General features: G+C 45.5%; 36 protein-coding genes and 1 pseudogene. 7 read left to right on the top strand and 30 right to left on the bottom strand.

Annotated features, from left to right (window positions below; all coding sequences use genetic code 11):
* Nucleotides 1-326 precede the first annotated feature (326 nt).
* The 9 genes from V1L65_RS24800 to V1L65_RS24760 form a co-directional block, all read right to left on the bottom strand.
* Nucleotides 327-3,812 carry an S-layer homology domain-containing protein gene (locus V1L65_RS24800; protein WP_331701963.1) on the bottom strand — a complete coding sequence of 1,162 codons (3,486 nt, stop codon included), beginning with the start codon at nucleotides 3,810-3,812 and terminating at the stop codon, nucleotides 327-329.
* Between the two features lie 46 nt (nucleotides 3,813-3,858).
* The gene (locus tag V1L65_RS24795; protein WP_331701962.1) at nucleotides 3,859-4,671 is read right to left on the bottom strand and encodes a carbohydrate ABC transporter permease; all 813 of its coding nucleotides are present in this window, start codon (nucleotides 4,669-4,671) and stop codon (nucleotides 3,859-3,861) included.
* Nucleotides 4,672-4,683: 12 nt separating this feature from the next.
* Complete coding sequence (locus V1L65_RS24790; protein ID WP_331701961.1) at nucleotides 4,684-5,604, bottom strand: carbohydrate ABC transporter permease; 921 nt, start codon at nucleotides 5,602-5,604, stop codon at nucleotides 4,684-4,686.
* Nucleotides 5,605-5,665: 61 nt separating this feature from the next.
* Nucleotides 5,666-7,069, bottom strand: coding sequence for an ABC transporter substrate-binding protein (locus V1L65_RS24785; RefSeq protein ID WP_331701960.1), 1,404 nt, complete (start codon nucleotides 7,067-7,069; stop codon nucleotides 5,666-5,668).
* A gap of 248 nt (nucleotides 7,070-7,317) precedes the next feature.
* Nucleotides 7,318-8,973, bottom strand: coding sequence for a response regulator transcription factor (locus V1L65_RS24780; RefSeq protein ID WP_331701959.1), 1,656 nt, complete (start codon nucleotides 8,971-8,973; stop codon nucleotides 7,318-7,320).
* Complete coding sequence (locus tag V1L65_RS24775) at nucleotides 8,966-10,828, bottom strand: sensor histidine kinase (RefSeq protein ID WP_331701958.1); 1,863 nt, start codon at nucleotides 10,826-10,828, stop codon at nucleotides 8,966-8,968. The genes V1L65_RS24780 and V1L65_RS24775 overlap by 8 nt, the downstream gene beginning before the upstream one ends.
* A 127-nt stretch (nucleotides 10,829-10,955) precedes the next feature.
* Entirely contained in the window at nucleotides 10,956-12,023 is a 1,068-nt protein-coding gene (locus V1L65_RS24770; RefSeq protein ID WP_331701957.1) for an NAD(P)H-dependent flavin oxidoreductase, read from the bottom strand.
* Between the two features lie 489 nt (nucleotides 12,024-12,512).
* Nucleotides 12,513-14,213, bottom strand: a complete 1,701-nt coding sequence (locus V1L65_RS24765; protein WP_331701956.1) for a proline--tRNA ligase — start codon at nucleotides 14,211-14,213, stop codon at nucleotides 12,513-12,515.
* Nucleotides 14,214-14,525: 312 nt separating this feature from the next.
* Complete coding sequence (locus V1L65_RS24760) at nucleotides 14,526-15,806, bottom strand: stalk domain-containing protein (protein WP_331701955.1); 1,281 nt, start codon at nucleotides 15,804-15,806, stop codon at nucleotides 14,526-14,528.
* Between the two features lie 126 nt (nucleotides 15,807-15,932).
* On the opposite strand from V1L65_RS24760, the gene V1L65_RS24755 reads away from it, so the two are divergent.
* Nucleotides 15,933-17,870 (top strand): hypothetical protein, encoded by a 1,938-nt coding sequence (locus V1L65_RS24755; RefSeq protein ID WP_331701954.1) that lies wholly within the window; start codon nucleotides 15,933-15,935, stop codon nucleotides 17,868-17,870.
* A gap of 928 nt (nucleotides 17,871-18,798) precedes the next feature.
* Here V1L65_RS24755 and V1L65_RS24750 read toward each other — a convergent pair.
* A complete protein-coding gene (locus V1L65_RS24750; RefSeq protein WP_331701953.1) occupies nucleotides 18,799-19,305 on the bottom strand; it encodes a GyrI-like domain-containing protein in 507 nt (168 codons plus the stop codon).
* Nucleotides 19,306-19,521: 216 nt separating this feature from the next.
* Between V1L65_RS24750 and V1L65_RS24745 the strand changes: the two genes are divergently transcribed.
* Both V1L65_RS24745 and V1L65_RS24740 read left to right on the top strand, forming a co-directional pair.
* Nucleotides 19,522-19,884, top strand: a complete 363-nt coding sequence (locus V1L65_RS24745) for a VOC family protein (protein WP_331701952.1) — start codon at nucleotides 19,522-19,524, stop codon at nucleotides 19,882-19,884.
* A complete protein-coding gene (locus V1L65_RS24740; protein ID WP_331701951.1) occupies nucleotides 19,881-20,444 on the top strand; it encodes a winged helix-turn-helix transcriptional regulator in 564 nt (187 codons plus the stop codon). The genes V1L65_RS24745 and V1L65_RS24740 overlap by 4 nt, the downstream gene beginning before the upstream one ends.
* 138 nt (nucleotides 20,445-20,582) lie before the next feature.
* Here V1L65_RS24740 and V1L65_RS24735 read toward each other — a convergent pair whose 3' ends face one another.
* The 16 genes from V1L65_RS24735 to V1L65_RS24660 all read right to left on the bottom strand — a co-directional run bounded on the left by V1L65_RS24735 (nucleotide 20,583) and on the right by V1L65_RS24660 (nucleotide 38,133).
* Complete coding sequence (locus V1L65_RS24735; protein WP_331701950.1) at nucleotides 20,583-21,125, bottom strand: AAA family ATPase; 543 nt, start codon at nucleotides 21,123-21,125, stop codon at nucleotides 20,583-20,585.
* Entirely contained in the window at nucleotides 21,095-22,003 is a 909-nt protein-coding gene (locus tag V1L65_RS24730) for an alpha/beta fold hydrolase (RefSeq protein WP_331701949.1), read from the bottom strand. The genes V1L65_RS24735 and V1L65_RS24730 overlap by 31 nt, the downstream gene beginning before the upstream one ends.
* Before the next feature lie 533 nt (nucleotides 22,004-22,536).
* Complete coding sequence (locus tag V1L65_RS24725; protein ID WP_331701947.1) at nucleotides 22,537-23,163, bottom strand: TetR/AcrR family transcriptional regulator; 627 nt, start codon at nucleotides 23,161-23,163, stop codon at nucleotides 22,537-22,539.
* A gap of 184 nt (nucleotides 23,164-23,347) precedes the next feature.
* Nucleotides 23,348-23,905, bottom strand: a complete 558-nt coding sequence (locus tag V1L65_RS24720) for a GNAT family N-acetyltransferase (RefSeq protein ID WP_331701946.1) — start codon at nucleotides 23,903-23,905, stop codon at nucleotides 23,348-23,350.
* Nucleotides 23,906-24,170: 265 nt separating this feature from the next.
* Entirely contained in the window at nucleotides 24,171-24,350 is a 180-nt protein-coding gene (locus tag V1L65_RS24715; protein ID WP_331701945.1) for a DUF2197 domain-containing protein, read from the bottom strand.
* Nucleotides 24,351-24,372: 22 nt separating this feature from the next.
* Nucleotides 24,373-25,002, bottom strand: coding sequence for a TetR/AcrR family transcriptional regulator (locus tag V1L65_RS24710; protein ID WP_331701944.1), 630 nt, complete (start codon nucleotides 25,000-25,002; stop codon nucleotides 24,373-24,375).
* A gap of 177 nt (nucleotides 25,003-25,179) precedes the next feature.
* The gene (locus tag V1L65_RS24705) at nucleotides 25,180-25,437 is read right to left on the bottom strand and encodes a hypothetical protein (protein WP_331701943.1); all 258 of its coding nucleotides are present in this window, start codon (nucleotides 25,435-25,437) and stop codon (nucleotides 25,180-25,182) included.
* 115 nt (nucleotides 25,438-25,552) lie between these two features.
* Nucleotides 25,553-26,401, bottom strand: a complete 849-nt coding sequence (locus tag V1L65_RS24700) for a sulfurtransferase (protein ID WP_331701942.1) — start codon at nucleotides 26,399-26,401, stop codon at nucleotides 25,553-25,555.
* Between the two features lie 644 nt (nucleotides 26,402-27,045).
* Complete coding sequence (locus V1L65_RS24695) at nucleotides 27,046-27,234, bottom strand: hypothetical protein (RefSeq protein WP_331701941.1); 189 nt, start codon at nucleotides 27,232-27,234, stop codon at nucleotides 27,046-27,048.
* 176 nt (nucleotides 27,235-27,410) lie between these two features.
* Nucleotides 27,411-27,680, bottom strand: a complete 270-nt coding sequence (locus tag V1L65_RS24690; RefSeq protein ID WP_331701940.1) for a hypothetical protein — start codon at nucleotides 27,678-27,680, stop codon at nucleotides 27,411-27,413.
* Nucleotides 27,681-27,787: 107 nt separating this feature from the next.
* Nucleotides 27,788-28,222, bottom strand: a complete 435-nt coding sequence (locus V1L65_RS24685) for a PaaI family thioesterase (RefSeq protein ID WP_331701939.1) — start codon at nucleotides 28,220-28,222, stop codon at nucleotides 27,788-27,790.
* Nucleotides 28,223-28,227: 5 nt separating this feature from the next.
* Nucleotides 28,228-30,312, bottom strand: coding sequence for a long-chain-fatty-acid--CoA ligase (locus V1L65_RS24680; protein WP_331701938.1), 2,085 nt, complete (start codon nucleotides 30,310-30,312; stop codon nucleotides 28,228-28,230).
* 16 nt (nucleotides 30,313-30,328) lie between these two features.
* The gene (locus tag V1L65_RS24675; RefSeq protein ID WP_331701937.1) at nucleotides 30,329-32,122 is read right to left on the bottom strand and encodes an acyl-CoA dehydrogenase family protein; all 1,794 of its coding nucleotides are present in this window, start codon (nucleotides 32,120-32,122) and stop codon (nucleotides 30,329-30,331) included.
* 42 nt (nucleotides 32,123-32,164) lie between these two features.
* Complete coding sequence (locus tag V1L65_RS24670) at nucleotides 32,165-33,388, bottom strand: acetyl-CoA C-acyltransferase (protein ID WP_331701936.1); 1,224 nt, start codon at nucleotides 33,386-33,388, stop codon at nucleotides 32,165-32,167.
* Nucleotides 33,389-33,419: 31 nt separating this feature from the next.
* A complete protein-coding gene (locus tag V1L65_RS24665; protein ID WP_442955718.1) occupies nucleotides 33,420-35,864 on the bottom strand; it encodes a 3-hydroxyacyl-CoA dehydrogenase NAD-binding domain-containing protein in 2,445 nt (814 codons plus the stop codon).
* A 16-nt stretch (nucleotides 35,865-35,880) separates the two neighbouring features.
* Entirely contained in the window at nucleotides 35,881-38,133 is a 2,253-nt protein-coding gene (locus V1L65_RS24660; protein ID WP_331701965.1) for a (Fe-S)-binding protein, read from the bottom strand.
* Nucleotides 38,134-38,511: 378 nt separating this feature from the next.
* On the opposite strand from V1L65_RS24660, the gene V1L65_RS24655 reads away from it, so the two are divergent.
* Together V1L65_RS24655 and V1L65_RS24650 are read left to right on the top strand one after the other, a co-directional pair.
* Nucleotides 38,512-39,306, top strand: a complete 795-nt coding sequence (locus V1L65_RS24655; RefSeq protein WP_331701935.1) for an electron transfer flavoprotein subunit beta/FixA family protein — start codon at nucleotides 38,512-38,514, stop codon at nucleotides 39,304-39,306.
* Between the two features lie 52 nt (nucleotides 39,307-39,358).
* The gene (locus V1L65_RS24650) at nucleotides 39,359-40,366 is read left to right on the top strand and encodes an electron transfer flavoprotein subunit alpha/FixB family protein (RefSeq protein ID WP_331701934.1); all 1,008 of its coding nucleotides are present in this window, start codon (nucleotides 39,359-39,361) and stop codon (nucleotides 40,364-40,366) included.
* Between the two features lie 510 nt (nucleotides 40,367-40,876).
* Here V1L65_RS24650 and V1L65_RS24645 read toward each other — a convergent pair.
* The 4 genes from V1L65_RS24645 to V1L65_RS24630 form a co-directional block, all read right to left on the bottom strand.
* The gene (locus V1L65_RS24645) at nucleotides 40,877-41,470 is read right to left on the bottom strand and encodes an acyl-CoA thioesterase (protein ID WP_331701964.1); all 594 of its coding nucleotides are present in this window, start codon (nucleotides 41,468-41,470) and stop codon (nucleotides 40,877-40,879) included.
* Entirely contained in the window at nucleotides 41,415-42,578 is a 1,164-nt protein-coding gene (locus V1L65_RS24640; protein ID WP_331701933.1) for a YecA family protein, read from the bottom strand. The genes V1L65_RS24645 and V1L65_RS24640 overlap by 56 nt, the downstream gene beginning before the upstream one ends.
* Before the next feature lie 728 nt (nucleotides 42,579-43,306).
* Nucleotides 43,307-43,999, bottom strand: a complete 693-nt coding sequence (locus V1L65_RS24635; RefSeq protein WP_331701932.1) for an SOS response-associated peptidase — start codon at nucleotides 43,997-43,999, stop codon at nucleotides 43,307-43,309.
* Nucleotides 44,000-44,054: 55 nt separating this feature from the next.
* Complete coding sequence (locus V1L65_RS24630) at nucleotides 44,055-44,909, bottom strand: AraC family transcriptional regulator (protein WP_331701931.1); 855 nt, start codon at nucleotides 44,907-44,909, stop codon at nucleotides 44,055-44,057.
* 134 nt (nucleotides 44,910-45,043) lie between these two features.
* On the opposite strand from V1L65_RS24630, the gene ilvA reads away from it, so the two are divergent.
* The gene (gene ilvA, locus V1L65_RS24625; protein ID WP_331701930.1) at nucleotides 45,044-46,312 is read left to right on the top strand and encodes a threonine ammonia-lyase IlvA; all 1,269 of its coding nucleotides are present in this window, start codon (nucleotides 45,044-45,046) and stop codon (nucleotides 46,310-46,312) included.
* Nucleotides 46,313-46,625: 313 nt separating this feature from the next.
* Nucleotides 46,626-47,572, top strand: a pseudogene (locus tag V1L65_RS24620) (collagen-like protein); the annotation flags it as partial.

Genomic DNA, 47,572 nt, shown 5'->3' with positions numbered 1-47,572 from the left:
ACCTTTTTTTCTTATTGCCCAAAAAGGCGCTCATAATCGCATCTTTTTTATTCTAACGGTTGCCACAAACGCTATTTTACCGAAAAAGCGGCATTTTAAAATGTAACGGTTGTGAGCGAGCTTATTGGCTATGAAATGCGGCCTATCTGGTCATTTGTTCGCAAATAACGTCATTCACAACCGTTACAATTCCAAAAGGGGGTTTTTACGCGTAATAGCGCCGCTCACAACCGTTACAACTCCCAAAAGGCATAGGCATCAATCACATTTACGATTTATTGATTTTTAATCGCACAAAGCCCTCATCTTAGATGAGGGCTTTCTCGTTACTCGACCAGCGCTATAATCATCTTCACTGCTTCAGCTCGAGTCGCAAAGGCTGCCGGATCGAAACGCCCATCCTGCTTGCCTTGAATGATACCTGCCTCATAAGCGGCAAACACAAATGGTTTCGCCCAATCGGCAATTTCACCTGCATCCTGGAATGGCAATACTGCATCCTGTTTAAGCTTAAGTTCAAGTGCTTTAACTAGCATTACCACAGCTTCTGTCCTGGTGACTGGCTGTTCAGCGCGGAATGTCCCATCCGGATAGCCAGTTATAATCCCCGCCTGAACGACTTGTGCCACGGAAGACAATGACCATTGCGGTATTTCGGCACTATCCTTAAATGATAGCGGAGTGGACGCTTCACCTAATTGCAACGCACGAGCAAGCATAACTGCAAATTCAGCGCGGGAAACTTCGCGGCCCGGCTTAAAGGTGCCATCTGTATAGCCCGATATAATCTTAAGTTTGGATGCTTGGCGAATGACATCAGCTGCCCAATGGTTATCCGGTACATCCTTATAACTCACCGCGGAATCCGGATTAGATGATTCTTCCGGATTACCTGAATCCGGCTTCTCCGTAGGGGCTGGTTCAGTCGGTGTCGGAGTAGGTGTCGGTCCCGGATTATTAGTCGGATTAGGATTGCTCTTCGGGACGACCTCTACGTTATCCAGCACATAACGACCATCATCATTTCTGCCTGAAATCGCCAGGTCCACTGCAGGCAAGCCAGTATCCGGGTCCACGATTGCAACGGCAAGCTGGTAAATACCTGGCTGCAAGTTTGCTGGAATGGCCAAATTGCTTGTAAGCGAAGTTTTTCCAGGCAACCATGTACGTAAATCAGCATTAGACGCGGTTGCGGCAACGACTGCTCCATTACTGTCCAGCAACGATAGTTCCAAAGGATAAGCATAGTAGATCGGCGCCACCCCTCTGTTATTCCACTTCATCGCTACAGAAGCAGTGCCTCCGGCAGCGGCCTTAGGTTCATGAGCAACAGATTCCAATACGTATCGATACCCCATCGTTTTGAGTACAGTATTCATATTCAATTGCTGAGGGGCCCCTGCTGCAATAGTTGCTCCCGTCGCTGGACCAATCCAGCTATTGTGGCTTTCCTTAATTTGTCGCAATGTTTCTAGGAACGATGCATCCGATAAATGCTGTTGCGGATTTCCGTAGCTAAATTCACCGCCTGAATAATTGTATTTCCAGAAGTCCGGCATAGCAGAAGCTGCACTGCCCTCACCATTTTTAATCCAGTCCAGCCATTCGTCAGTATTCGGCTTTGTGCCCATCATATCGTTAAACAAGCCAAGACGCTCATCTTTGGCAATTTCAAACGGTCTTCTCATACCGATAAGCTTATTGCTGAAGTTGTCTATATAATGCTGTACATATTGATCTGTTATAGATGCAGGAGGAAACGGATCTGTAACCGCGCTGTTAGTATGCCATTCTCCCCAATGTCCAAGGCTTCCAAGCGCAACATAAGCAAGCCGCGGATCATTATTATAGCGGTCAGCAACCGCCTCAATCAGTCGTTCATGTTCGGCAATTAGAGTCGTGTTACTGTAATTTGGACTAAAGCCTGCATTGCCTCCGTCATTGTAATTGGTTCCGTCTCCGCCTATTGCTGTATACAGCCAATCTGGAATATCTCTATGCGGGGAACCCAAAGGGTAGTCCATTACAATGCGCAGCACCAGCTTCACGTCACGGTCAGCCCAATAATCGAACTTATATTTTTGCTCAAAAGCATCCCATGCAAATTCATTTTTAACTGGCTCGAGCTCTCTCCAGGTTGTATAAACATATACAAGTTTATGCGGCTGCGAATAAGGTCCATTAATCGCCAGCGGAGCCCAACCCATTAAAGGATTATTCAACACCTTATAATGTTCCTCCGGATAGTAGGCGTTAGGAATGGCAGAACGCTGTACGATTTCATTTACTGTCAGCATGTCAGGCGAGCCGGCTGGCAGATGGAGTACGCCATTACCGACATAGCCTATTTTCATAGGGCCGGGTCCAGTTTTACCGATTTGGCTTAAATTCAAGGAAACCTCCATTGAATCAGCATTAAACCCACTATATACATCGCCGTCCAGCTCCCAGCTTGAATCGGCACCGTTTCCGGTATATTTATACAATTGGCCCCGCTCGATTTTGTAATCAATCCCTGAGCCGCTCCATGTCGGATGATTAAATCCGGTTGCACTGTTGTTATCACTGTCTATAAAGTAGACACCATCCAGAGTTGGCTTAAGAGCCTCCACCAGCATATACAGCTTTTTATGATCCTGTACAGCGCGAAGCGTCATTTCTGAAGGAGATGCCTTAGCAACAAAGCCAATGTTGTCCCAGTCACTCCCTAATCCATCAAGAACAAATGCTGTTGACGGCATATTATATTGCGTAAACAGTTCATCGCTAGTCTCCGGCAAAAATACAGCTTGGGCACCACCGTTATAGAAAGAAATTGCACCTATTCTAATCTTCTGTTCCGGCGTAATCCCAATAGTATTCAAAGGAATCTTATATTCCATAATCGTCTCATTATCCGGTCCATTATTCACGGTTTTACCGAAGCCTACCAACTGCCCGAGAGGGTTCCAATCATAGCTGACCCGTCCCTTGCTGGCGAATAAATCTTTAACTTCGATTAAATACTCTGCCCCCAGATTCCCCCATCCGAAAGCAAAGCATCCAGTGGAAGCATCATAATCCGTGTCGAGAAAAATATCAGTCCATGCATCTGGAATAAGACCTTTAAGCATGATATATACATTCTGGCTATCGCGGGCAGCATATAATTGCGATTTCCCGTCTGCCGAAACAATGCCGGGAGCAATGCCAGCCCAGTCAGCAGCTGAGCCGTCCGCATCAATTTGCAAAGTTCCCGTGCCGGTATTAGCCGTATCAACAGCTAGCAGCTTGTCACCAACCGTTGGAAGAAAATCATAGTGATCTCGTGTGTAACCGATTTTCACTCGGCTGGCGAATTCAGCTCCGAACGGTTCTAAATCTACAAAAACCTCTATTCCTGTCGCCGTTTGAACTGTTTCCACGATTCCAGAAGTTCCCGCAGTCCAAGCACCATTCTCATAATGATAAATTTCACCGTTCTCAATCTTGTAATCTACGTTGACTGCATCGTTCCACGCATGAACAGCAATCCCGGTCGCAGCATTGCTGCCGCTGCTGATATAAAATATATGGTTGCCTTGATCCATATTGCTGCCTTTTACATACATATAGAGCTTTTTATCCGTTTTTACTGCCTTTAGCTCCGTGAGTGAGGTACTAAAGGATACACTGTTGTGCGTGACTGCACCCCATTCCGCTGCAAGCCCATTGAATTGATCATTCACAGAACCAGTGGCAGAAACCGTATTTTGTGCAGCTGGTGAAATAAGAAGTGCAATGACAATTAACAGAGCGATATACTTGGCAACATTCCTTTTCAATAAATACATACCTTTTGCCTCCTGTAAGTGTCAAATAACAATCGCGATCTAATTCTTACCCCTTTACTCCTGTCGTTGCAATGCCCTTGATAAAAAACTTCTGCGAAAATAGAAACATGACGATAACCGGAATAAGCGCCAATGATGAAGCTGCCATCTGCATGCCGTGATTTTGCGACTTTGTTTCCTGAAACAGGGCAATGCCAACCGTTAGCATCTGCTTCTTAATATCCGTGATGAAGATAAACGGATTGGTAAAATCATTCCACGCCCACACAAAGGAAAACAGCATCATCGTAATTAGTGCCGGCTTAGCCAGAGGCAGAATAATTCGATAGAACACTTTTAAATGCCCGCAACCGTCAATAATAGCCGCCTCAGACAATTCGAATGGAATACTCATAAAGAATTGGCGAAGCAAGAAAACAAAATAAACATCAAAGGCAGCCGGAAGCACTAATGCCCATATAGAATCTGTTAAATGCAGCATTTTGAAAATGACATATCGTTGAATGATCGTTGCATCACCAGGCAGCATTAACGCTGCCAAAAAAACAATAAAGAGAATGCTTCGCCCGCGGAAGCGCAATCTTGCAAATGCATAAGCGGTAAGCGAAACGACCGCACACTTGAACAACAGAGTAAGAATGACCATCACAATCGTATTTTGATACCAGAGCGTGAAATCGTACCTCGGTTCAAAAATACTTTTGTAATGCTCCGTCAAGAAAGGATCGGGAATAAGCCTGAACGGATATTCAAAAATTTTGCCGAGCGACTTAAATGACGAAGATAACATAAAAATAAAAGGAAAGATGTTAGCGATTCCGAGAACGGCTAAAAAAACGGTTAAAATGATTTTGCGCATGTGAAACCTCCGTTAGGAATACGTGACCCATTTTTTCTGGCCTCGCCATTGTATGACAGTAATAATCAGAATAAGGAGGAACAGTATAATAGCCTGTGCTGTACTGTACCCGAAACGGTAATGAACAAATGATTCCTTGTAGATGTTCATGGACAGCGTTGTGGAAGCATCACCTGGTCCTCCCTTGGTCAACACTTGAATCGGACCGAAGTTCTGAAATGCTGAAATAATAGCTGTAATCGATAGCAAGAAGATCGTTGGCGATATTAGTGGCATTGTAATTCTCCAGAACTTGTTCCAGCTCCCTGCCCCGTCAATGACAGCAGCTTCATAAAGCTCGCTTGGAACATTTTGCAAGGCTGCAAGAAATACGACCATGAAAAAGCCGATACTTTGCCATACGACAATAACGACTACGGTAGGAATGGCGGTATGAACACCCAGCAGCCACAACGGAGGATTCTCGACGCCAATTGACCGAAGCAAGGCATTAACTGGCCCGTCATTATAATCCAGCAGCATCGCCCAAACAACAGCCACCGCAACTAGATTAGAGACATAGGGCAGAAAAATCGCTACGCGAATCGGTCCTCGAAAAAAGAACTTTGCGTTAATCAATAGAGCAAAAACCAACCCTACTCCGATCGAACCGGGAACAAACAATACGACATAATAAAGCGTTCTCCATAGCGCAGATAAAAACTGGCTGTCTCCGAACATCGTAATGAAGTTACCTAACCCGACAAACTTGACCGCTGATAAATTACTAATAAAGCTCAGGTCAGTCAAGCTTATAAGTATGGAGGACAGCAACGGAGCCAGCTGAAAGATGATAAAGCCAATCGCAAACGGAAGTATAAACAGATAGCCGATCAGCTCCTCTTGCCTGTGCAGAGACAGGTTCCATCCGTTAAATCCCCATTTTTTTTTCATATGATAAGCATTCCTTTCGGTCCATTAAGAGAAAAGGGGGGAAAGCTCCCCCATAGTCCGGTTATGATGAGGAATTGTCGTCCTTGATCGCCTGATCTGATTTTTCCTTCAGCACCTTCATCGTTTCTTCGAGCGAACGCTGCTTCGATGCATACAGTTCGCCCTCTGAAGTAATCATTGTTGTAATCGCTGTCATACCCTTGCCAACAATTTTCTCATTCACAATGTCCATTTCAGGGTCAAGAATCGCGTCTCTTAAATTTTCTACTGTAATATCGTCTTTGCTCAGCTTCTCTGCCATTGGATTAAGAATGGCATTCACATCTTCCTGCTTAAGATCAATCCGCGCAGGTACATTCCCTGGCAATTCCCACTGTGATTCAGCCAGCACCTTGGCAGCCTCAAAGGCAGCCTTCTTATTTTTTGACGTTGCCGCGACAGAGTAGCCTCCCATAATACCCAAGGAAATCTTTTCTCCCTCGTTAACCTGCGGCATAATCGCAACGCCCATTTTCCAATCGCGCGGATACTGCGTATCATTCATCGCGCTTTGCAGAGCCCAGTTGCCTACAACAAACATCCCATACTTTCCTTCTGCCAGGAAAGAATCCCATGGCATTTTTTTCGATCTGAACGTAATAAAATCAGGCTGTACCTTCCATTCATTGCCTAGGTCATAGAAAAACTTCATCGACTCTGCGAACGCAGGATCATCATAGTTGGATGTGCCGTCCTCTTTGTATTCCGGCACTTTTTTCTGCCTTGCTGAAAACATAAAATATGGGTCCCAATCAAGCATGTATGAGCCGTATATGCCATCGCCCAGTTGAGAAATCGCCTTTGCCGCTTCTACGTACTTATCCCATGTCCATGTGTTATTGTCCGGATAAGGTATGCCAGCCCGGTCGAATAAATCTTTGTTATACATGGTGATATGCACATCTCTGAAAGCAGGCAGCATATAGGTTTTACCGTTGAAAGTCGACATGCTGCTGCCATAAATGGATTTAACATCATAGTTGTCTTCCGCAATCCAATCATCTAGCGGTTCAATTAAATTCGCTGTTGCGAATTTTTGAAAAGTAGTCGCGTTCTGATAAATAATGTCCATTTCGTCGCCGGCCATCAAGCTGATTGTCACCTTTTTATTCCAATCCGTGCCTTCTCCCGGGATAATCAATGGCTCCAGTCTGACGTTGCCCAATTTTTTCTCAACAAGCGCCATCAAATCCTTTGTGCTTTGCGCAACCGCCGTCTCCGGCGTAGTCGCGTACTTCAGCACAATTACTTCGTCAGAACCACTGTTATTGTCCGTCTCCTTGCCGCCTGCCTCTGCAGTTGGCCCGTTTGAATCATTTGAAGCTGACGGTTTGTTGCCGGAATTACTGCCTCCGCACGCCCCTAGCAAAGATACGATAAGCGCTAAAATGACCAGCATGCTAAATTTTCTTCTCGCCTGCAGCATAATACAAGTTACCCCCTAGAAATTTGGTCGGTCGGAATTTCTCATCCGATAAGGCTATTATAAGAAAACCTTGTGGCTCTAACGTATGGTCTTCCTTTACCGTTTCTTTGTAATGGATTTACTCTTTTCTATTAATAATTAGGTATTAGATATAAAAAAGGGACCCTTTTCAGGATCACCTCTTATTTCTGTTGTAAAATCTATTGTCCATGCAAAAAATCTACTATTTTATTGTAATAGATTTGACTTTATCCTTTGGATTGTATTTTATTTCTATATTCACTGGGCGGCATTCCGGCATAGGCTTTAAAGGCCCGATTGAAGTAGAAAATGTCATTATAGCCTACTTCTATTGCGATATCGCTTATTTTAGCATCCGAGCTTAATAACAATTCCTGTGCTTGCTCCATACGCGTCCGAATGAGATATTCATGAAACATCTCGCCTGTTTCTTGCTTGAACAGCCTGCTAAAATAGCTTTTATTCATGGAGATATATTCGGCCACATCTTCCAGCGTGACACGCTCATGATAGCGGCGGCGAATATAATCAATGGCTTTGGCAACTTCCTCTCTTATCGGAGGGTGGCCAAGCTTGCCTATCCAAGCTGCATATTCCCTTACAAAAGCACCGCATACCTCTTTTAGCTCCGTTATATTAAAACTGCTATCCACTTGCTTCATTACCCTCTCAAGTTTATCAGTAAGCGAGCCGGAAGCATTAGCATCCTGCATAATAAGTTCATCCTGAATCAAATGGGCAATCGAGATCGCATACCTCTTTACGGTTGTTGGGTCGATCTGATGCTCTCGGCAGTTATCGAGAAACCCAGACAAAATAGGTGGAATGAGCTCTCCTGTGCCGAGTTTGATAAATTGAACGATTTGTTTTCTGATATCCATATAAGCCCGGTGTATGTCTTCGACGGATGATCCTTGCTGCTGAGCGCTCCACTGTTCAGTAAGCTTACCGGTATGCTGCTCAATTGAGACAACGCCTGTCGGCGCATAAAAAGCCAGAAATTTCATTTGTTCGAGCTGCAATAGACCTTCCCGCAACTGTACGCCCCCTCGAAATGGCTGCCCGATTACAACAATGGATTCCATGCTCAAGTAATCGTGAATTGTGGTATAGATCCGCAAGGCTAGACTGTGAACCGCCCGTTTGTCTGCTTGCTCTTTGAAACTGACAATTATAGCGTATGCACCAGGACTACACTCAATAATTTTGCCGCTGGATTGATCATTAATCAGTTCTTCGGCAACGTTTAATATTGTAAAAGTTAACAGATCGCGGTCGGAACGGAATCTATCCGCACTCAGACGCTCATAATCACTCAACATTAACAATAAAATATGCCCTTGATCATCATACAGATCCAATTCAAGTGCTTTCACTTTACTGCGAACCGCTTCCTCATTTAATCCTGGCTTTATTAAATCCAAATAAAACTTATTATCGATTACCGTCCGATGGTGACGAAGCGTTTGCCTTAACTCCGACAAATCGTTCATTATACTTTTTTCGTTATCTGTTTCCGCACATATTTTGTGCAGCAGGGCTATCAGTTTTTCTGGTTCAATTGTAACCTTTAAGAAATAATCTACCGCCCCAAACTTCATCGCTTCCTTGACCAGCTCGAATTCATTATAATTGCTAAGAACAATACATTTTACGGCAGGATATTTCTCGGATAGTGCCTTAATAAGCTGCACCCCATCCATGCCAGGCATCTTAATATCAGTAATCACGATATCCGGAACATTAGATTGAATTTTCTCCAGCGCCTCAGTTCCGCTAGAAGCTTCTCCAATCACAGTAAAGCCGTTGCTCTCCCAATCAATCGACAGTTTTAGACCCATGCGCACAAATATTTCATCATCAACAATTAAAATTTTATACATGACGTTTATCTCCATCCGCAGCTAAATTGCCGCTATGTTCTGCTGTTGGCTCTTCTGCCTGCTTAGCTGCGAATTCATCTGGCACCATTATCGGCACAATAACCGTCGTCGTTATACCCTCGCCTGGCGCACCAACCATTTTCAATGCAGAGGACTGCCCATAATGAATCGTAAGTCTTTCATTTACATGATGAATGCCTATCCCGCTGAAGCTGTCCTTGCTTTTATTTTTTCCTGTTAACAAAGCATCAAGCTCCTCCATTTTTGCTCCGACCCCATTATCCGAAATCTTAATAATCATCCTTCCGTTATCGGGATAAGCTTGCACGCGTATAACTCCGGTATATTCGATTCCTTCAAAGCCGTGAATAATCGAGTTTTCCACAATCGGCTGCAAGATCAGCTTCGGAATTCTGAAGTCCAGCAGGCGCTCGTCTATCTCGTATTCATCAATAAATTTAGATACATAGCGAAATTTCTGAATGGTAATATAATTGCGAATATTTTCGATTTCCTCACGCATCGAAATGTACTCGTCCTTATGAATAATGCTGCTTTTTAATAAATTCGCCAAAGCCACAATAACTTTACTGACATTAAATACTTTGCTAGAATCGGCCATCCAACGAATGGATCCGAGCGTATTAAAAAGAAAATGAGGGTTGATTTGCGCATACAGCATTTTTAGTTCCAGCTCCCTCTTCGCTTTTTGATCCTCATTAACTTGCTGAAACAGCCCTCGAATTTGAGCAGCCATCTTATTGAAATTTAATGACAGCTTGCCAAGCTCGTCTCTCCGCAGCACCTTCACCCTAGCTTCCAATTTGCCAGATGCAATCTCTTCTGTTGCCAGATTAAGCTCCCTAATCGGCTTGGAAATGCTCCGTGCAATAAAATAAGAAACACCGAAAAATATAAGCAAAAAGCCAGCATTTAAATATACCAGCATATTTCTTGCATATGTAAAATCGGAGAACAGCACCTCGCTCGGGATCACCTGGACAATATGCCATCCGAGCCGGTTCAATACTTTTGAATTAATAATCAGTCCTTCATCCTTCAGTCCCTTACCGCTTGTAAGCGCTTCAAATAATGGGAACCTTGTGCCGATCTCTGTCTGTTCCGTCGACGAAATAACTTCTCCATCCTTGCCGACTATATAGCCTTTAATCCCCGGCACCTGAACAAGTCCGTTAATAATGCCGGCAATCTCTTGCTCAGGCAAGCCTACGATCAGATCTCCCTTCTTCGTTCCTGAAGTCACGTCCATGAAGGAGCGCAGCAGCAAAATGTAGTTGATGTCTTGGCCTGTTGGAGAAAAGTAAATGGGATAGACTCTTTGTGCCGGCCTTACATAATTGGCGTCCCCCCCCAGCCCCTCCAGCCGAATAATTCGCTCATATTCCTTGTTGCCCGATACATTGTCAGACGGAATCGTCGAATATACGAAGCCTTTACTATCAAGCAGTGCGATAAAATGATTCGTATAAAAATCCAGTGTAGAAACTTGCACATTAAAAAACTTGTTGCTCATAATGCTTTGCAAATAATAACGCTTGTTCTGATCTTCTGGAACGCCCTGAGAAAGGATTTTGGCAATCTCCTCATCCAGCATCAGCGAATTGGATGCTACAAGCAAATCCCGATAAACGCGGTCAATACTGTTTGCCGCTTGCTCCACTGCCATCTCATAGCCGATATTGGCTTTGCTTTTAACCTTCTCCTGCAGCAGGGTTAATGCTATGACACTGGAAAATGTAATAGGCAAAATGATTAGAATCAAAAAAGTGAACGCAAGCCTTCGGTGAATCGAACCAAAAAACAGGTCATGCAATACAAACGAAGCCCTATTCATTCCTGCCTCCCATTTGCCGTATTTTCTCCCAGTTTACAACGTAATCACATAATTATCACGTATTATAGCATAGGAATTAAAAATACTGCTATTAAGTACAAGATGAATAAGGCTATACCATCCATCTTCATGCCCTTAAATTATTAATAAGATTTTGAGCCTGATCAATAGTTTGTCTGACAATATCAGCAGCAGCCCGTTCACTAGCTAACCTGAGGCCCTGACCCGCCCATAGCGACATATATTCTGGGTTATTCGCTTTGGCAGCAGCCTGACGAATATCTTTCGTTAATGCGTTTTGGATAGGGTAAGCAGGAATAGCTCCAGAAAACTGCTGCATATCCTCCATGAATTTGGTTCGAATGCCTCGTGCAGCTTTCCCCGAGTATGCGCTCGTTATTTCAGTAGCATCCTCATGCGAGGATACAATTTTCTGTTTGTACACAGCATGGGCACCGCTTTCATGGCTTGCTAGAAATACAGTACCCATTTGTGCGGCTGAAGCCCCAAGTAACAGGCTTGCTGCAAGTCCCCTTCCATCCATGATGCCGCCTGCTGCGATAACCGGGACAGCTACGTGATCGACAACCTGCGGAACAAGCGCCATCGTGCCAATCTGGCTGTGTGCAGCCTCTTTTAGAAATGTGCCTCGATGCCCTCCCGCCTCACTGCCTTGTACTGCCACTACATCTACCCCAGCCAACTCTAGTTGTTTCGCCTCGTCAACTGTCGTTGCAGTGCCAATTACGACAATCCCTTGCTGCTTTAGCGAATCAATAATGTGCTGTGCAGGTAGACCAAAAGTGAAACTAGCAACTGGAACCTGCTCCTCCAGCAATACTTGTACTTGTTCATAAAACGATTCCGAAGCCTTCGGGATAATCGGATTTTGTGTAAGGCCAAGCTCCACCCGGTACTTATTGAGGTAATCACTCATTTGACTAATCGTATCTTCAGACTCATCCGATTTCTCGGGTACAAACAGATTGACTCCAAAAGGCTGCTTCGTTAATTGTTTAATCACTTTAATTGTTTTACGAAGCTGCTCTGGCGTTAAGTATCCAGCTCCAAGGTTGCCCAAACCCCCGGCATTCGAAACAGCTGCAACAAGCTCTGGCGTAGTAGGACCGCCCGCCATAGGAGCTTGAAAGATTGGATATTGAATGTTGAGCATGCGAGTTAATTTTGTTTCCACTTTATTGAACCCTCCTGCCGCTGCTTATTTTTTTTTATACTAAACTTCAATGATCCCGGCTTCCAAAGCCTTCTGGACAGCTTCTTCCCTATTGCGCACTCCCAGCTGATTAGAATTGTAACGGAACTGAGAGGCTTTATTTAGCAATAAAAAGGTGGTTTAAATCTGTAACGGAACTGTGTTGCGTTATATGTGATTTTTTCCCCGTTTAGGTAGTGATTTCGAGTAAATAAGGTCTCTCAGTTCCTTTAGATTTTAGAATAAGCTGTTTTCCGTACAATAGCGTGTCTAGTAGGGTGTCGATTCATTGTGGATAGGGCAATAAGCAAACGAAAGAGATGTTACTACGATCAAGTTTGGGATTCCGACCGCTGTTGTAGTCCCGTTTTTTTGATAAAATATCCCCCTGTAAAGGATAAAATTGACCTACAAAGGCGGTTAGTTAGCTACCAAGAGCTCCATCCAACCTTGTATGCTATTTCAACAGGCTTAAATGCTTGCTCTTATTCGCATAATTGTTTCTTCCACCGATAGAAGCTGCTTATCATTCCCGCGACGCTCAATATATTCGACATTGCCGTAAATTGCATCCCTGCCAATGACTATACGAATCGGAAGACCGATCAGATCGGAATCGTTAAATTTCACACCCAAACGTTCGTCCCTGTCATCTAGCAGCACGTCGATGCCGCTTTTCTGTAACGCATCGTATAGTTCTTCCGCTACCTTCCTCTGTGTTTCATCCTTTATAAAGACAGGAATGAGATGTACCTGGTACGGGGCGACGGCAGCCGGCCAGACAATCCCGCGCTCATCATAATGCTGCTCCACAATCGCCGATACGATCCGCGAAACACCAATGCCATAACAACCCATAATCATAAGCTGCTCTCTTCCATTCGCATCCAGGTAACGGGCTCCTAATGCCTCACTATATTTCGTTCCAAGCTTGAACACATGCCCTACCTCAATTCCTTTTACGAAACGAAGCTTGCCGTCCACGCAACGTGAGCATGATTCGTCTTCCTTGACGTTGCGAAAATCACCTATGCGCTCAACTGAAAAATCTCGTCCCGGAACGACGTTTTTTACATGAAATTCACTTTCGTTCGCACCAGCAATACCGCACTCCATCCGTGCAACAGCTTCGTCAACTAAAAGAGGAATCACTAACCCAATTGGACCTGCAAATCCTACTGCCGCGCCCGTTACTTCACTAGTCGTTTCCGCATCAGCAAGCGCCAGTGTATCTGCGCCCAACGCATTTTTTACTTTAATTTCATTCACTTCATGATCCCCACGGACAAGGACTGCTACCGGCTTCCCATCCGCCAAGTAAATAAGTGTCTTCATGACTTCAATCGGCCTGATTTGTAAGGAGTGGGTCAGTTGCTCAATTGTGTGCACGCCCGGGGTGTGGAGCTTTTCGTAACCCGGGATAATGCCCCCGCCGCACCCGGACTGTTCCTCCCTGGAAGTCGCCTTCTCTATGTTCGCCGCATACCCGCAGTGAGAGCAGATAGCCACTACATCTTCCCCAATGTCGGCCAGTGCCATAAATTCATGTGTGCCGCCTTCTCCGCCGATCGTCCCTGCATCAGCTTCCACTGCTCTAAACGTCAATCCGCAGCGCTCAAAAATACGATGATAAGTTTTGTACATCGTCTGGTAAGAACGATCCAGTCCCTCCCACGAGCTATCAAAAGAATAGGCATCTTTCATTAGAAATTCGCGGCCGCGAAGCAAGCCAGAACGCGGACGAAGCTCGTCACGGAACTTTGTCTGAATTTGATATAGCGTGACCGACAGCCTGCGATAGGAATTAATTTCGTTCTTCACCAGCGTCGTAATAACCTCCTCGTGAGTCGGCCCTAATGCGAACTCACGTTGATGCCGATCAGTAAGGCGAATTAACTCAGGCCCATAATCGTTATAACGGCCCGATTCCTTCCACAGCTCTGCAGGCTGCAATGCCGGCATAAGAAGCTCTTGTGCACCCGCACGCTCCAGTTCATCACGCAGGATGCGCTCGATATTGCGCAGGACACGCCTTCCCAAAGGCATATATGTATAGATGCCTGCTGCTAGCTGGCGAATAAAGCCCGCCCTCAGCAGTAGTCGGTGACTTGCGACTTCCGCCTCCGTCGGTGCTTCTCGCAATGTGTTTGTAAACAGTCGAGATTGACGCATAGCTGATGCCTCCTTTTTGTAAAATAAAACAAAAAGACACACTCGTCAGGGACGAATGTGTCGTGGTACCACCCTAGTTTTAATCGCCTATTCCTGGCAATTCTTCATCCGAATAACGGTCGGCGCCGGCAACGGTTACTTGTGTTCACCGCAGCAGCTCACAAGGCAGGAAATGTACCGTTCGGGGGAGACCTTGCAGCTCTTGGGTCCCTCTCTGTACCGCCGAATTTGATAACATGCTCCTTGATCTCAGCTGTTACTGTCATTTATTGTTATTGATCATAGACGAAGCGCATTACCGTGTCAAGTCTATCATTTTGACGTGTTTATCATGACCCAGCGGTTTTTGTCATTCCACTTCACATCATAGCCAAAAGCTTCCGCTACAAATCGAAATGGAACCAAAGTACGGCCCTGTTGTATGATAGGCTCTGCTACTAAGCTAACCTCGCGATTATTTATTTGAGCGGTTTTTGAGTTGATCGTAAGTACAATTTTGTTATCCCCGTTTGTGGCTGTAACCGTTCTGGCTTTCCCGTCCCATTTTATGTCGGCTCCAAATAGCTGGAAAACCTCCCTTAACGGAAGCATGGTTGAATCCTGATAAATAACAGGATGAAGTGTATTAAACATATGGACTTTTCCATCTATAAATACTTTAGGTATCGCCAAAGTGCCTGAGTACCGGCTTTCATACACTTCTGTTTCCGGCCGCTCTTTAAATCTCTCTAAAAAGGCTCTGGATTCCTCGGTTAATGGATTTTTGTACAAATAGATATATTTTAAAGATGACATATTTTCCAGTACAGTAAGGTCAGAAACATCGGTATGATCGAATTGTATAGCCTCCAAGGACATTGCCTGAATAGAGCTTAGATCAGTTACCTGCGTATACGCAAAGCTCAGACTCTTTAAAGAGTCACTCGCAGTAACGGGCGATAAATCTTTAACCAGGTTTCCATTTAGATACAAACCGTAAAGGTTTGACTGGTTCCAGTTTCCTTCAAGGCTTTCAATAAAATTATCATCTACAAACAAAATTTTTAAGCTTGGCAAAGAATGAATCGGAGAAAGATCAGAAATGTTGTTATTTTTTAAAATAAGCATTTCTAACAACGATAAATTTTTTAATGGCGTCAAATCAGAAATAAAGTTGCCTTCCAAGCTTAAATACTCAAGATTCGTTAGGTCGGCAATTGGCGTTAAATCTTGAATTTCACAATAGTTCATAGTTAAACTTTTAATTTTTTTCAAGCTAGATATTGGGCTCATATCTTTTAGATTACTGCAGCTGATCGTAACTTCTGTTAAATTAATCGCATATTCCAATCCTTTCAGACTAGTTATACGAAATCCCGTACTTAACTTTGTAATCTTAGATAAATCCAAAGCCGTCAATTTTCCCTCCAGCTTATTCAAGCTCATTCGTACATTCTTTTCTAAAACAGGATCTTCAAAAACAACAATTTGGTTGGCATTAGCAGAAGCTTTTTCCGCAGCATAGACCGACGGAGGCACATATGTAACCATTGACAGGAACAATAACATCATGGATATACTTAATATTTGCTTCGAAAGCTTAATCCTCTTCATCTATCTTTATTGCCCCCCATTATTTCCCTTTATTTTCATAATCTATAACGTTTGCTAGTCAATTATGTTGCAACTTTATCTTATTTTTGGCGTTAAAGAGGTTAGAATAAGAAGGAGCGTGTCTAAATGAAGAAGATAAACCTTCTCGTCCTCTTAACTGTCCTCTCTATGATCCTTGTTAGTTGTACCGATGCTGATAATAAGGATAAAAAGAAAAATCAAGCTTTATTAGATTCAAATGTTCATTCTATGACAGTTAAGAGCAGTATTGACGAAGTAGTGAGCATAACCGATCGTAAATTAATAGAGCAATTCGCTGAGGCTATTCATTCTGCTCAATTCGATAGCGGACAGCTTGATATCAAAGCACCGGATTACGTTGCAACCGTACAATTGGAGGATAGCGAAAGCGACATATTTTCATTCTGGATCAAGGGCGAGCATGAAGGCCTATTTATCAAATCCGGACGAAACGGGCACTACAGGCTGCCGGGAACCGCGAAGGCGGCTTTACTTGCCTTGTTTCAATCAGATGAACAACAAGCTGAACATAACAATCTAAACATAAATGAGAAAATCAAGAAAATTACTCTCGCGACATCTCTCACCCACGGAGCAGTAAATCCCGAAGTTACGGCTGAATACACAGATAACAAACAAATAGAAGCCTTTGTGAGAGCCATCGATACCGCTGAGCAAATACAAGGAATACTAAACACATCAACCCCCAACTACGATATCGTTCTTATATCGGCAAACAAAGAATACGCCTTTCATCTATGGATCAACGAAACTAGCGAGCAAGCTATGGTTATGAATGTGAAGGAAACGCATACCGGCTATACGCTTACTAAGAAATCAACTGCTGAATTAAAAGAAATTATTTTCACAGAATCAAACTTTAAAGAATTAAAATTTAGAGCAGAGCGGAACTCTAATGGAGACCTTGTAGCCAAACCGATTGGCCTGTTGGAAGATAACTACATGATGAACGGCGGTCCTGTAGTTAAGTTAAAGGGGATCCTGTACCATACCATTCATTTCTTCTATGGCGACCACAACGCAATTAATGCTTTGGTAGCCCGAGATCCTTCCACAGACGATGTACATGTGAAATGGAGCGACAAGCTGAGCAGCTCCAAAAATCTCAGGAACAATGCATTTATGAGCAGCTATAATATGCTGTTCCCTTTGGACGAAGAGCATCTGCTATTTCTAGAATCAGAACTGACGGAAAAGGCAGGGCAATATCATCTTTCGTCCTACAATGTTAACACGGGGACTGTCGAAAGGCTTAGAGAAAATTTCTGGCCGCTAACAGAAGAATATGATTACATCTATCAATTTCAATGGAATGCCGATGAGCAAAAATTGTTCATGCAAAGTTATCTTGGCAATGTATGGTTCTTTGATCTAAAGACGGGGAAGGACGAGATCCATCTTCTAAAGTATCAGGTAATCCCTCATTCGACGTCTGGGGCGCCTTCCTTGTTCCTCTCACCAACCTTTGAGAGATTTGTACATGATGATGAAAGTGGCCAATTGACATTTTATAATAAAAAAGGAGTATCTCTTCGTAAAGTGCCGCTGCCTGCAGACCAATACGTGCCATCTGAGAAAATAAAGTGGAATCCTGCAGGCACAATTGCCTGGATGGACCTTGCAGAGGCTGAGCGGAATCGGATCCTTGATATTGATATCGATTATTCAAAAATAGCCCCTCAAAAAATCAATTTCTACAATCCGGATGGACTTCTTATTGGATCTATTTTGGCTGAAGCCGGACATGAGGGTGCGGCTTTGGAAGTTGCAGGATGGATAGATGCAAATGTCGCCGTCATAAAATTTTATACGGTAGAGCTTAAGGATGTGGAAAGATTAGGCTTGAATGTAAAAGATGAATCTTATTATCTCTACGATGTAAGTAAAAATAAGAAAGGCAGCACCTTTAAGTCCATACCTTCTAATGCAACCATCACTTTAGACCGCCAAAGGGACAGTATTGAAGCAAATGAAAATATCATTGTCGATTTTAAGGAAATTACCTATTTAAAAGAAAAATAAAAGCGTGGAACGAGTACTCACGCGCCCAGGCTAACTGCATTTCCTCAGGCTGTTGAAAAACCGAAACAAGTACTTTGCAACGATGGCAAACTCTATTTTGTGGGAGCGTCGATTTTGAGGTGGCACCGACCAATTCTGTATGAAATTTCATATACATTTGTGTTTTTTGGGGCATTTCAACGTATTGTGTATGATATTTCATATACATTGAGACGTTTTGAGGTGGCACCGACCAATTCTGTATGAAATTTCATATACATTTGTGTTTTTTGGGGCATTTCAACGTTTTGTGTATGAAATTTCATATACATTGAGACGTTTTGAGGTGGCACCGACCAATTCTGTATGAAATTTCATATACATTTGTGTTTTTTGGGGCATTTCAGCGTTTTGTGTATGAAATTTCATATACATTGAGACGTTTTGAGGCGGTGCAGACACGTATAGGGTTGTAAAACTCAGGCTGTTGAAAAACTATTTGGAAATGTAACGAATGCCAGAAACGCTATTATACTAAAAACGTTGTTGAAAAAAATCTAACAGAGATATCCTGCCTTATTGGGGTCAAAAGGTGCCTATACATTTAGAATCCTTTATTCAGTATTACGATTCTGTCGATTCAAGAGCAAGTCCAGCATTGGACAGCTGTTCTTGAACGTGGGGAGTTTCACCCAGAAAGCCCTTATCAATATTGTAAAACCGATTATGAGGTGTACGAACAGCTGCTTCTAAACGAGCAGCTTAACAACCGTTTGAAACCAGACACAACATTTATTTTAAAGGCAGTCATTTCCGATTTGGAATCTTGACGGTTCTATCTGTACAAGGTCTACATTGAAATAAAAATGCGCAAGCTCAAGGGATAATGTATACTCTGAACTTGCGCTTTTTCATTATCTTTAACCACTTGAGCATATTAATAGGAATACTACTCCTTAATTGCAATCATAATATCAAAATCGAATCGGTTTATCCTATCAGCAGGGATATCGAACGGATTATCTGGCGAAAGCCGATTAGGCTCCATCCCATATACACCTTCTTCAGTATCCTTGATGTACCCTTCGCGCCCTATCCACTCTTCTATAACAGCATACGCTCGCATTATTTGGTCACGGTCTCCCCGGGCAGGAACACTCACATAAGTTCTGGCGGGAACCTTCAAAATTTGTACATCGGCAGGGATTCGATCCATGCTGTCAATTTTCACTCCTACAAGCAGCTCAAGCTCATCGACTGGTTCCGTCACCCACTGAGGAATAAACACGTAGCCGACATCTTTTTCGTTCCATTCTAGCCCTTCCCGCTCTACAGCCGCTATTACATCATGCCATGCCCGGCGAACCTCTTTACCTAATTCGAAATTTTTCATACTGCCAGTTGCTTTTCGTACGGCTGCTGTAAATGCTACGTTTCTTATTAGCTGTGCTTCCAACCTAATCCCCTCCAAATAAACATTTTTTTCATTTGATTCGGCCTAATTCAGCTTAACTTCTATTCTGAACTATATTCAAAACTTTCTATTCATGATGATTATTATATCAGCTTGTTGCAAATTTGGAATTAACGACAGTACCCCTTTACTACCGAAAATATATCTGGTATATTATCGGTAGTATTACGATATTAATATTGAACAGGGAGTTGTTCTATGTACAAAGAAGGCTTAACCGTATGGTACAGTGTGGCCAACTTAGAACGAACGCTGGAGTTCTATTCCGGAAAGCTTGGTTTTGAGGTCGTTTTCCATGATTTGTCAAGCGGTATGGCGATGGTCAACACAAACACAAAGGATTGTATCATTGGATTTTCGGAAGCCGAAACTGTTGAACCAGCCACTTCTTCTACGGTATTTGAAGTATTGAATATTGAAGAAGCAATAAAACAGCTGGAGGCGGACGGTGTAGCATTCGTAGGCGAAGTGGAGCATGTCCCTGGAATGGCCAAGCTTGCAACATTCATGGATCCCGATGGGCATAATCTGATGCTGGCCGAAACACTAACTGAACTTTGAGCAAAGAAAACCGGGTTTTGAGGCTGAGCCAGGAACTAACCGGACAATGGACACTGCCCATTCTGTTATCGCTTGACGAGAATGGGGGCAGGTTCACGCCCCTGCAGAACAAGCTTGACATTGCCCCCTCCCGGCTCAGTGCTAATTTAAAAAAAATGGTGGAAGATGGTTTACTCCTTCACCTTTCTCCACAAGAAAGACGTCATCCGCTCTTACCCGAATATGTGCTTACAGAAAAAGGACGGCTTCACAGAGAAGCAGCACGCGCTGTCCAATTAAGCGAAGAGCGGATCGGACAAGGGAGGCTTTCCGACAAGGTGTGGGGTATGCCTATTCTGCTAACAATTAATTTCGATCACGAGCGTTTCCAAGAAATTCGTCAATCGCTCGACAGTATTACGCCGCGAATATTATCCTTGCGTTTGCAAGAATTTCATAATGACGGCTTAATCTGTAAGCATATATTGGAGGAGCCTCGACCCTCATACCTGTATCGGCTGGAGAAGCAAGTGCAGCAGCCAGTTCAACAGCTTTCCATTGACTTGGCTTCCTTAGTTTAATTATTGAACGAGAACGATAAAAAGGGCTGCAACATGCTGTCTATTAGAAATCAGTAGCAGCCCAATTATCCGACAGATTTATCCGCAAGCTGTATATAAATCAATCCTTCTTCGCTTGTGCCCCGTTGATTGAATCCCCTACCTGAGCAGAGCCTCATCTTGCATTCTCGCTAATATTTCAATAACGGTTTCTTCAGGTGTCATTTCAGACGAGTCCAGCCACATGCCGATTCGAGGGGTTTCATTTCGTAACAGGCTGTCTAACTCTTCAACGGTCCAAGCACCGTACCCTTTTTTAGTACGGGCATACTCCCTCTGTTCGACAACGACCGGATCCGGGCAAAGAACTACAACATAGAAGGGGCGGCTTTTAATATATGAAATAAAATCGTTCAACATGGGACCAACCACAACATCCTGAACGATAACTGTAAACCCAGATTGAACATAGGTTTCCGCAGACTGTGCGGCCAGCCGGTACCTGAGCCGTAATTGATCCAGCTCTTCTGTTTGGGCGTCTGGCTGTATTTCTTTACGGTTATTAACGATCATTCTTCGATAAATATCTCCCCGTAAATGTACCGATTTCTCGAATTTTTCAGAAAGCAATTGTGCAACTGTTGATTTACCACTTGCCATTATTCCAGTAATCAGAATGATGCTAGGGTGTTCTGTGAGCATTGACTCATCATCTCCTTCTTTGCAGCTTCAAGGAACGATAACAACTGTCGATTCATTTCTTCTGCGCCTGGTCCCAGCCAAATCAAGTGTCCCCATAAATCAAGCTCGCACAGCTGGGCATTCGGTATTAGTCGTTTAGCATGATAAGCATGATCCACACTTACGGATGCATCATGAATACTATGCATAATTAGAGTAGGGCATTTGATGGCTGCAAGCGCTGAAGTCGCATCCTTACCGGTATGAACCAAATCTATCAGAAAGCCATGTCCTGACCGCTGCTGAGCTATCAAGCTTTTAAATTTTCTACGATCGACATCATTGATTTGCGGTAATACCTTCTCCTTTGGCAATTTGCTAAAAGAGGGAATCATATTGCCTAACAAAAAGGATGGAAATAGCTTATTTAGAAATCGAATCATAGCCCAAACGTATTTTTCTACAGGAGGTCTAAACAATAATTGAGCAGATTTATACAGCTTGTCGTCTGGCCTTAGCCAGCATTGGGTTACGGCGGATTGCAGGACAAGGCTCCTTACTCGATTTGGAAATCTGGATGCCAAGTGGATTCCGCTCGGGCCTCCGGCAGACATTGCAATAACATGAACCTGAGGAATTTGCAGCTCATCAAGCAGCTCGATATACGAATCACATGCGACAATAAGCGATTCTCCGAGTTCCTTTGATGTTTTTCCGTAACCCGGTCTTGAAGGAGTAATGACAGAGAAGTGATGAGCCGCAAGTTCGTTGCTGCCTAATTCCGCATAGCAGCTCGAATGGCCACCGTGAAGAATCAATACGGGTTCTCCTTGGCCGACAATGCTGTACTCTAGCATAAATCCGTCTTTGGTCTGGTGTTGACGAATAGATTTACTCATTTCACCCCTCCATAAATAAACATTTATTCATTATTCCAGACTGTAGAAAAACCTATTTGGAAAGTGTAACGAATGCTAGAAGGTCTGTCGATTCATTGTCGGAAACGATTGATAAGCAACGAGAAAGGGGTAACGGAGAGCAAGAATGGGAATGGAGAAGCGGCAGCGTCCGCCTTTGTAGGCTAATTTTTTTCCTTTACAGGGGTTATTTACTCATAAAAATTAGACTACAACAGCGGTCGGAATCCCAATCTTGATCGCAGTGCCCCCCTTTCTATTGCTTGTTGCAACTATCTACAATGAATCGACAGTCTCGCTAGACGCGCTATTATGCCAAAAATGCTTGAGTTAAAAATCTAACGAAGCTAGACGGTCTTATTGGGGGCAAAATGGTGCTAAAAACGTGATTTGTTCACACATAGAGCTGCTAGGCTTCGTTACATTTTAAAAGGGACCGTTTTAGTTGAATTAGCGCCTTTAATCTTCGTTAGAAAAATACTCCGCCGTCCTTTGGACGAAAAAACGAATCCTAATTAAAGAATAGCTTGCAATCCTTGAAACCAGACTAAAAAATATTGGCGCACCATTCTTTTGCAATCTTCGGCTCCCTCGTTAAGCCTAATAATTTCAAAATATCCTTGCAGAAATGCAACGGAAACAGGCCAAGCGATTTGAGGATTCAAGCCCTCCCCGCCCTTATTGCTATAATCCGCTAAATGCATAGCTGCATTATCTGCCATCATTTGATAAAAATTCTGAACAGCGTTTTCGTTGCGGGTGCCTCTGGCACCATCGATTAAAATTAAGAGCGGTGTACGGAATTCAACGACGATATTCGTTAACGCTTCTACGATAACTTCAAAAATATTCCCTTGATCGTGTGGTTGAGCATGATGGTTGCTTATCAGCGTTTCCAACTCATGGTATACCGGCGATATAACGGAATCAAACAAGTCTTCTTTATTCTTATAATATCTGTACAAGTTCCCAACAGAGATGCCCGTCAGTGCCGCAATTCTTTTCATGGATGTCCCCGCAAATCCGAATTGAGCAAACTCATCTTGAGCACTTCTGATAATTGCTTGTCTTAGTTCCTCTTTCAAAACCTGAACCATAAATGAACCTCCGTTCATTATTGAATTATAGAAAAAAATTTCCATAAACGCAAGTTGTTTGTTTCGAGCATAACCTCAACTGTCTTTTCCGACTTTATGTTTACAGGCTGTTTAACAAAAAGCCTAAAAAGGCACAAAGAATCTGTCAGAATATTACAACTGTTGATCCGCTGTTGCTTGCAGTTTGTTGTCAATTGTTTGCAACATGCCGGATATGACCAACAGAACTCTATTCAAAAATCAGATACCAAAATATCGCAATTTCATTGCTGTTTTTATAAATACCCTGATACAAGTAATGATCAAGACCACCTATTACGAAGCCGCAGCTTTTATAAAATTTGCATGCATTCACGTTGTTGCTTTGCGTTTCCAACATGATTCCGGGCATTCCACCGTTTTTCGCCCACCGCTTAGCCTGTTCGATCAATTTACGACCTATTCCATGCCCTCTGTAATTTTTGTCTACTGCTATATCTTCTACAAGAGCATATTTGTTCCAGTTTCGTTTCAATACGACACGGCCGGCTACTTGATTCTCGGCCCAAGCCAAATACACAATTTGATCCGAATTATCGATATACTCTGAATAATCCTCGTCCTCAGCTTCCTTAAACTGTTCTTCTGAATAGCTTTTCGTATAGCCAGGAGTTATTGGTTTAACTGTGAATTTGAATTCTCCTCCCGACGAGGAGAGAACAAGAGCAAAATCGACAGTAAAACTGTCGTCTATATTTCTCCACATATTTTCATCTCCAACCGCTAACTCGCGAATCACAATATCCATACTCATCCTCCTCGTATTTTAAGCCACGGAAAGCAAGGGAGCACCCCAAAGGATAAGGGCTGGGAGGGTGGACGGATGGGGGCTGTTTGCAAGTTGTTGAATGGTTGTTGGCAGGCTATTTGCAAATCGGTCCACATTGAATTAATGTACCCGTCGTAGCTTAATCCTTCATAAGAAAAATTCGTTAAGACAGAGTTACTCAGTTTAATTGTTACCACGGCGTTTTAGTGCCATATTTGACGATAATCGTTGAGAAAATCAAAAATTAAAAACGATTAATCCCACGCATAAAATTCAAAATTGCTTCAATGCGTATTTTATCAGCACAATCTTCGCAACAAAAAAAATTAACCTTCCTTTCCTTAGCTTGTTTATATTTTAGTGAACCTTCGTATACCCTGAATGTCTTTTTACAAGTATAACAAAGTACATCATAGTAAAACATTGGTAACCCCCTTAGTGACACATCACTTCTTAGTTGATATGTCGAAGATTGTAACCAGTTCTCTCGTATATTCCTGAACATCTAAATGAGGCTTTCTCATTAATTCCATGGTGAACCCGTCAATGGCATTTCTTATTGTTAGCGCAATCACCCTTGCTGATGATTTGGTAAATTTCCGAAAAAGCCCTTCTTGCACCCCTAGGGCGAGAATATTTTCAATTGGAACTAAAACAGCTTCATCATGGTCTGCTGAAAAGTGAAGTTTACCATCAGCAGTTATGTTTTTAGAAACCAATTCTATAACAGCGAAAACATGCTGACGATTTTCAGCTACAAATGCAAGATTGGATTCAATATACACTCGAAGCATTTCTTTAGGAGATTTTTGAGCTTCTATTCTTGGAGCAATGTATGATTGCCAAGCTATATAGTATTCGATAGCTATTTGCTCCAATAATTCCTCTTTATTTGCAAAGTGATAAGAAATGACCCCCTTGCTGATTTTTGCACGTTTCGCAATTTCTCCTAAAGAGGCTTGAGTGTAACCTACTTCTGCGATTGTCTCAATCGCACATTCTACAATTTGAGCTCTACGAGCTTTTTCGATGAATGACATTTGTTTTTGGTTAGTTGGTTTGTTTTTTTTACTCATGGTTTTATTTTAGTACGGACGTACAAAAAAAATCAAACAAAAAAAACATCTAGTTGAACATTATCTAAATGGTTTTTGAGCCCCTTTGTAAAACTGCCAACAACACTAACCTGTGAACAACCTGAACCTAATCGCCCCGAACGGCTCTCGGTCGTGACGGTTTGCGCGATCGGTGGGCTATGGTTTTGCCGCGACCATTCCCCCGAACCTGCACGTTCCTGCTGCCGATGCCGCCAAACCTGGGGATACCGGAAACGCCAAGGAAACCCAAGCGAATTGCTCCAGAAGGCAATCGGACTCTTGCTCCGCACGAAAAGTTGCGACGAACCGGCTTGTGGACGATCGGAAGCAAAGCGCATGATGCCATTCAACAACAACCTGACCCGACGGCCGGACTTTGGCTGACTCCGTGCTTCTGTCAACTGCTTTCTCCAACTTCTTGTTAGCAAGCTAAGCTGTTGACAGAAAAGCCAAAAGAGGGCCGCAACAGCCTGCCCGCCGGCAACCTGTCACAACCCCTAATCCCGCGCCCGACACGGCCTCCCGGCTCTTACTCGTCCCCCGTCGCCACCGGATTCTCGCTATTCGAACTCCAATCGCTCCAGCTTCCTGCATACAGCTTTACATTACGGAAGCCTGCATCCTTCAAGGCGAATACGTTCGGCGTAGCCGTAACGCCGGAACCGCAATAGACGATAATTTCATCATCTTTGTTCAAGCCTGCAAAACGCTCAGCTTGCTCATCTGGCGATTTCCAAGTGCCGTCACTGCGCTGGCCCTCCGCCCAAAAGCGATTGATCGCTCCAGGCACATGGCCCGCTGCCCGGTCTATCGGTTCAACCTCACCGCGATAACGGGCTCCTTCGCGTGAATCAATGATAACTGTACCGCTGGCACCTAGCTTGCTCTTCACATATCGCTGGCTTACCAGCATTTCACTGCGCATTTTAATATCAAATTGAACGCCTTGTACCAGCTCCGGCACTTCGGCAGAAACTTCATATCCTGCCTCGACCCAGCCTTTAAAGCCGCCTTCCAAAATATATACTTCACCATCATGCCCAAGCCATTGCAATAGCCAACGCAATCTCGAAGACATTGCTCCGCCCTGATCATCATAGGATATAACCGTTGTTTTATTGCCAATGCCGATCCTTTGGATAATGGCGGCAAAGTCTGTAGGTACGGGCAGCGGATGCCTGCCTCCAATCCCTTCAATATGCTTGGGGCTCGACAAATGTTCACTTAGGCTCAAGTAATAAGCGCCTGGGATATGGGACTCTGCATAAGCTTTCACACCAGCCTCTGAATCGTTAAGAACATATCGCGTGTCAACAATGACAAACTCTTTGTCGTTCAATCGCTCTCTCAACCATTGAGCTGTTTTAAAATGAGACATTTCAGGCACTCTCCTTCAATTATCATATCATTATCAAATTGTACCATGAATGACGCAATAGCTTAATATCACAGGACCGCTGCATTTCGTAAGTATGTCTATTGGTGTCGATTAATTGTGGATAGGGCAATAAGCAGTCGAAAGGGATGTTACTACGATCAAGTTTGGGATTCCGACCGCTGTTGTAGTCCCATTTTTTTGATGAAATAACCCCTGTAAAGGATAAAATTGGCCTACAAGGCTCTTCGTTCCCCTTTCAATAGTTGCCCACAATTAATCGGCAGTCTCCACAGCTGCCTTATTCAGCCAAAACATTTGCAAAATGCTGGTTTGTTCACACATAGCGCCCCTGGGATTCGTTACAATTTCAAATAAGCGTTTTTTGGCAAAATAGCGCTGCTCAGCTTCGTTAGAAATTCCAAACTAACTAAATCCGCTGTCTAGACTATAGCGGTCTGCTCCCCCAGTTTAGTCTCATCACTTACATATGCTTGCAGTCTCTACCCTCCATAATTATCGAGCCTAGTACTCCTGCAAATTCAAAATAAGGCTTTGCATTCTGAAAAAATCAGAGCGCAAAGCCTGTGCCTTAATCATTATATTTACTGTTCTGACGTGTTTATATATATTGAGGCTGACGCATGCTAGCCGACAGAGGAGTTAATGCGTACAAGCTCATCTTCAACAAGCGAGGTCAATTCATCCTCATAACCGCCTGTTATGCGATATTTACGTATATAGTCTTTTACAAATTTTCTTGGGTCCTTGGGTTGAAAAATTCTCGTTAGTTCTTTCAGGCTTTCCTTGACTTCATTCTGGCTATGCTTCGCCATGAAATCTCCTCCCTTATACGTGGATGGTCGTCCCAAACAGCAAATTCCGAGAACGGTTGCGGCTCTTACACCGCTCGCCCAATCGGTGCAGGCAACTCCATGGCCAATGAGTCACAATGTTTTCACTTTTCTTACTATTATATCAGTTTGATGTTCTATTTGAAAGTAAACAATTTTTAATGTTCTGACTTTTCTTGAATGTCAGACTTTTCTGCGGATGAGCCAGCTGGTTTTTCTACATATATATTATGTTCATTATGTTCATTTTTCCATACGTGGTTATCGTTATTTTTCAATGATTTCCCTGCAGAATGATTTGAAAAAGTCTCATTGGCCGCGGCTGCAAGCCTATCCTTGCGATATATACGTAAATAAGCAGCTACACCGATAACAGCTACAGCAATTCCAAATGCTAACACTAAAACAGTAAGCCATACAGGTACCACGCATGAGACCTCCTTTTCCATTTATTAGTTAGTATAACCAATAAAAAAGTCTCAAGCAACTTTCGTGGAACTGCCTGTATGGAAAATGATGGATTTTCTTTTTTGGACTAAGATATAATTCGATACAGCCCGCTAGACCATGCCAGCAGCTGTCCTTTTTCATCCTCAACCTCCGCTTGCAAGGTAATCGAACGTTTCGTCCGATGCAACAGCGTCGCTTTACATTGAAGCTTTCCGCCATTGCAGCTAGCTAAAAAATGAGTATTCATCGTAGCCGTTACTACCCGCTCATTTTGAGCATCACTCATAACCACCAGCCCCATCGCATTATCCATCAGCGACATGTATACACCGCCATGAACGATACCGAGTAAATTTAAATGCTCCGCTTCCGCTTCAAGACTAATAATAGCGCTGTTTGTCGTAACCGAAAGTAATTCACAGCCTAATTTCCCCCAAAATGTTGTCTCAGCTCGCTTGGACAGCTTCATCAATTTGTCAGTAAAGTTTGGTTCCGCCCGGTCAGATTGAATGTCATCCACATGACTCACTCCTTGTTGTTTGCCTGCGAGGCTGTTTTTTGCAGCTCTTCCTCAACCAGTTGACGACGCAGCACTTTACCAACCATTGTTTTGGGCAGCAAATCGCGATACTCATACTTATGTGGCACTTTATATGCGGCAAGCCGTTCTCTGCACCAAATATTGAGCTGCTCCACAGAAACCTTGCAGCCCGCCTTAAGCACGATAAAAGCTTTGACTGTTTCTCCTCGATATACATCGCTTATACCAATAACAGATACCTCTTTTACTGCTGGATGCTCAAATAGCACTTCCTCTACCTCGCGCGGATAAATATTAAAACCTCCGGCAATAATAACATCCTTGATACGATCTATAATTGTAAAATAACCGTCCTCATCCATCGTGGCCAGGTCGCCTGTATGGAGCCAGCCATTTCGAAGCACGGCTTTCGATTCCTCTTCGCGATTCCAGTAGCCGGCCATCACCTGGGGACCACGTATGACAAGCTCGCCGATTTCTCCGGCAGGAAGCCGTTCATCCGTTATAGGATCGAAAATTGCCGCATCCGTATCCGGAAAAGGAACCCCAATCGTTCCTGTTTTTCTTCGTCCCCAAATAGGATTGGCATGAGTTACCGGAGAGGCTTCTGTTAGCCCATATCCTTCTATTAACCTGCCTCCGGTTAATTTTTCAAATTGCTCCTGTACCTCGAGCGGCAAGGCAGCCGATCCGCTTATACATACTTCTATTGATGAAAGATCCAAATGACTTGCCTTGTCATGATGAATCAAGCCAACATACATCGTAGGCGCACCGGGGAAAATCGTAGGCTTCATCGATTCGATTGTCTCCAGTACCTTGTCTATTTCAAAACGCGGCAGCAAGATGAGCATACCGCCGGAATAAACGGACATATTCATGAGAACAGTAAGACCAAATACATGAAATAACGGCAGCGCTGCCAAATATTTTTCTTCGCCAAACTTCATTCTGTAACACCATGCTGATGTTTGTATCGTATTGGAAACGAGATTTCTGTGAGTCAGCATGACTCCTTTTGGTTTGCCGGTTGTTCCACCTGTATATTGCAACGCGGCAAGCTCATTTCCATAAACCAGCTCCGGCAGCTCGACGGAAGATACCGTTCGGTCTGCTATCCATCTGCGATAGGCTACAACACCATGGCTGCCGTATGGAATTTTTGCTTTAAAGCCTTCTTTACGCTGTTTAATCGGATAAAGAAGGTTTTTAGGAAATGGCAATCCGTCTTTTATAGAAGTGACAATGACATGTTTAAGCTTAGGAAGCCTGTTCTCTTCAGCATCAGAGCCGCGAATTTTATGCAATCGCGGATAAAGCATATCAAGTACGATAATGGCAGACGCTTCGCTATCCTGCAGCTGGAATAACAGCTCCCGCTCTACATATAGAGGATTAGTCTGTACAACAATGGCTCCTGCCAGCAGAACGCCATAATAAGCTGTTACCGCCTGGGGGCAGTTAGGAAGCATAATTGCGACACGATCTCCCTGCTTAATTCCACTTGCAATTAAATTTTGAGCTAGTCGCACAGCAGCCTTGTGCAGCTCTTGATATGTCATTGTTTTACCCATAAAATACAAGGCGTTATGCTTCGGATATTTCTTAGCTGCATCCAATAAAAACTGCGCAATATTGACATCGGGATAATACAGGCTAGGCGCCACATCAAGCGGATACGACTTCAGCCATGGCCGCTGCTCGCGAAGCAGCTGCGCCTCATCCTTTGCGTCTGGCTCCGGATCAGCCTCAACCGCTGGCTCTACTGAATCATTTCCAACTTCTGCCCCCGCTTCAATATTCTCATCGTTACCTACTTGCACTTCCGCTCCAACATCCGACTCGGTATCAACTTCTACACTTGCTTCACGCTCACCCCCGCTATCCGCCTCGGCTTCTGCTGCCAAACCCGCTTCGATTGCAGTGCTATCTTCAAGTTGAGCTGACAACGCCAGCTCAACTCCGCTATCTGCGGCGATATCGGATGCTCCCGCTTCTGTTTGTTCCACCTGATTTTGAGCATGCTGCTGCTCAGAAGCTGCATCCCTGCTCGGCTTTTGCGAATCCATCTCATTCCCTCCCTGTTTACACTACATAGTGTTCACTGCGAATGACACGGGCTGCGATTTCACGCTTCAGCTTAGTTATGTTTACTAGTGGGGATTTCATAAGCTTTCGGAGCACGGACAATTGAATACGTAAGCCGTCATCCTGCTCAAGTGTCGTTAATGCCTGCTTGGCGATTGATTCAAGCTTATCCATAGCCTCCTGGATATACACTTCTGTCATCGTTGCTGCTAATGATGAAGCAGCTGCCGCCCCTGCACGTTCCATCATTTTCTTTGTTCGCAAATAAGCACTTTCCATCGCATAAATAAGGATCATCATATCCGCCAAAATGGCGAGCACCTCTTGCTCCTGCTCCAGCCTAGTTCCGAATTTTTGTACAGCGATTCCGCCTACAGCCAAAAATGCTTTTTTTGCTTGGCTTATGCGATACTGCTCCTTGCTCAGCGGCGCTATAAATTCGGGAGCCATATTAGGCTCAAGCAGCTCTGCCTGAAGCTTTTGGACTTTTTCTAGAAGCGGAAGCTCTCCCTTCATTGCTTTTTTTAGCAAGGTCCCTGGTATAAGCAGACGATTGATTTCGTTTGTTCCCTCGAATATCCGGTTAATGCGGGAGTCACGGTAAATCCGCTCTACTTTGTATTCGCGTATATAACCATAACCCCCATGAATTTGCACACCTTCATCAGCAATAAAATCAAGCGCTTCTGTGGCAAATACTTTAACAATCGAGCATTCAAGCGCATACTCGCTTATAGCGGAAGCGGCCAACCGTCCGGCATCAGCCCGGTCTGCACCTGCATCCGTCTCATCGGATTCACTCAGCATGCTATCGATTAAGCCTGCCGTACGATACACCATGCTTTCCATGACGTACGTTAAAATATTCATATCCGCCAGCTTGCCGCCAATAAGCGGGAAGGAGGATATCGGCTGTCCAAACTGCTTCCTTGTATTTGCATAACGGGATGCAAGCTCTATCGTTTCCTTCGAGGTCCCAAGGCAAGCCGCCCCCAGTTTAAAACGGCCAATATTTAAAATATTAAATGCAATATGGTGTCCTTTTCCGATTTCCCCCAGCACATTGGCTACGGGTACATGCAAATCCTCAAAATACAGCGGGCAGGTAGAAGAGCCCTTTATGCCCATTTTTTTCTCCTCGGGACCAACACTGAAGCCTTCCATATTGCGCTCCACGATAAAGGCTGTAAATTTGTCTCCGTCTATTTTGGCATATACGATAAACAAGTCTGCAAAACCGGCATTCGTAATATAAAGCTTGGAGCCGTTTAAAATATAATACGTGCCCGCTTCATTCAGCTTCGCCACCGTCTTTGCCCCCAGCGCATCCGAGCCGGACGCAGGCTCAGTCAAGCAGTAAGCGGCTATCTTTTTGCCTGCAGCCAGATCCGGCAAGTAAGCTTGCTTCTGCTCCTCCGACCCGAAAAATACGATTGGCAATGTACCGATGCCTGTATGTGCGCCCACTGATAAAGCGAAGGAGGATGAAGCGGCGAGTGTCTCGGCCAGCAGTGTTGTGCTTACTTTATCAAGCCCTATGCCGCCATACCGCTCAGGCACATCAGCTCCCAGCAGCCCCATATCACCTGCAAGTCGCATCAGCTTAGTAGTCAGCTCATAATCCAGCGCTTCAATTTCTTCGTCATGGGGGACAATTTCTGTTTCCAAAAAGCCTCTTGCCGCCAGTCCCAGCATGCTCTGTTCTTCTGTAAAATCCTCAGGTGCAGCAATATTCGCGGGATTGATATCCTCTATAACAAACCTTCCGCCTCTTCTAATCTTCTCAGACATTGCTTAAGCTCCTTTCGCGCCAATATACTAACACCTCTGAGCCTATTCGCCGTTTTCTCCGTACACCTCAAATACTGCCGCAGCGCCCATTCCGCCGCCGATACACATAGATACAATCCCTACTCCGCCGCCTCGTCTGCCCAGCTCATGGAGCAGGGAAACCGTCAGCTTTGTGCCCGTGCAGCCAAGCGGATGACCGAGTGCAATAGCGCCGCCATTCACATTGACTCGTTCTTCAGGCAAATCCAGCTCTTGTATGATAGGAATGCACTGCGCTGCGAATGCTTCATTTATTTCATAAAGGTCAATATGCTCCTTTGTAATTCCAGCCCTGGCAATCGCCTGCGGTATCGCAACGATAGGCCCAATGCCCATTATCTCTGGCGCGACGCCCGCCACACTGTAGCTGCGCACTGCTGCGAGCGGCATTAGCCCCAGCTCGCGCGCTTTTTTTCTGCTCATTACGATTACGGCAGCCGCACCATCGCTCATTTGCGAAGAGTTGCCGGCAGTGACCGTTCCGTCGCGGGCAAAGGATGGCTTAAGCTTGGCAAGCACTTCCTCCGAAGTATCCGCGCGCACTCCCTCATCCTCAGAAAATATAAACTTCTCCTCCCATGGCCTGCCTTTCTCATCTGTGCCCGATCTTGTCGCTTCTATTGAAACGATCTCATTTTTGAATTTATCCTCCCCAATTGCCTTAGCCGCCTTGCGATGACTGCTTGCGGCAAAAGCATCCTGCTGCTGCCGCGTTATGCCATATTGCTTAGCAACCTCCTCTGCCGTATGTCCCATTCCCATATATACCTCAGGCATCGTATCCATAATTTCCGGGTGCGGCGACAGATGAAAGCCAGTCATCGGTACATGACTCATGCTTTCAACCCCTCCCGCTAAGACGACATCTGCTTCGCCAAGCTTAATGCGCTGCGCGGCGTATACGATAGACTGCAGGCCAGATGCGCAAAAACGGTTTACCGTAACTGCCGGCGTCGTCACCGGCAAGCCTGCATACAACGAAATAATGCGTGCAAAATTTAACCCCTGCTCGCCCTCAGGCATCGCGCAGCCAATAATGACATCCTCTACAGCATCCAGACTAAGACCCGGCACCTGTGCAAGCGCGCCTGTAATAACGGCTCTGCCCAAATCCTCGGCGCGCACCTCTGCCAGACTGCCCTTCTTTGCTTTCCCGACAGCAGTTCGCACTGCTGCCACTATTACCGCATCCCGATCCTGTTCAATGAAGCAAAGCTGTGCTGACATTTATGCACTCTCCTTTCCCGATAACAGCTTTCTAATTGCGAAGCGGCTTGCCAAAAGTCAGCATATGGCTGATGCGCTCCTGTGTTTTTCGCTCGCCGCAAAGGCTCAGGAATGCTTCGCACTCCAGATCAAGCATATACTGCTCGCTTACCTCCGTACCTGAGCGGACATTGCCTCCCGCCAGCACATGAGCAAGCTTGCTGCCAATATGAGCGTCGTATTCACTAATAGCGCCGCTCAGCAGCATGGAATGAACAGCCAGCTTCAGCACCGCTTTTCCTTCACGCCCTGCAACTGCAAATCTTTCCTCCCGCGCAGGAGTATAACCGCAGCGATCCAGTTCAAGAACGGCCCGCTTCGCTTCTGCAATACGGGCATCCTGCCGCATAATAACGCGATCCTGCTCGCGCAGCAGCCCCAGCTTCTTGGCATCATGCCCGCTGACAGACGCTTTGCCCATCGCAAGCGTCTCAAATACTTTATTAAGATGCGGCTGAAGATTCAGCCCGCTCAGAGCATCTCTAGCAGCTTCAGCGCGTCCTGCCGCCAGCAGCGCGGCTTCCTTTGAGCCGCCCCCAGCCGGGATTAAGCCTACCCCTGTTTCTACTAATCCAAAATAGGTTTCCGGCGACAATATAATTTGATCCGCAGGCAAGCAAGCTTCAACACCGCCGCCAAGCGTCATGCGGTGCGGCGCTGCTACCAGTGGGCGGCCCATTCTTTTCAGCCTCAGCATACTGCTCTGGAAGAAGCGTATAATATCTTCTACTTCATCCCAGTCGCCATTTTGCGCTTCCATAAGCAGAAGCACGAGATTGGCTCCGACGCAAAAATTCCGCCCTTCATTCGCCAGCACAAGACCGCGCCAATTTTGCTCCACCTCCGGTACAGCCTGCCTGATTGCAGACAGCACATCGCTGCCTATCGCATTGTTTGCCGAATGGAACTCCAGACATACTACGTCGTCGCCAATGTCAATCAAGCTCGCACCTGCCGTCGCCAGAACCGTTTTGCCTGATGCCTTCAGCGCTGCTAATGAAATAACGTCCCGCTCCTGCACTTCTTTCACATACTGGCCGCTATGCACATAAAATCTCTTTTCTTCATCCTGCTTATAAAAGCTTTCATGTCCAGCAGCAAGCCATTCCTCTACCCATTCCGGCAATTGCTCGCCTTCCTGCCTCATGCGCTCAGCCGTCTGACGCAAGCCAACCGCATCCCAAAGCTCGAACGGGCCAAGCTCCCAGTTAAAGCCCCATTTCATAGCTCTATCAATATCTACAATCGAATCGGCTATAATTCCGACTTGCTTGGCAGAGTACAGCCAAGTCGCTTTAAGAATCGTCCAGACGAATTGGGCATAAGGGCTGGCTGAATCGGTTTTTAGTATCGCTTTCGTCTTGGCAGCTGTTCCTTTGGCTGCTTTGGCAGCATCAATAATTGGCGATTGCACGCTTTGTGAAGGCTCGTAATTCAGCGTTCCCCAACGTACAGCCTCAATCTTGGATTTGCCGTTCTTATCTTTCTGCTTGCGATAAAATCCAGCCCCTGACTTTTCTCCCAATCTTCCTTCAGCTACTAGCTGCTCTAGTACCGCCGGCTTTGTAAACAGCTGACGCTCTTCTTCGTCCCCGCTTCGTTCACGCACATTATCAATAACATGCAGCAAGGTATCAAGACCGATCAAATCAAGCATGCGGTAGGTAGCAGATTTCGGCCTGCCTAGCGCAGGACCGGTCAGGGCATCCGCTTCTTCAACGGTTAGCTTAAATTGCTCGGTAGCGGCCAGTGTAACGAGCATGCCGTGAGCGCCGATTCGGTTGGCAATAAAGTTCGGCGTATCCTTGGCGATGACGACTCCTTTGCCAAGCCGCTCCGTGCATATTGCGGACAGTGCAGCAAGCGCCTCCTTGCTTGTATGCGACGTCGGAACAAGCTCGACAAGCTTCATATAGCGGGGCGGATTAAAGAAGTGCGCAGCAGCAAAATGCTTTTTAAAATCCTCGCTTCTGCCTTCCTGCATATCAGCTACAGAAAGTCCAGAGGTGTTCGTGCTGACAAGCGCTCCTTCCTTGCGCCATTTATCGATCCAACCCAGCACCTCCTTCTTGATATCGAGCCGTTCCACTACTGCCTCTATAATCCAGTCCGCCTCCGCTAAAGCAGGTCCTGCATCCGCCAGATTGCCTGGAGTAATCCGCCTAATAAAATCCGTATCGTATAGATGCGCCGGCTTAGCCTTGCTCAGCCTTTCCAAGGATGCCGCCGCCAGCTTGTTTCTTACGCTGGCATCCTGCAGCTTTTTACCCTGCTGCTTCTCTTGATCTGTCAATTCATTAGGCGCCTGATCGAGCAGCGATACCTCAAAGCCCGCATTGGCCAGCTGAGCAGCTATGCCTGCGCCCATCACACCGGAGCCTATTACCGCAGCGCGCTGCAAAGGCAAGCTGCGCAGCCTGTTTATCATTTCTGTCATGACTACATTCACCCCGCTATTCTATCCTTTTGCCAAACACGCTTAATGCCAGCAGCTCTGCAATATCGCGAGCAGCTACCGAACCGTCATCCTTAAGAGATTTAATGCCATCCTCCATCATCGTCAAGCAATAAGGGCATGCCGAGCTGATAACGGTTGGCGACACCTCAAGCGCCTGCTTCGTTCTTGCATAATTGATGCGCGTCCCAGCGTTTTCCTCCATCCACATCATGCCGCCGCCTGCTCCGCAGCACATCGCGTTAGAGCCTGAACGCTTCATTTCTTTCAATTGCATGCCTGGAATTGACCGGGCAATTTGCCTCGGCGCTTCATAGGAATCGTTATACCTGCCCATGTAACAAGAATCATGTATCGTAATCGTTTCGTTAACGTCGTGCTGAGGGGCAATCCTCCCCTGCTCTATTAAAGAAGCTAGCAGCTCGCTATGATGCTCGATCACAATATCTCCGGTCAAGCCAAAATCCGGATACTCATGCTTGAACGTATGATACGTATGCGGGCAGGCGGTTACGATATGCTTCATATTATATTTTTGAATGGTTGCTATATTTTCTTTGCAAAGCTCCTGGAATAATAACTCATTGCCCATTCTTCTTGCCGTATCTCCCGAGCTTCGCTCCTCCCCGCCAAGCGTTCCAAATGAAAGCCCCGCCTGCTCGAGCAGTCTAACGAGGTCAAAAAGCACCTTGCGGCTTCTTGCATCATAAGCCCCCATCGAACCTGCCCATATGACCACATCAGGCTGCTCGCCAATAATACTGAGCTCCTTCATCGTTCTTACGCGAATACCGGTTTGCTTCTCGCACTCTTCCATCCAGGCTGCGCGATCCGCTCGCGGCAAGCCCCACGGATTACTCTGACGTTCTATATTGGATAGCGCCCGCTGCCCGTCTGACGGCAGCTTGCCCTCCATCAACACTAAACTTCGCCTCATGTCGATTATTTTATCTACATGCTCATTCCCGACAGGGCATTGCTCCTCGCAATTGCGGCAGGTTGTGCAAGACCATAGCTCCTCCTCTGTAATAACGTCTCCAATCAGAGACAGCTCCTCAGCCTTGGCTGCCTGACTTATTTGCCAGCTTTCCTCCTGAAAAAGCATCGTGTCTGCTATGCCAATCGCGATGTCAGAGCTCGCCGCAGGCAGCTGCGCACTCTCTTCCGCAGCTTTGATCTTGCTTAAATCCAGTCCTTCCCATAGAGGGATAGCTGCTCCCATTCTATGTGCGCCAGACACCTGCTTATGAACGAGCCCCATTGGCATCCATGGGGACTTGCTAGTAATAGCAGCTCCCTTCTCTGTCAAATGATCACGAAGCTTCGTAATCAAATGCATAGGCGACAGCAGCTTACCGGTATTGGAGGCCGGGCATACATTCGTGCAGCGTCCGCATTCCACGCAAGCGTACAAATCAAGCAGCTGCTTCTGATTAAATTGCTCAATGCTGCCCACGCCGAACGTTTCTGCCTCCTCATCCTCCAGATCAAGGGGCGCCAGCTTGACTGCCTGCTCGCCTCTTCTGAACCAAATGTTGACCGGGGCTGTTAATAAATGAAAATGCTTGGACTGAGGAACATAGACGAGAAAACTAAGCAAAATAAGCAGATGCAGCCACCAGAACAGCTCGAGCCCTGCCGCAGCCGCAATGCTGCCGGCTTTAATACCTACACCAAGCAGCACTGTTTCCAGCAAGCCGCTAATAGGCGCATGCCAGCCTGAAGGATGGGGACCGCTGTATACAAGCCGCTCAAAAGCAAGCGTCGCAAGCACAGTCAGCATCAAAGAACCGATAAACCACAACACAATAGAAGGCTTCCAGCCCCGCTTCAAGCGCTCCAGCCTTTCTCCGTAACGACGATAGCCGCCATATATAAGCGCTGCCAAAATAAGCAATACCGTAATCTCTTGTATGAAGGTGAACAGCTTAAAGTCAAAAAACGGCAGCACCTGGCCGTTATTCAGCCTTTTCCATATCAAATCAATAGCTCCAAACTGAAGTACAATGAAGCCGTAAAAATAAAAGACGTGCATTAGGCCGCTTTTTATATCATTTAATAATCTGCGGTGCCCGAGCACTTCCGCTGTAAAGCCCGTTCGCGGCTTTCTCCCTTGGCTCTTATGCTCAAATACAGCTGGAGTACCCAGTCGGATATAACCGATTCTTCTCCAGACAGCCATGCCAAAAAAACTAACCGCCGCAATGGTCAGCACAATTGCCAGCAAAAGCCTGGTCCAGTGGATCACCATTTCCACCAATGAAATACCTCCTCTCTCCCAAGGATAAATGTCTCCGCCGTCCTTTGGACTGGCGCGTTTACCGATGAAATATAAGAACAGATATAAGGTGCAAAAACTTATACTTTCTTATATTTCGAAATAAGCTTCCATAGCGGCTTGCTTCATGCTGTTGCTTGCTGCTTCGCATGAAGCCGCTTCTTCCTGTTATGCCTGAGATAGTTTTCTAAATATATGAAAAACTTTGAATGAACATGCTTCTTTGTTCGTTTTTAAAGGCGGTCTAATGAACCTTGTAAAAGCATACAGTAGCATAGGAGACTGCCGATTCATTGAATGCGGAGGACAGTTTCTATTAACCCGTTCTATTTCAGTAAAAGAGGTGATAGCATGCAGCGTATTGTAGTGCTGCTGAAGCAAACCTTCGATACGGAGGAAAAAATATTGTTTCATGATGACGGAAGCATAGATGATCGCGAAGCCAAGCTCGTAATTAATCCTTATGATGAATATGCGCTTGAAGAAGCGATTAGACAAAAGGAGCAGCACGGAGGAACGGTAACCGTTATTACATGCGGAAATGAAAAAGCTGAGGAAGCGCTGCGCACTGCGCTGGCGATTGGGGCAGACGAAGCCATTCGCCTTGCGCAAGACAAGCTGCCTGATGACAGCTTCGAGCTTGCCAAAGCGCTTGCGGCAGCTATAAAGCCGCTGCAGCCGGATTTGCTGCTTGCAGGCTTATTCGCAGTCGACAGCGGCTCGGGCAGCGTTGCATTGCAGGTAGCGCAGCGGCTGCAAATTCCGCATGCATCAGCAGCTGTCAAGCTTGCGATACGTATGGCTGACCAGCTGGAACAGACGCCTATCACAGGCGCCAGCCATTATGCGGTAGTTGAGCAGGACATCGAGGGGGATGCTCAAACGGCGATTTTGCCTTTGCCGGCACTTATTACTGCCCAGCAAGGTCTTAACGAGCCTCGTTACCCTTCCCTGCCTAATATTATGAAAGCGAAGCGAAAGCCGCTGCATACCGTGCAGCCCGATGCCGGCAGCGTGCCCGCACGAACGCTTCGCACAAGGCTTATGCCTAAACCGCCTAGAGCAGCGGGTATCCGATTGGAGGGCGATGCCAGGCAGCAGGCTTTATCCCTTGTCTCCGCCCTGCAAAACAAAGGACTGCTCTAAAACAGATAACAAAACATATGCATTTTAAGATCTTTAAAAAGGAGGTGCTTCTTTGCAACAAACGATTCTAGTATTTGCAGAATGCCGTGACGGCCAGCTGCGCCGCGTCGCATTCGAAGCTCTTCAGGCAGCAAGAGTACTGGCCGGATCAGATGGCAGCGTACACGCTCTTCTATGTGCAAGTTCCGCTGCCAGGGACAATTTGGCTAAAGCGCTGGCTGCGCGGGGCGCCGACGTCGTACATATCGCAGATGCGACTCAGCCTTCAAGCAGCCCGGCAGAATACATTCATGCGGCACTGTCAGCTGCAACCGATCTTATTAAGCCGCAAACCGTTCTAATGGGGCATACCGCTCTCGGCAGAGAGCTGGCACCGCGGCTTGCTGCCGCCAAGGGAGCTGGGCATATTGCTGATGCAACGGCAATGGAAATCGACTCAACTGGCGAAGGAGTCAGCTTTATTCGTCCGATTTATGCGGGAAAAGCATTCGAGCATAGACGGTTTCAAACGAATGAATTGCGAATTGTAACGATTCGCCCGAATAACTTTCCTGCTGCTGAAGCGTCAGACAGCGCAGAAGCTGACAGCTGCACCATTCAAACCCTTGCCTTTGAGCCGCCGACGCTGCATACGATTATTAGCGAGGTTGTACGACGCGCAAACGGTCAAATGGATCTTTCTGAAGCGGATGTCGTCGTAGCGGGCGGCAGAGGAGTTCGCAGCGCTGACGGCTTCAAGCCCCTGCAGGAGCTGGCGGATGCTCTGGGAGGCGCAGTTGGGGCATCCCGCGCGGCTTGTGATGCAGGCTATTGCGATTACGCCCTGCAGATTGGGCAGACTGGCAAGGTCGTTACGCCAACCTTATACATCGCTTGCGGAATAAGCGGGGCTATTCAGCATTTGGCGGGCATGAGCCAATCACGGACGATTATTGCGATTAATAAAGATCCCGATGCCCCTATCTTTTCTGTCGCTGACTATGGCATCGTAGGCGATTTATTTGAAGTCGTGCCCATTCTTACAGAAGAAATATTAAAGCTGAAAGCAGCGAGCTCCTAGCCAAGGCAAGGATAAACGGCTCCGAGCAATGATGAACTTCTAAGGGCTGCCATAAACGCTATTCGTGCAAAAATGACCGCTTGAATTTTCTTACGGTTGCTAGTGTGCTTAATTCCCCAAAAAGCACTGATTTTGCGCGAGGAATCGTACAATAGCGCTCGTAGCAACCGTTAAAATCTAAAATGAGCTAAAATAATCGAAATAAGCATCTTCGGCAACCGTTAGGGTAATTTGTCAGCTGCATTATGCATTTATGCCGATTTCCACTCTATGAAAGTTGAGTTTGTAAATTCTGTATTCAAGGATAAACGGCTCCGCTGTCCTTTGGACAGGCGCGTTTACCGATGAAATATAGAAACAGGTATAAGGTGAAAACTTATACCTTCCTATATTTTCAAAAAAAGGGGGATCCTTATCGTCAACTTGACGATAGGGATCCCCTTATTGATATGTAGCTCCACGAATCGATACCTCAGAATCGAAAGACGTGGCAGACGTTCCGCTATTCAGCTATATGTTAATATCCTCGCCTTCGTAGGCAGCAATTATATCTCGGGCAAACTGCGGAATAGGCGTGCTTTTTCCCGTAACTGTATCCACCAGAACAATCGTCCCTCTGCCTGCTGCCTTCAATGCTTCGCCCACAACAATGGCGTATTCAATATCAATCGATGACCGTCCGATTCGCGCAGCTCTCACATGGAGATTCATTACATCCTTCAAATAAAGCTGCATCAAATACTGGCATTCCAAATCTGCGACAACAGAAACAGCCTGCTCGCCGAACAAGGCATCTGTTAAGCCGAGATTTTCAAAATACTCAATACGTCCCTGTTCAAAATACATAAAATAGCTGACATTATTAACATGCCCGAGCATGTCTGTCTCGCAATAGCGGATTTTGATAGGCACTGAAAACTTAAACTTTTTCAACCAGCCCTCAGCGTCTGGCTGCACAAAAGATGTTTTTTTCATAAGAGCGGCTCCAATCCAGCTGTACTGTACGAATTGTGCAATTCTTCTATCCCACTCAACACTGCAGCAGCCATTAAGCGCCGCAACATTTTTTATATTTCTTTCCGCTGCCGCAAGTGCAAGGCTCATTCCGGCCAACCTTTGCTTTAGCTGTCGAGCTGCTGACTGCAGCAACAGCTTGCTTGGACTCATTTTGTTCGAACATATTCTTAAGTTCGTAAGGCGTATGCCCAGCATTCGACCAAAGCCTAGTATTGTTGTACACCTCATTAATGATTGAGCTCACTAAATGTACTTGCTCGGCAGATTCAAATACAATATCTCTTCGTACAAACTCATCCATAATATCGGACATCGATGATTCCATCGAACAGGCAAGCTGAATATCATCTATCAACATTTCAAGGAAATCCTTGTCCTTGCACAAATAAGCCCCAACATAGTCATATAAAGTTTGCAGCTGCGACGTTACCTCATAATAACCAGAATCAGCATATTTCAGTAATTCTTTTGCTTCAGGCTCATAAAACGGTTTTCCGCTGCGTTTGAGCAGCAAATCAGCTAACTCGTTGCTAGTCTTCTCATCATCAAAATAACTGCTGGCGATATACGGCGGCTGCCATGTAAATATTTGCTGCTTCTGTAAAAACTTATTCACATACTGCATAAGCTCTTCCTCTGTCAGCTGAGCCGCTTGCTGCTTATTAAACACTTCGACCAATTGCTCAGGCTTAAACGCGCCATATAGATTGGAGAAAGCCGCAATATAGTTGTGTATAAGCTGATACTGGCGCTTTTCCTTTCTAACAGTTTGCTTATTCAAGCTTTCCCAGGTATCCCTAATTTCATCAGCTATTACTAAATATATATGATCCTCATAATAAAATAAGTGAATGATTCCAGCGTCCTGCAAATACGAGTAGAATCCTATTGGAGCTCCATCATAAACAAGCGGCTGCTGGCTATTCATAACTTCATCAAACAGCATCCACTCACGCTCGCCCATTATAACCAATGTATCAAGTAAATACTGGGCATCTGAAATAGCGGGCACAAGTGCGGCTGCCAGCTCGTCCTTGCCCATTTTGGATCGGCCGGCAATTTGATGCTGCGCAGCAAAAGCTTGCAGCTTTGTTTTGGTAAGCAGCCGCAATATATTCTCCAGCTTGGTTTCTACATCCTGTTTAATAGCTGTCTTCTTGTTCATTTCAAAATGATATTCTGTATAATCTTGCATTTCTAAAAATCCTCCCATTAATCAGGCAAAACAGAAAACTATCGTATAGTCCGTTTCATCAAATATATTTTATTATACACGTATCGCTTAAGACTGGCTATTCGGAGCACTGGGAAGAAGCATACATAGGCAATTGTAAGCAAGCATTTAGCGATTACAAGTAAGGCGATTACTTTCCATTACAGATGGTTTCTTGTGCTTCTATCTACTTCTAAAGGGATTTCTTGTACTTATAACGAATCCGTATAACGCTATCTGTGAACAAACCACCTACTTAAGCTCCGTTTCACTCCAATAAGGCTCCTCATCTTCTTTAGATATTGAAATCAGCATAATTAGGCCAAATAGCATTGCCAGGGAGGGTGTCGATTAATTGTGGATAGGGCAATAAGAAAATGAAAGGGATGTTACTACGATCAAGTTTGGGATTCCGACCGCTGTTGTAGTCCCATTTTTTTGATGAAATAACCCCTGTAAAGGATAAAATTGGCTTACAAAGGCGGACGCTGCCGCTTCTCCATTCCCAATCCTGCTCTTCGTTCCCCTTTCTTTTTGCTTGCTAATAGTTGCCCATAATTAATCGACAGTCTCCCAGGATTCGTTAGCTTTTTCGACTATCGTAGCTGCACAAAAATGCATTCCTTCTCGCCGCCAAGTGGCTTCACCATTCCAAAAGATAAAAAGCTGCCTCGTTAGCGGGGCAGCCTGTGCTTACTTCGTATCAATAGCTAAGCGTAATCGATCTCGCGCACACAATCCGGAGATTCATACTGATCATCGCGGACAGCATTCGTAACAGGATAGGCTCTCATAAAATAACTGTCCAGCGGCACAAGATGCTTCCGCAGCTGATCGATTTGATGTATATGCGGATGCAGCCACTCCTCAATCCCTTCCTCGTCCAAAATAATCGGCACGTTCGGCTGCCAAACCGACATCGCTCCCGACATTTCCGCGGTCAGCATTGTAAAAGCTCTTATTTCTTCCCCGCCCGGCGAGCGCCAGCGATCAAAAATACCTGCAATTCCAAACAAGGGCTTGCTAGGCAAGACGATATGCATCGCGCGAGGATCGCGCTCCTGCCCCACCTGTTTTTGGCCATAAAAACCGCTGCATGGTATTACGCAGCGCTGCCTGCTGAGCATCCGGCCTAAAAAAGCTTTTCGAGTCATTTGATCATAGGAAGTATTGACAGCATCCTTTGCCCAAAAAGGGAACAGCCCCCAGCGAGCCTGCTGCAGCGTCCGCACCTCATGTCTGTCATTCATTATTATTGCCGCTGAATGAGTAGGCGTAATATTAAAACGTTGTGTATCACTTTGCAACGCTTTTCGCACATGAAATTTATCTACTATCTTTCCAGTCTCAGCAGATAACGAAAACCGGTCAATCATCGCAATCGCTCCTGTTCTGCAATCCATCGTATTTGCGTAATTGAATCCAGTTTTTGCTACCGGCTGTTATTTTATGCATAAACTATTCATTCATAAATCTTTTGCGGTACCGAAGCGGAGATATACCCGTATGCTCGGTAAATAATCTTGAAAAATGAGGGGTTTGCTTAAAGCCTGTTTCCTCCGCTACTTTAGCTATAGGCCAATCCGTTCTTAGCAGCAGCAGCTTCGCTTGATCGAGTCGGTAGAACAGCAAATACTGCTGAGGCGTGCAATCAAAAACTTCAAGCATGCAGCGTGTAATATAGTTAATATGGCGCTTCAACTCATGGCTAAGCACTGTATTGGTAACCGTTTGCTTGTAATGCTGTTTTAAATAGGCAGCTGTACGCTCAGCAACCGATATCGCCGCTCCGGCCATTTCAGATTTCCACTGTTCATCGAGCAAGCGCAGCAAAGCCAGAAAGGCTTCCTGCTTGTTCCAAAACCCGCTTGGATCCGAGCTTGCAGCTGCTGCGTGCAGCTGTGCGAACATAGCTTTGGCCTCATTTATCGCGGCAAGCCTCATATGCTTGGCCATTCTTATCACATAGCTGTAATGGTCGCCTAACAGCGTAGCCTGCTCCTGCTGAACAGTTTCCTCCCACGCTCCAACCGTTTGAAATTGCACCCAATCAAAGGTCGTTCTTTCACTGCATGGCTGAAATGATGCATGCTTGCGGTCCGGCCGCAGAACTAGCGCATCGCCTTGCTTAAGCGTCCATTTTCTGTCTCCCTCTGCAATATGAAGCGTGCCCGAATTGACGAACAATAATCCAAATACACCTACATTTGATCGGCTCGGATACTCTTCTCCAGTGTCATAGACAACATGTTCCGATTCTATAAAAAAGGGCAATGGCGGTGAGCGAAATGTTAGAAGCAGTTCTTCTTGCACCTTAAATCTCTCCTTGAAAGCAAACAAAATAGTGGCAGTTTAAATTAACTAACGTCATGTTACTTGAAACACTATTACTTGTCCATGTTATGTTATAATTAATTATTAGACATATCGAAAAAGGATGATAGGAAATGAATGAAGCTTCTGTACCATCAGGGCGTATCAGCCTCGAAGAGATTGTTCAAGCTCAAATGCATTTAAAGGATGTCGTAGTTCGGACTCCTCTTCAACATAATCGCGTTTTATCAGAACGATACAATTGTAATATTTTACTCAAAAGAGAAGACTTGCAGGTAGTGCGTTCCTTCAAAATCCGCGGGGCTTACCATTTAATACGTTCCTTATCTGAAGAAACGCTGCAAAAAGGAGTGGTATGCGCAAGCGCAGGCAATCACGCGCAAGGCGTTGCCTACTCCTGCCAAGCTCTAGGCATTCCCGGAAAAATTTATATGCCCAGCACTACACCAAGGCAAAAGGTCAATCAGGTGTCTTTCTTCGGCGGCAAGGACGTTGAAATTGTATTGACCGGTGATACCTTTGACGACGCTTATGAGGCGGCAATGTCCGAAAGCCAGCGAAGCGGCATGGCTTTTATTCACCCCTTTGACGATCGTAAAATTATTGCCGGGAACGGAACTGTTGGACAAGAATTGATGGAAAAGGCTGATTCAGTGCCGGATTATGTATTCTTGTCAGTTGGAGGCGGCGGTCTTGCGGCCGGCGTAGCCTCTTATATCAAAAGCGTCTCCCCATCTACCAAAATCATTGGCGTCGAGCCTGAAGGTGCAGCATCGATGACGGCGTCTATTGAAGCAGGCCATGTTGTTTCATTGGACAAAATAGACAAGTTTGTAGATGGCGCAGCGGTCAAAAAGAGCGGCGAGCTTACCTATATGATTTGCCGGGAGCTGCTTGATGATATCGTTGTCGTGCCTGAAGGTAAAGTTTGTACTACCCTTCTTGACCTTTACAATGAAAACGCGATTGTCGCTGAACCAGCCGGAGCGCTGCCCGTTGCTGCGCTTGACGCTTATCGTGAGCAATTGGAAGGTAAAACCGTCGTATGCATTATAAGCGGCGGCAATAACGATGTCGACCGTATGCAGGAAATGAAAGAACGGTCCTTAATCTATGAGGGTTATAAGCATTACTTTATGGTCAGTTTCCCGCAACGCGCCGGTGCTCTGCGTGAATTTCTTGATCAGGTGCTTGGTCCTAATGATGATATTACCCGCTTCGAGTATACGAAAAAATCAAACAAAGACAATGGTCCTGCACTAGTAGGCATTGAACTTAAGCATCGTGAAGATTATGCTCCGCTGGTGGAGCGCATGAGCAAAAAGGGCTTCCAGTTCCTTGAGCTGAATAAGGACCCTGTCCTGTTTAACCTATTAATTTAATATTGCTATACAGCTGTTACATTATTAATCATACATGAAATAGAGTCTCAGTAAAAAGGTTCTCGTACCTACTTTTTGCTGAGACTCTTATTTTTTTTTCGCTATTTCCTCTACTCCTATTTATTTAATATAAGCCTTCTTTTATCTCCCTTGGTGATCTCGTCTCATATTATACTCCCTGTTCTGTGTAGATCTTTTTGGCCATAATAAACTAGTTATTATTCATAGAAAAATCAAAAATTAATATTTTTAAAGTCGAATACCCACGCATTTTATTTACAAGGACCATAGAATAGAGCAAATCCAATAGGAGGTGTGTAAACTGAGTACTATAAAGAAAAAGAAGGTTAGTCTTACAAAATGCAAACGGGTAATAACCGTATGCAAATGCAAGACTAAGAAAACGTCGTGGAAAAAAAAGAAGACTTCTCTCTCCAAAAAGTCCAAGCATTCCTCTAAGAAGCATCGCTGCATTCACGCAAAATGCAAGCGAGGTCCTGAAGGCCCTCGCGGCAAACGCGGTAAAAGAGGCCATGAAGGAGATCGCGGACCGCGCGGCTACAGAGGCAAGCGTGGTAAAAGAGGCCCGCAAGGCTACGATGGTCTACCGGGTCAAATGGGACCGACGGGACCTAGAGGCTTTGGTTTAGACGGTGCTGTTATTTTTGATCCTGCTGATGAACCGAACTATCCAGAAGGACAGGTCGTTCTTTACAACGGCAGCACTTATATTGTCAACAATGCTCCGCCATCTGGTTCACCTGATACCTCGCCCGACTATACTTTAATTGCTTCAGCGGGTGCCACTGGAGCTACTGGTGCGACTGGACCGTACGGCGAAGGGCCAACTGGACCATCCGGTGAAAGAGGTGCTACAGGGGCGACTGGAGCTACGGGCGCTACTGGACCATACGGCGAAGGGCCAACTGGACCATCTGGTGAAAGAGGTGCTACGGGCGCGACTGGTGCTACTGGTGCTACTGGACCGTACGGCGAAGGGCCAACTGGGCCATCTGGTGAGAGAGGTGCTACGGGCGCGACTGGAGCTACTGGCGCTACAGGTGCTACTGGACCATACGGCGAAGGGCCAACTGGAGCTACTGGCGCTACAGGTGCCGATGGAGCGACGGGTGCTACTGGAGCCGACGGAGCTACTGGTGCGACTGGTGCTACTGGAGTTGACGGAGCGACGGGTGCTGATGGCGCTACTGGTGCTACAGGCGCCGATGGAGCGACTGGCGCGACGGGTGCCGATGGAGC

Origin of the sequence: Paenibacillus sp. IITD108, from assembly GCF_036541265.1 — a bacterium.
Taxonomy (GTDB): domain Bacteria; phylum Bacillota; class Bacilli; order Paenibacillales; family Paenibacillaceae; genus Pristimantibacillus.
The sequence above is the reverse complement of the archived record's forward strand: the minus strand, read 5'-3'. Positions and strand labels throughout refer to the sequence as shown.

What these genes read in the sequence shown, in the direction of transcription:
- V1L65_RS24645 (WP_331701964.1), bottom strand. Translation starts at nt 41,470, where the DNA reads ATGAGCCTTGCACTTGCGGCAGCGGAAAGAAATATAAAAAATGTTGCG.
- V1L65_RS24710 (WP_331701944.1), bottom strand. Translation starts at nt 25,002, where the DNA reads ATGAGTAAAAAAAACAAACCAACTAACCAAAAACAAATGTCATTCATC.
- V1L65_RS24660 (WP_331701965.1), bottom strand. Translation starts at nt 38,133, where the DNA reads ATGGTGATCCACTGGACCAGGCTTTTGCTGGCAATTGTGCTGACCATT.
- V1L65_RS24755 (WP_331701954.1), top strand. Translation starts at nt 15,933, where the DNA reads ATGAAGAAGATAAACCTTCTCGTCCTCTTAACTGTCCTCTCTATGATC.
- V1L65_RS24700 (WP_331701942.1), bottom strand. Translation starts at nt 26,401, where the DNA reads ATGTCTCATTTTAAAACAGCTCAATGGTTGAGAGAGCGATTGAACGAC.
- V1L65_RS24665 (WP_442955718.1), bottom strand. Translation starts at nt 35,864, where the DNA reads ATGACAGAAATGATAAACAGGCTGCGCAGCTTGCCTTTGCAGCGCGCT.
- V1L65_RS24680 (WP_331701938.1), bottom strand. Translation starts at nt 30,312, where the DNA reads ATGGATTCGCAAAAGCCGAGCAGGGATGCAGCTTCTGAGCAGCAGCAT.
- V1L65_RS24775 (WP_331701958.1), bottom strand. Translation starts at nt 10,828, where the DNA reads ATGAATAGGGCTTCGTTTGTATTGCATGACCTGTTTTTTGGTTCGATT.
- V1L65_RS24780 (WP_331701959.1), bottom strand. Translation starts at nt 8,973, where the DNA reads ATGTATAAAATTTTAATTGTTGATGATGAAATATTTGTGCGCATGGGT.
- V1L65_RS24670 (WP_331701936.1), bottom strand. Translation starts at nt 33,388, where the DNA reads ATGTCAGCACAGCTTTGCTTCATTGAACAGGATCGGGATGCGGTAATA.
- V1L65_RS24760 (WP_331701955.1), bottom strand. Translation starts at nt 15,806, where the DNA reads ATGAAGAGGATTAAGCTTTCGAAGCAAATATTAAGTATATCCATGATG.
- V1L65_RS24800 (WP_331701963.1), bottom strand. Translation starts at nt 3,812, where the DNA reads ATGTATTTATTGAAAAGGAATGTTGCCAAGTATATCGCTCTGTTAATT.
- V1L65_RS24790 (WP_331701961.1), bottom strand. Translation starts at nt 5,604, where the DNA reads ATGAAAAAAAAATGGGGATTTAACGGATGGAACCTGTCTCTGCACAGG.
- V1L65_RS24635 (WP_331701932.1), bottom strand. Translation starts at nt 43,999, where the DNA reads ATGGATTGCAGAACAGGAGCGATTGCGATGATTGACCGGTTTTCGTTA.
- ilvA (WP_331701930.1), top strand. Translation starts at nt 45,044, where the DNA reads ATGAATGAAGCTTCTGTACCATCAGGGCGTATCAGCCTCGAAGAGATT.
- V1L65_RS24795 (WP_331701962.1), bottom strand. Translation starts at nt 4,671, where the DNA reads ATGCGCAAAATCATTTTAACCGTTTTTTTAGCCGTTCTCGGAATCGCT.
- V1L65_RS24735 (WP_331701950.1), bottom strand. Translation starts at nt 21,125, where the DNA reads ATGCTCACAGAACACCCTAGCATCATTCTGATTACTGGAATAATGGCA.
- V1L65_RS24715 (WP_331701945.1), bottom strand. Translation starts at nt 24,350, where the DNA reads ATGTTTTACTATGATGTACTTTGTTATACTTGTAAAAAGACATTCAGG.
- V1L65_RS24675 (WP_331701937.1), bottom strand. Translation starts at nt 32,122, where the DNA reads ATGTCTGAGAAGATTAGAAGAGGCGGAAGGTTTGTTATAGAGGATATC.
- V1L65_RS24640 (WP_331701933.1), bottom strand. Translation starts at nt 42,578, where the DNA reads ATGCAAGATTATACAGAATATCATTTTGAAATGAACAAGAAGACAGCT.
- V1L65_RS24730 (WP_331701949.1), bottom strand. Translation starts at nt 22,003, where the DNA reads ATGAGTAAATCTATTCGTCAACACCAGACCAAAGACGGATTTATGCTA.
- V1L65_RS24725 (WP_331701947.1), bottom strand. Translation starts at nt 23,163, where the DNA reads ATGGAAATTTTTTTCTATAATTCAATAATGAACGGAGGTTCATTTATG.
- V1L65_RS24655 (WP_331701935.1), top strand. Translation starts at nt 38,512, where the DNA reads ATGCAGCGTATTGTAGTGCTGCTGAAGCAAACCTTCGATACGGAGGAA.
- V1L65_RS24785 (WP_331701960.1), bottom strand. Translation starts at nt 7,069, where the DNA reads ATGCTGCAGGCGAGAAGAAAATTTAGCATGCTGGTCATTTTAGCGCTT.
- V1L65_RS24720 (WP_331701946.1), bottom strand. Translation starts at nt 23,905, where the DNA reads ATGGATATTGTGATTCGCGAGTTAGCGGTTGGAGATGAAAATATGTGG.
- V1L65_RS24695 (WP_331701941.1), bottom strand. Translation starts at nt 27,234, where the DNA reads ATGGCGAAGCATAGCCAGAATGAAGTCAAGGAAAGCCTGAAAGAACTA.
- V1L65_RS24745 (WP_331701952.1), top strand. Translation starts at nt 19,522, where the DNA reads ATGTACAAAGAAGGCTTAACCGTATGGTACAGTGTGGCCAACTTAGAA.
- V1L65_RS24765 (WP_331701956.1), bottom strand. Translation starts at nt 14,213, where the DNA reads ATGCGTCAATCTCGACTGTTTACAAACACATTGCGAGAAGCACCGACG.